This is a genomic window from Klebsiella sp. K5-45 (genome assembly GCF_030128605.1).
In the GTDB taxonomy this organism is placed as follows: domain Bacteria; phylum Pseudomonadota; class Gammaproteobacteria; order Enterobacterales; family Enterobacteriaceae; genus Klebsiella; species Klebsiella quasipneumoniae.
Genome location: NZ_JAKUZW010000003.1, coordinates 1 through 57,671, shown reverse-complemented (window position 1 = coordinate 57,671; position 57,671 = coordinate 1). Strand labels below are relative to the sequence as shown.

Genomic DNA, 57,671 nt, shown 5'->3' with positions numbered 1-57,671 from the left:
AAAGGCGGTCAGGTTAGCGACCATACCCGGCGCAATACTGCCGAGCTGCTTGTCCACACCAATGGCGCGCGCGGGATAGAGCGTCGCCATGCGCAATACTTCGTCCAGCGCCACACCGCAATGCTCAACCAGATTACGTACCCCTTCAATCATGGTCAGGGAAGATCCGCTGAGGGTACCGTTTTCATCTACGCACAGCCCGTTGCGGTAGTATATTGTTTTCCCGGCAAAAATGAACTGGTCAATATTCGCCCCCGCCGGCGCGGTGGCGTCGGTGACCAGGCACAGTTTGTCGCCTTTCAGGCGCTTGGCGTTGCGCACGTTGGCGTAATCGACGTGCATCCCGTCGACAATAATACCGCAGTAGACATCCGGCTCGTCAAAAATCGCCCCGGCCAGACCCGGTTCGCGGCCAGTAATGTACGGCATTGCATTATACAGGTGGGTGGCGAAGGTAATGCCTGCGCGGAAGCCCACTTTCGCCTCTTTCAGCGTGGCGTTGGAGTGGCCCGCGGAGACGACGATCCCGGCGGCGACCAGTTTGCGGATCACTTCCGGCTCAACGCGCTCAGGGGCGAGGGTCACTTTGGTGATCACATCGGCGTTGTCGCACAGGAAATCGACCAGCGCCGCGTCCGGTTTACGCACATAGTCCGGGTTGTGGGTGCCTTTCTTGACGATATTCAGCCACGGTCCTTCAAGATGCAGACCCAGCGCCTGGTTCGGGTGCTTTTGCAGGTATTCGCGCATCACGCGCACGCCTTGCTTCATCAGATCGTCGCTGGAGGTAATCAGCGTCGGCAGGAAGCTGGTGCAGCCTGAGCGTTCGTTGGCCTTCTGCATGATCTCCAGCGTGTCGACAGTGACCGCGTCAGGGCTGTCGTTAAACTGTACGCCGCCGCAGCCGTTGAGCTGGACGTCGATAAAACCGGGGGCGAGGATGGCGCCGTTGACTGAGCGCTGCTCGATGTCAGACGGCAAATCTGCCAGCGGACAAAGACGTTCGATAAGGCCATTAGCGATAACAACCGCATGGTCATCAAGAATTTCATGACCGGTATAAACCCGGCCCTGGGTTAATGCATACATTACGACCCCCGGTATATACGCCTCATCAGGCCCGGGTACGTTCGTTTGCCGCCGGCATGATGATGCATACAAAGAAAAAGATGGTCCCGCGCAAATCGCGGGACACGACTACATTACAGACCTTTAATATTTTCAGCTTCTAATTCGTTGAAATATTTCAGTGTCTTCACTTTCAGCTCCATGGTAGACGGTTCGTCACAGACGATCACCGCCTTCGGATGCAGCTGCAGACAGGTAATGGTCCACATGTGGTTGACGTTACCTTCTACCGCCGCCTGCAGCGCCAGCGCTTTCTGATGGCCCAGCACCAGAATCATTACCTCTTCTGCGTCCAGCAGGGTGCCCACGCCGACGGTTAGCGCATATTTCGGCACCAGATCCACGTCGCCGTCGAAGAAGCGGGAGTTCGCCACGCGGGTTTCATGGGTCAGGGTCTTAATACGGGTACGAGACGCCAAAGAGGAGGCCGGTTCGTTAAACGCGATGTGACCATCGTTGCCCACGCCGCCCATGAACAGGTGGATTTTACCGTAGGAACGAATTTTTTCTTCATAGCGACGGCATTCCGCATCGATGTCCGGCGCGTTACCATTCAGCAAGTTGATATTTTCTGCCGGAATATCAACGTGGTCAAAGAAATTACGGTGCATGAAGCTATGATAGCTTTCCGGATGCTCTTTCGGCAGGCCAACGTATTCATCCATGTTGAAGGTGACGACGTGTTTGAAGCTAACCTGGCCTGCTTTATGCATTTCAACCAGCGCCTTGTAGGCGGTGAGTGGGGTGCCGCCGGTCGGCAGTCCCAGGACGAACGGACGGTCCGCGGTTGGTTTAAATGCATTAATGCGGTTAACGATATGGCGGGCAGCCCATTTACCGACCTGCTCAGCGGTTACCAGGGGGATCAGTCTCATTCTTCACCTCTATAGTTAAAGTAGATTCTGGCGGATTGGCGCCAGCACTCTGAGGAGAGTATTGCAGCAACTGCGCCGACCGGGGTCAATCCGTGTTGATTTTTTGAATGATAAAATAAGTTTTCGATGTTAGCCAGTGTAAGGGAGGGGGGAATACGATATTTGGTGATAATTATCACAAAAAATACCCATTTAATTTGCGATACGAATTAATTTTTCACACACTTTGCCGGTAAGTGATAAAACCGACCTTGTTACACAATAAAAAAGTGGCTTTGAAAATGAGCCTCATCGGGGTCTCATAGGGGGAATAAGATGAATATTTTAGGTTTCTTTCAGCGGCTGGGTAGGGCGTTACAGCTCCCTATCGCAGTGCTGCCGGTCGCAGCATTGCTGCTGCGTTTCGGGCAACCAGACCTGTTGAATGTACCCTTCATCGCGCAAGCGGGTGGGGCTATCTTCGACAACCTGGCGCTGATCTTTGCTATCGGTGTGGCGTCAAGCTGGTCCAAGGATAACGCCGGTTCTGCGGCGCTGGCCGGGGCAGTAGGTTATTTCGTGATGACCAAAGCGATGGTCACCATCAATCCGGAAATTAACATGGGCGTACTGGCCGGTATCATTACCGGTCTGGTAGCAGGGGCGGTGTACAACCGCTGGGCCGGCATCAAGCTGCCGGACTTCCTGAGCTTCTTCGGCGGCAAACGCTTCGTGCCGATCGCCACCGGCTTCTTCTGTCTGATTCTCGCGGCGATCTTCGGCTACGTCTGGCCGCCGGTGCAGCACGCTATCCATGCGGGCGGCGAGTGGATCGTTTCCGCAGGGGCATTGGGTTCCGGTATCTTCGGTTTTATCAACCGTCTGCTGATCCCGACCGGCCTGCATCAGGTGCTGAACACCATCGCCTGGTTCCAGATTGGTGAGTTTACTAACGCCGCAGGCGCCGTGTTCCACGGCGACATCAACCGCTTCTACGCCGGCGACGGCACCGCGGGGATGTTCATGTCCGGCTTCTTCCCAATCATGATGTTTGGTCTGCCGGGCGCGGCGCTGGCGATGTATCTGGCCGCTCCGAAAGCGCGTCGTCCAATGGTGGGCGGTATGCTGCTGTCTGTTGCCATCACCGCGTTCCTGACCGGGGTAACCGAGCCGCTGGAATTCCTGTTCATGTTCCTGGCTCCGCTGCTGTACCTCCTGCACGCGGTACTGACCGGTATCAGTCTGTTCATCGCAACGGCGCTGGGCATTCATGCGGGCTTCTCCTTCTCCGCCGGCGCCATTGACTACGTGCTGATGTACAGCCTGCCGGCCGCCAGCAAAAACGTCTGGATGCTGCTGGTGATGGGCGTGGTCTTCTTCTTCGTCTACTTCCTGCTGTTCAGCGCAGTGATCCGCATGTTCAACCTGAAAACACCGGGTCGTGAAGACAAAGCCGCTGACGTGGTAACGGAAGAAGCCAACAGCAACACTGAAGAAGGCCTGACCCAGCTGGCGACCAGCTATATCGCCGCGGTGGGCGGAACGGACAACCTGAAAGCGATTGACGCCTGTATCACCCGTCTGCGTCTGACCGTGGGCGATTCGGCGAAAGTGAACGACGCCGCCTGTAAACGTCTCGGCGCATCCGGGGTGGTGAAACTGAATAAGCAAACCATCCAGGTTATCGTCGGCGCGAAGGCAGAGTCTATCGGCGATGAGATGAAAAAAGTGGTTACCCGCGGCCCGGTAGCGGCAGCGGCAACCGCACCGGCTGGCAACGTCGCCACCGCAGCGCCAGCGGCTAAACCGCAGGCGGTAGCGAACGCGAAGACCGTTGAGTCGCTGGTTTCGCCGATTACCGGTGACGTGGTGGCCCTCGAGCAGGTGCCGGATGAAGCCTTCGCCAGCAAAGCCGTCGGCGACGGTATCGCGGTGAAACCGACCAGCAACATCGTGGTGGCCCCGGCCGCCGGTACCGTGGTGAAAATTTTCAACACTAACCATGCATTCTGCCTCGAAACCAACAACGGTGCGGAAATCGTCGTCCACATGGGTATCGACACCGTGGCGCTGGAAGGCAAGGGCTTCAAACGTCTGGTTGAAGAGGGCACGGACGTGAAGGCGGGCGAGCCGATTCTGGAAATGGATCTGGACTTCCTCAACGCCAATGCGCGCTCGATGATTAGCCCGGTCGTCTGCAGCAATAGCGATGACTACAGCGCGCTGGTGATACTGGCGAGCGGTAAGGTCGTAGCCGGCCAGACGCCGCTGTATGAGATTAAAGGCAAGTAAGGCTCCTGAGTCGAGTTTATGCCTCAGCGGCGAAGGGAAACCTTCGCCGCTTTTTTTTCCAGCAATCGGCCCCATAATCCTCTTCTGATACCTATTTTACGTAACTAATAGTTGTCACTACGCCCTGCTTGTAAGATCATGTGCCGTTATACGTTGTTTACGCTTTGAGGAACCCGTGATGAGTGAGGCAGAAGCCCGCCCGACTAACTTTATCCGTCAGATCATTGATGAAGATCTGGCTACCGGTAAGCACACCACCGTTCACACCCGCTTCCCGCCGGAGCCGAACGGTTATCTGCACATTGGCCATGCGAAATCCATCTGCCTGAACTTCGGCATCGCCCAGGATTATCAGGGCCAATGCAACCTGCGTTTCGATGACACCAACCCGGTGAAAGAAGATATCGAATACGTGGAGTCGATTAAAAACGACGTGCAGTGGTTAGGTTTCCACTGGTCCGGGGACGTTTGCTACTCGTCTGATTACTTTGATCAGCTGCATCAGTATGCGGTTGAGCTGATTAACAAAGGCCTGGCCTACGTTGATGAACTCTCTCCTGATGAGATCCGCGAATACCGCGGCACCCTGAAAGCGCCGGGTAAAAACAGCCCGTATCGCGACCGCAGCGTGGAAGAAAACCTGGCGCTGTTCGAAAAAATGCGCAGCGGCGGCTTCGAAGAGGGCAAGGCCTGCCTGCGCGCGAAGATCGATATGGCGTCGCCGTTCATCGTGATGCGCGATCCGGTGCTGTACCGCATTAAGTTCGCTGAGCATCATCAGACCGGCAACAAGTGGTGCATCTACCCGATGTACGACTTCACCCACTGCATCAGCGATGCGCTGGAAGGCATTACCCACTCGCTGTGTACCCTGGAGTTCCAGGACAACCGTCGTCTTTACGACTGGGTGCTGGACAACATCAGCATCCCGGTGCACCCGCGCCAGTACGAATTCTCGCGCCTGAATCTCGAATACACCGTGATGTCCAAGCGTAAGCTGAACCAGCTGGTGACTGAGAAGCACGTGGAAGGCTGGGACGATCCGCGGATGCCGACCATCTCCGGTCTGCGTCGTCGCGGCTACACCGCCGAATCCATCCGCGAATTCTGCAAGCGTATCGGCGTGACCAAGCAGGACAACACCATTGAGATGGCGTCGCTGGAGTCCTGCATTCGCGAAGATCTCAACGAAAACGCGCCGCGCGCGATGGCGGTGATCGATCCGGTGAAACTGGTTATTGAGAACTATCCGCAGGGCGAAAGCGAAATGGTGGCGATGCCGAACCATCCGAACAAGCCGGAGATGGGCAGCCGCGAAGTGCCGTTCAGCGCGGAAATCTGGATCGACCGCGCGGACTTCCGTGAAGAAGCCAACAAGCAGTACAAGCGTCTGGTGCTGGGCAAAGAAGTACGTCTTCGCAACGCCTACGTCATCAAAGCGGAACGCGTGGAGAAAGATGCCGAAGGCAATATCACTACTATCTTCTGCACCTACGATGCCGACACCCTGAGCAAAGATCCGGCTGACGGCCGCAAGGTCAAAGGCGTGATCCACTGGGTGAGCGCGGCGCATGCGCTGCCGGTAGAGATCCGTCTCTACGATCGCCTGTTCAGCGTACCAAACCCGGGTGCAGCGGAGGATTTCCTCGCGGTGATCAATCCGGAATCGCTGGTGATCAAACAGGGTTACGCGGAGCCGAGCCTGGCGCAGGCGGAAGCCGGTAAAGCTTACCAGTTTGAGCGTGAAGGTTACTTCTGCCTCGACAGCCGCTATGCAACCGCAACCAGTCTGGTGTTTAACCGCACCGTCGGTCTGCGCGATACCTGGGCGAAAGCGGGCGAATAACATTTTCCCTACCGTCAAAGCGCCGCACTCTGCGGCGCTTTTTTTGTTTCAGAATCAGCCAATTACTCTTTTTATTTTCGCGAAGCGAATTAATTCTGTTTCGCTCCGGAAATAAATAACGCTTCTGATATTTCCTGTCTCATATAAAAAACCAATGTAATCGCTTTCAGCTTTCGCATTTTTCCCTGATTTAGCAATGACTTCCATGACAAAATCATCAGAGATAAGACTGTAACAAAACGACATAAATTATGTGCGCTTTGTCATAATCTTAAGCTTTGCCTCACGAAAAACATTGATAATTCGCGTCACGAAAAATAGTCTATCTACAGTGGTTTCGCGGCCTTTTTCGCCGCCCCACATTTTGCAGTTTTATTTATTTTTTAGCGAATGACCTCTGGTCTTCGCCTTTTAAAACGTCAAAGAGGATATGCACATGCGTACGTTTAGTGGCAAACGTAGTACGCTGGCGCTGGCTATTGCCGCCGTCACCGCGATGTCGGGCTGGGTTGTGATTCCGCAGGCCAGCGCAGCAGGCTTTATCGATGATTCTACTTTAACCGGCGGTATCTATTACTGGCAGCGTGAGCGTGACCGTAAAGATGTGACCGACGGCGATAAATACAAAACCAACCTTTCCCACTCCACCTGGAACGCCAACCTGGACTTCCAGTCCGGATATGCCGCCGATATGTTTGGCCTTGATATTGCGGCGTTTACCGCGATTGAAATGGCGGAGAACGGCGACAGCGGCCACCCGAACGAAATCGCCTTCTCGTCGCGCAACAAAGCCTATGACGAAGACTACTCCGGCGATAAGAGCGGCATCAGCCTGTATAAAGCCGCCGCGAAATTCAAATACGGTCCGGCGTGGGCGCGCGCGGGCTACATCCAGCCAACCGGTCAGACCCTGCTGGCACCGCACTGGAGCTTCATGCCGGGGACCTATCAGGGGGCGGAAGCCGGGGCCAACTTCGACTATGGCACCGCGGGCGCGTTAAGTTTCTCCTACATGTGGACGAACGAGTATAAAGCGCCATGGCATATCGAAATGGATGATTTCTACCAGAACGATAAGAAGACCAAAGTCGATTATCTTCACTCCGTCGGCGCCAAATATGATTTCAAAAACGACCTGGTGCTGGAGGCGGCATTTGGTCAGGCTCAGGGCTATATCGATCAGTACTTTGCTAAAGCCAGCTACAAATTTGACGTCGCCGGCGCGCCGTTGAGCACCAGCTACCAGTTCTACGGCACTCGCGATAAGGTCAGCAACGGCGGGGTCAACGACATCTATGACGGCACCGCATGGCTGCAGGCGTTAACCTTTGGCTATAAAGTAGCGGATGTGCTGGATCTGCGTCTGGAAGGGACCTGGGTGAAGGCCGATGGCCAGCAGGGCTACTTCCTGCAGCGTATGACCCCGACCTACGCCTCCTCCAACGGTCGTCTCGATATCTGGTGGGATAACCGCTCCGACTTCAACGCCAACGGTGAAAAAGCAGTCTTCTTCGGCGCGATGTATGACATGAAAAACTGGGATATGCCGGGCTGGGCGTTTGGCGCGTCTTATGTGTACGCCTGGGATGCGAAGCCTGGCAAAATGGCTTCTCCGGATGCGTACTATGACCCTGACTATCGCCTGAAAGAGTCGGCCTATAGCCTCGATGCTATGTATACCGTGCAGGAAGGCCGGGCGAAGGGCACGCTGTTTAAACTGCACTTTACCCAGTACGACAACCATTCCGATATTCCGAGCTGGAGCGGCGGCTACGGCAACATCTTCCAGGATGAGCGCGACGTGAAGTTCATGGTTATCGCCCCGTTCACCATTTTCTAATGCCTGCGCGGCGGGCATGAGCCTGCCGCACCTCTGGGAGAACGACAATGAAAAAAATGCTGCTTATTGCCATGATGGCATCGGCTCTGGTGGCCTGCACCACGTCCCCGGCCCCGAAAGAAGACACCAAACTGAAAGATGCCTATAGCGCCTGTATTAATACGGCGGAAGGCAATCCGGACAAGATTGAAGCCTGCCAGAGCGTACTGAATGTCCTGAAAGAGGATAAACAGCACCAGCAGTTTGCTAACCAGGAGAGCGTCCGGGTGCTGGATTACCAACAGTGTATCCAGGCTACCCGCACCGGCAACGATCAGGCGGTGAAAGCGCGCTGCGACCAGATCTGGAAGGAGATCCGCAGCAATAATACGACCCATTAAGCCAGACGGCAGCGGCAAACGGGCGGAGCATATCTCCGCCCGTTTGCTTTTTTAGCGCTGACTCTCCGCCGGCTGATAGCCGCGACTCAGGCGCACAAACAGCAGCGCGGTGGCGATGAACCCGCACAGCGCAGCGCACATCAGCCACCATCCCGGCGCGCTTTTATCGCCGGTAAGCTCGACCAGGGCAGTGGAGATAGCCGGCGTCAGGCCGCCGAAGATGGCGGTGGCGAGGCTGAAGGCCAGCGAAAAGCCCACGGTGCGGACGTAAACCGGCATCACTTCGGTGAGCGCCGCCACCATCGCGCCGTTATACATGCCAAAGAAGAACGAGAACCACAGCAGGACCAGCGTCATACGGGTGAAATCCGGCGCGGCGGTGAGCCAGTGCATCACCGGCCAGGTGGTGAGCAGCGCCAGCACGGTAATTCCCATCAGCACCGGGCGACGACCGATCCGGTCAGAGATGGCTCCGCCAATCGGCAACCAGATAAAGTTGGAGATGCCCACCAGCATGGTTACCAGCAGGCTGTCGCGGGCGCTGAGGTGCAACACCGCTCTGCCGTAGGTTGGTGTATAGACGGTAATAAAGTAAAACGTGGTGGTGGTCATCGCCACCAGCAGGGTCCCCGCGGTAATAATGCGCCAGTTCCTGGCGATGGTGGTCAGGATCTCTTTGGTATCCGGGCGATGTTTACGCTGCAGGAATTCCTCGGTTTCCTGCAGTGAGCGGCGCAGCACGAAAATCAGCGGAATGATCAGGCAGCCAATAAAGAAGGGGATGCGCCAGCCCCAGGCGGCGATCTCCTCATGTTCCAGCGTGGCGTTCAGCGCATAGCCGATCAGCGCCGCCATGATGATAGCCACCTGCTGGCTGGCGGACTGCCAGCTGGTATAGAAGCCTTTATTGCCCGGCGTGGCGATTTCAGAGAGATAGACCGACACTCCGCCAAGCTCGACGCCCGCCGAGAACCCCTGCAGCAGACGGCCCACTAACACGAGGATCGGCGCCAGCACACCGATAGTCTGATAGCCAGGGACCAGGGCGATGAGTAGCGTCCCGCAGCCCATGATCGCCAGGGTGACCATCAGCCCTTTGCGGCGACCGATTCTGTCGATATAGGCGCCGAGCACCACCGCGCCGATGGGACGCATCAGGAAGCCCGAGCCAAATACCGCAAAGGTGAGCATCAGCGCCGCGAACTCGCTCTCCGCCGGAAAGAAGGTGCGGGCGATATAGGTGGCGTAAAAGCCAAACAGGAAGAAGTCGAACTGTTCGAGAAAATTACCGCTGGTCACGCGGAGGATAGCGCCGACGGTGCCGGCGCGGGTGGGTTGTTGGGTCATAGGGGGTGCTCTCCATTGTCTTTATCTTGTTGTTATCGGGTGCAGAGGGGGTAGGTCAGTCGCCGGCGACGCCCACCTGTTTTCCGCGGCGTTTCTCAATCGCCCACTTGAGTAACGCCGCACAGCGATAAAATCCGTGGGCAAATTTTCCATACGGCAGGGTTAAGAACAGGGCCATCACCACCCCGAGGTGGATGGCGAGCAGGATGCCCATCCACGAGGTATCCCGCCCCGCCAACAGCGCCAGGCCAGTGAAGCTGGTCAGCAGCAGCAGCAGAATAAATCCGCGATCCATCGGCTTCTGCCGCGCGTCGCCGTGCAGCGGCGAGCGGCGCAGGTTCAGCCACAGTAGGCCCGCCGGGCCGACCAGCAGGCCGATGCCGCCGAGGGTGCCGAGCAGCACCGGCAGGCTGAAGAACGGGTAGGGGGCTTCCCGGCCGGCGATATAGTGATAGCCCGTGGCCACCACGGTGGCGGCGAAGCAGAGCATAAAACCGTAGAAGGTGCAGTGGTGGAATCGGCGGCGCAGCAGGGTGAAGGCGTCATCGGCTTCGTTGCAGCCTTTCCCGTGCCCGCCGTCGAGATATTTCAGCGTCAGCGCATCATGGGATGCCTTTGCGATATCAATCGGTTGCGGCTGGCCAGGGGAGATCTCGCGCCAGAAGCGGATCACCCCGGTCATCAGTAAGCCAATCGCCAGCACCAAGACCGAGCCAAACATCCACGCCAGCAGGTTATGGGGGAATATCTGGTAGAAGTCGCCTGCCAGCGGCGGATGAAGCAGCGAGCCTTTGAGCCCCATCGCCAGCAGCAGAAAGATAATCAGGCCGCCGACCAGCGCCAGCACGGTGGTCATGCCGGCCCGGCGGTACAGGCTGCCAAAGGCGGCGGGCTGGGCGTAGTGTTGATAGGTCTCGAGCCGGACTTCGGCCATCGCCTTCGGCACGTTAATGGCGAACTCGTGCGGTGGCGCGTACTGGCAGGCGTGCAGGCAAGCGCCGCAGTTATGGCACAGGTTAGCCAGATAGTTGATATCCGCCTTGCCAAAGGCCAGGCGCTGGGTCATCGCCGGGAAGACGGCGCAAAACCCTTCGCAGTAGCGGCAGGCGTTACACACCTGCATCACCCGTTCGACTTCCGCTTCCGGTTCGGTGATGATCTGCGCGTCAATGATCAGCTTTTCAAGCGACTTCATGGTGTTTCTCCTGCTGCGCCGCCCGGGCGGCTTGCTGGCCGGCGATACGGCCGAAGGTGGTGCCGATCGACATCCCAACGCCGGCGGTGTAGCCCTTGCCCAGCACGTTGCCAGCCATCATTTCCCCGGCGACGAACAGATTACGGCTGGGTTGACCGGCGAAATGGACGGCGGCGGTGTCGTCGACGTAGAGCCCGAGGTAGGTGAAGGTGATCCCCGGACGCATGGCGTAGCCGTAGTAAGGCGGCGTATCGATGGGGCGCGCCCAGTGAGTTTTCGCCGGGGTGAGGCCAGAGGTCGCGCAGTTATCCAGGCGGGTGTGATCGAACTGGCCCGGCGCGCAGGCGGCATTATAGTCGGCGATGGTTTGCGCTAAGCGTTCGCCGTCAAGCCCCAGCTGGCGGGCCAGTTCCGCGATGGTATTGGCCTGAGCGCCGGGAAAGACCGGGGGCATAAAGTGGCCGATGGCTTTGCTGTCGATGATCGAGTAGCCGATCTGTCCGGGCTGGTGGGCGACCAGTCGGCCCCAGATGGCGTAGCGTTTAGGCCAGAAATCTTCCCCTTCATCATAAAAGCGCACGGCATCGCGGTTGACCACCACCCCCAGCGAAACGCAGTCGACACGGGTGCAGATCCCGCCGTCATAGAGCGGCGCCCGGGCGTCAATGGCGACGCAGTGGGACTGAGAAGGATCGCCGATGATATCGGCCCCAGCGTCGATCATAAACTTGAGCAGCACCCCCTGGTTGAAGCGCGTGCCGCGGATGAGAAAGTTATCGGCGGGCCATTCGCCGCGGTCATTTTGCCCCCAGGCCTCGCGCAGCCACTCGCGGTTGGATTCAAATCCGCCGGCGGCGAGAACGCAGCTTTTCGCGACAATCCGTTCCTCGCCCGCCAGCGCGGCGACAAATTCACCGTTGCGCAGCTCCAGGGCCTGCACCGGCGTGTTGTAGCGGATCTGCACCCCCATCTGCTCTGCGCTGCGGTAATAGGCATTGACCAGCGCTTTGCCGCCGCCCATAAAAAAGGCGTTGGTGCGGGCCACGTGCAGGGCGCCGGAGAGCGGCGGCTGAAAGTTAACCCCGTGCTGGCGCATCCAGTCCCGGCACTGGGATGAGGTGCGGATCACCAGCCGGGCCAGCGCTTCGTTGGTGTTCCCTTCGGTGACGCGCAGCAGATCCTGCCAGTACTCCTCTTCCGGGTAGCTGTCGACCAGCACGTCCTGTGGCGCATCGTGCATACAGCGCAGGTTACGCGTGTGCTGCGAGTTGCCGCCTCGCCACTCCCGCGGCGCCGCCTCCAGCAGCAGCACCGAGGCGCCGGCTTCCCGGGCGGTTAAGGCGGCGCATAGCGCGGCATTGCCGCCGCCAATGACCAGTACATCCACCATTATCGGTTCCCTTGTAATTTAATTAATTGTTAAATTTGTAATGGGAATGTAGGCGGTAACGGCGGCAGGGCGCTATGGTGTAGCGCTAAAGAGGGGTTTAGTTAACGTAAAGGGTAGCACCTGGCCAGCGATCCGACTCCACCAGCTGGCGCATGACTTTGCTCAGTATTACCCTTGCCGCAAGGCCTGCCGGGGTGAGCTCATCATCCGACAGGCTGACCAGAAAGTTGGGACGGCTGAGGACCGGATTAGCGATGCCGATCACCCTCAGCGCCTGATGGTCGAGATGGGAAATGGCGGCCCCGGGCTGCAGGGTAGCGCCCAGCCCGCTGCGCACGGCCTGCATCAGCAGGGCCAGACCGTCAATGTCCGCCACCACCTCAACGCTGAGGTTGTGCTGCTGGCAAACCGCCTCCAGCCTGCCGCGCAGGCCGTGGCCCTGGCTTGGCATAATCAGCGGCAGGGTGGTGAGCTGGTCAGGGGAAACAGGGTCATCCGGCAGCGAGGCCAACAGCGCATGGGTGCCAATCAGGAACAGGCGCTCTTCGAGCACCGGTCTGGCGCTCCAGCGCAGGATCTTCTCCTGCTGGAAGACGATGGCTAAATCCAGCTGGCGGGTGTTGATCATTCGCTCCAGATTCCCGGAGAGGCTTTCCACCAGGTGCAGGCGGACGTCGGGGTAGCTCTCGCGCATCGCGTTGATGAACGGAACGCCAAGAACGGAGGCGGTACTGGGGGCCATGCCGACGCTGACGTGGCCCGACAGCCGCGCCTCGCGGGCGGCGAGGATGGCATCATCGGCATGACGCAGCGCCAGCTGCGCCTGTGAGTAGAAAGCGAGGCCCGCGCTGGTGGGCGTCACGCCGCGGGAGGTCCGCTGCAGGAGGCGAATGGCCAGCTCATTTTCCAGACGCGCGATCTGCTGGCTGAGCGCCGAGACGCCGATATTCAGATCGAGCGCGGCGCGGCCCATGCTGCCGGTTTCAACAATGCGCGTAAAATAGCGTAGCTGGCGAAGTTCCATATCAACTCTCCGGACAAAGCGGGGACTCGCGAGGGGCGCCGCCGGGACGTGAGCGGGAAGCGCGGCAGAAGCGCCCATAAAAAAGCCAACCGACTGGTTGGCTTTTCAGAGCAGGCGAAGCGGGGAATTACTTTTCCACCGCGTCGTGGGCGTGTTCGTCCTCGCGGCAATCACCTTCCGCACAGTGACCGTACAGATACAGACTGTGGTTGGTCAGGCGGATGCCGTGACGGGACGCGATTTCACGCTGGCGCGCTTCGATAGAGTCATCACTGAATTCGATCACTTTGCCGCAGTCGAGGCAGATCAGGTGATCGTGGTGATGCTGCTGAGTCAGTTCGAAAACGGATTTACCGCCTTCAAAATTATGACGAGTCACGATACCGGCGTCATCAAACTGGTTGAGGACGCGGTAAACGGTCGCCAGACCAATCTCTTCGCCCATGTCGATCAGGCGTTTATATAAGTCTTCCGCACTGACATGATGGTTATCCGGTTCCTGCAGCACTTCAAGGATTTTCAGTCGAGGAAGTGTGACTTTCAGGCCAGCCTTCTTTAATGCGGTATTGTTGTCAGTCATGCGGAATCTGTCCTGTTGCTAAACGATCTACTTCCTTCAACGGAAGTCATACAGAAATTAACCCGACGTAATGCGTCTCATTATAGAACTGCCACTGGTAAATGAAAACTGCAAGTATCGGGCCTGGTTTGCTGTCAAAAACGAGGCACCAGCTACAAACTGCGTCACGTGCCTCGTAGAATCAGAGGACATTGTACAGATATGTGATTAAAAGTTAAAAACTTGTAGCTATTAGTTTGATTGCTTTTGTCTATTAATGCGACGCAACTCAATGATTGCGCCGCTTAATCATCAGGCGTTTTTGATTTCTTCGAGGTGCAGCTCTTCGGCCACCTGCTTCACCCACTTCTCAACGCGCTCGTTGGTCAGCTCCGGCTGGCGGTCTTCATCAATGGCGAGGCCGACGAAGTGGTCGTCATCCGCCAGGCCTTTAGAGGCCTCGAAGTGATAGCCGGCAGTCGGCCAGTGGCCAACGATGGTCGCGCCGCGCGGCTCAATGATGTCGCGGATGGTGCCCAGCGCATCGCAGAAGTACTCGGCGTAGTCTTCCTGGTCGCCGCAGCCGAACAGCGCCACCAGTTTGCCGTTAAAGTCGATCTCTTCCAGCGTCGGGAAGAAGTCGTCCCAGTCACACTGCGCTTCACCGTAGTACCAGGTCGGGATGCCGAGCAGCAGGATGTCGTGGGCTTCCAGATCTTCTTTGCTGCTTTTGGCAATGTCGTGAACATCAGCAACATCTTTACCAAGCTGCTTTTGAATCATTTTTGCAATATTTTCGGTGTTGCCGGTGTCGCTGCCAAAAAAGATGCCGATGATTGCCATGAGTAAAATAACCTCTTGAAACTTAAATGATGTGGTAGGGACGCGATGCCCACAGATAACGGCAATCATAGCAGAACAGGCAAGGGCGCGGAAACAGCAATCACGCCCGACTGCACACTCTGCTACATGAATGCGGATTTTTCGCGGAAAGTTAGAGTTTTCCCTGGCTGCGCAGGGCGGTTAATTGCGTCATCAGCATCTCTTCAATGAGATCGCTGCGGCTCATATTACGCGCTTCCGCCAGTTCGTTGAGCGCATCGACCGCGTCGGCGTTGAGCTTTAGCTCCACGCGCTTCAGCCCGCGCACTTTATCGCGTTTCAGCTGATTACGTTTGTTGATGCGCAGTTGTTCATCGCGCGACAGCGGATTGGTTTTCGGTCTTCCCGGGCGACGCTCGTTTGCGAACAAATCTAATGTCGTACGGTCCGTTTGTTCTTTTGCCATGATTCTGAGTGACTTCGGGGAAACAAGCTGCCGGGCTCTAGCCGGCGCAGATAGCGCGCCATCATACATCAGGCGAACGGCTGCGCCAACGACCGCGGGCATTCTGCGGCGCGGTCGGGCATATTTTAGCCAATCAGGCGGCTATGCTCGTCAGATAGCGGCGGATCGCGCGCAACACCGCCTCGGGTTTCTCGGCATGAACCCAGTGGCCGGCGCCGGCGATGACGTGGGCCCGAGCCTGCGGGAACTGGGCCAGCAGTGGGTCGCGGTAGGCGTCGGTCACATAGGGGGAGTTGCCGCCGGGAATAAACTGCGTTGGGTGCGGCCAGGCCGGGATGGTTTCCCAGCCGACGATATGCGGGTACTGGTCCCACAGCACCGGGACGTTGAAGCGCCAGTCGCCGTCGACGAAAGATTTCAGCAGGAACTGAATCACGCCCTCTTCCTGCAGATGCTCGCGCATCACCTGCGCCGCCTGCTGGCGAGTGCTGGCGGCGGATTCGCTGACGGCGCGAATAGCGGCGAAGATCTCATCATGGCGGCGAACGTGATAATCCACCGGCGCGATATCAATAGCCACCAGACCGCTGATGCGCTCCGGGGCCAGGGCGGTCAACGCCATCACCGCTTTGCCGCCCATCGAATGGCCGATAAAGGTGGCCCGTTCAATCTGATGTGCATCGAGCGTGTCGAGCAGATCCTGCGCCATCGCGGGGTAGGTCATCTCTGGCGACCGCGGCGACAAACCGTGGTTGCGCATATCGACCTGCAGAATATCGTGGTCGGCGATCAGGTCGCGGGCGAGGATGCCCAGGTTGTCCAGGCTGCCAAACAGACCATGGACCAGCACGATCGGGGAGTGGTTGTGCGGATTCTGTGCAGATTGCGCTCGGCTATTTAATTTCATGGCAAAGTTCTTTTTTTCGCTCCGTCGGGTTAGGGTATTATGTTGGACATTCTGCCATCCGGCTGCAAGACCCAGAAGTTTTCTGAGTTTTACCGCCATCCTGGTTTGACGCTATCCGCGGTTGGGATTTGTACTTATAATCCCAACGATTTGTATTCAGAAAAGATATCGCACTGGATTAAGATGAAAACAATTGAAGTTGATGATGAACTCTACCGCTATATTGCCAGCCACACTCTGCATATCGGCGAGAGCGCATCCGACATTTTACGGCGTATGCTGAAATTTTCCGCCGTTTCCCAACCGGCTACACCGGTCAGCAAAGCCGCGCCGACGCTGGCGCCCACGCCTGCCGCTGAGGTGAAACCCGCTAACCCGGTGAAAGATAAAGTCCGCGCCATGCGCGAGATGCTGTTATCTGATGAATACGCCGAGCAGAAGCGCGCGGTGAACCGTTTTATGCTGGTGTTGACCACCCTCTATTCCCTGGACAGTAAAGCATTTGCCGAGGCCACTGAGTCTCTGCACGGCCGCACGCGCGTTTACTTCGCGGAAGATGCGCGTACGCTGCTGAAAAGCGGTAATCAGACCAAACCGAAACAGGTTCCTGGTACACCGTGGTGGGTGATCACCAATACCAATACCGGCCGTAAATGCAGCATGATTGAGCACATCATGCAGTCGATGCAGTTCCCTGCGGAGCTGATTGAAAAGGTTTGCGGCACGATCTAGCTTTTTAACATTTGCACCAGAAGGATCAGGCAATGGCAATCGATAAACGTGCGGGGCAGCCTGCGCAACAGAGTGATTTGATTAACGTCGCCCAACTGACTGCTCAGTACTACGTGCTGAAGCCTGAAGTCGGTAATGCGGAGCATGCGGTCAAATTCGGCACCTCCGGCCATCGCGGCAGCGCGGCGCGTCACAACTTCAACGAACCGCATATCCTGGCTATCGCCCAGGCTATTGCGGAAGATCGTGCGAAGAACGGGATCACCGGTCCGTGCTATGTCGGTAAAGATACCCACGCCCTGTCCGAGCCGGCGTTTATTTCGGTGCTGGAGGTGTTAACCGCCAACGGCGTTGACGTTATCGTTCAGGAAAACAACGGCTTCACCCCGACGCCGGCGGTCTCCAACGCGATTCTGGTGCATAACAAAAAAGGCGGTCCGCTGGCGGACGGCATTGTGATCACCCCGTCACACAACCCGCCGGAAGATGGCGGTATCAAGTACAACCCGCCAAACGGCGGTCCGGCTGATACCAACGTCACCAAAGTGGTGGAAAACCGTGCCAACGAACTGCTGGCCGCTGGCCTGCAGGGTGTGAAACGCATTTCTCTGGACGCGGCGCTGGCTTCCGGCCACGTCAAAGAGCAGGATCTGGTGCAGCCGTTCATTGAAGGCCTGGCGGACATCGTCGACATGGCGGCGATCCAGAAAGCGGGCCTGACGCTGGGCGTCGATCCGCTGGGCGGGTCCGGTATCGAATACTGGAAGCGCATTGGCGAGCACTACAAGCTCAATCTGACCATTGTGAACGACCAGGTGGACCAGACCTTCCGCTTTATGCACCTCGATAAAGACGGCGCCATCCGCATGGACTGCTCCTCGGAATGTGCGATGGCGGGCCTGCTGGCGCTGCGCGATAAGTTCGATCTGGCATTTGCCAACGACCCGGATTACGACCGTCACGGGATTGTCACCCCTGCCGGGCTGATGAATCCGAACCACTACCTGGCGGTGGCGATTAACTACCTGTTCCAGCATCGTCCGCAGTGGGGCAAAGAGGTGGCGGTCGGTAAAACCCTGGTCTCCTCGGCGATGATTGACCGCGTGGTGAACGATCTGGGCCGCAAGCTGGTGGAAGTGCCGGTGGGCTTTAAGTGGTTCGTTGACGGCCTGTTCGACGGCAGCTTCGGCTTCGGCGGCGAAGAAAGCGCCGGGGCCTCCTTCCTGCGCTTCGACGGCACGCCGTGGTCCACCGATAAAGACGGCATCATCATGTGCCTGCTGGCGGCGGAAATCACCGCAGTGACCGGGAAAAACCCGCAGGAGCACTATAACGAGCTGGCGGAACGCTTCGGCGCGCCGAGCTACAACCGTCTGCAGGCTTCCGCGACCTCCGCGCAGAAAGCGGCGCTGTCTAAGCTGTCGCCGGAAATGGTCAGTGCTGACACCCTGGCGGGGGATCCAATCACCGCTCGTCTGACCGCGGCGCCGGGCAACGGGGCGGCGATTGGCGGCCTGAAAGTGATGACCGACAACGGCTGGTTTGCGGCACGCCCGTCAGGCACCGAAGACGCCTACAAGATCTACTGCGAAAGCTTCCTCGGCGAAGAACATCGCAAGCTGATTGAAAAAGAAGCGGTAGAGATTGTCAGTGAAGTGCTGAAGAACGCTTAACGGCGCACGATCATCAGGCCCCTTGCGGGCCTGATTTTTTTCGCAAGGATAGCGATGAAAATACAACGGAAGTCCCTGTTTTTGTTCTGGGCGTGGATGGATCTCTTTTTCGTCCTGCAATTCTTATGGTGGAATATTGCCCACCGCCGACTCCCTTTTTACGACGACCTGCTGGCTTATCTCCAGCTGCTGCACACCTGGGGCTCTGCGGCGGTCTGGCTCTATCCGCTAAATGTGCTGCTGATTATCAGCATCCCGTTGTCGATGATCCTCTTTTTCCGTCAGAGCCGCTATGGGCTGTGGCTGGCCTGGGGGCAGGCGCCGCTCAGGCTGGTGTTTATGCAGCCTTCGCTTTCTTTGGGTCCGTGGCTGATTCAGGCCGCCGGCGTCAGGCATTTAGCGATCCTGGCAGGCTTCCTGCTGCTCTCTGAAGGGCTGAAGATCACCAGCCTCTGGTACTGCAGAGGCGGGGCTCAGGGCATAAAGCGATAGCCAATCCCGGTTTCGGTCAGCAGATGCTGCGGGCGCGCCGGATCGGCCTCCAGCTTTTGCCGCAGGTGACCCATATAGATCCGCAGATAATGGCTGTGCTCCACGGCGTTAGGGCCCCACACTTGATTCAGCAGCTGGCGCTGTGTAAGCACTTTGCCGGGATTATTCAATAGCGCCGCCAGCAGGCGAAACTCGATGGGCGTCAGGTGGATCTCTTCGCTGCCGCGCAGGATGCGGCGGGCAGGGATATTGACCTCCAGGTCGGCGAAGCGCACCACCGGCTCGTCGGCCTGCGCCGCGCCGTGGCGACGCAGCGCGACGCGCAGGCGGGCCTGCAGCTCGCCGATGCCAAAGGGTTTACTTAAGTAGTCATCGGCGCCGGCATCCAGGGCGGCAATTTTGTCATGCTCTTCGCTACGCGCTGACAGGACGATAATCGGCATCTGACTCCACTGGCGCAGGTCGCGAATAAAATCAATGCCGTCACCATCCGGCAGGCCGAGATCGAGGATCGCGAGGTCGGGCTTACGGGTGGCGGCTTCGATCAGCCCGCGCTGCAGGGTTTCCGCTTCAAATACGCGCATGCCGTCGGCTTCCAGCGCGGTGCGCAGAAAGCGACGGATAGCGTGTTCGTCTTCGATAATCAGAACGTTAATCACAATTCCTCAGATAGCTCTTCCAGTTCAGGGGGCGTTTCTCCCGGCAGTGTAACACGGAATGAGGCGCCGCCCTCTGGCCGGTTGCTGGCGGAGATGGTCCCGCCGTGGACGTCGACGATGGCCTGACAGATGGCAAGGCCCAGCCCGACGCCGGGGATCGCCGATTCTTTGTTGCCGCGGGCGAATTTATCAAAGATAGCCTGTTCCTGGCCCGCCGGGATCCCTGGACCATTATCCCATACCTCCAGCGACAGCTGCCGGGCGTCCGCTACGGCGCGAATACCGATGTCCGCCCGGGCGCCGGCATACTTATGGGCATTCTCCAGCAGATTGATCAGCACCCGCTCGAACAGCGGCCCGTCAACATGCACCAGCTGCAGCGGATCGGGTAAATCCAGTTGAACGTGCTGGCCGCCGAGGCTCGGTTCGAGCATGCGCAGCGCGCTGCCGACCACCTCCTCCAGCGTCAGCCACTCCTTGTGCAGATTAAAGCCGCCGGACTGGATCCGCGCCATATCCAGCAGGTTGTTCACCAGCCGGGTGGTGTTGAGCACATGCTGGCGGATTTCGTTGGCCTGCGGGGCATGCTTCGAGCCCTCGCTGGCCAGATCGAGGGTCAGGATTTCCGCCTGGCCAAACAGCACGGTCAGCGGGGTACGCAGATCGTGCGACAGGGCGGCGAGCAGCGAGTTACGCAGGCTTTCGCGCTCGCTGGTCAGTCGGGCCTGCTCTTCGCTGGCGGTCAGGGTGAGACGCTCCAGGGCGCTGGCCACCAACAGGGTGAAGGTCTCCAGCAGCCGCTGTTGCTCCGGGATCATCAGCTGGCGCAGATTCGCCGGCTCCACCACCAGCAGGCCCCAGGTGCGGGCGGCGCTCTTCAGGGGCAGGATCTGATACGGCACGCCGGGCAGGGTATCGGTGCCAGCGCCGGCGGGTTGACCCTTATCAAAGCTCCAGCGGGCGATGGCGTCATCCCACGGCGTCAGCCCGGGCTGGTGGGTTAAGGGCAGCAGTTTCCCGTGGGCGTCCGGGAGCAGCAGCTGGCTGCGGGCCTGAAAGGTGGAGGTGATAAACCGCTCGCTGGTGGTGGCGATATCCTGCTGGCTACGACCCACCGCCAGCGCTTTGGACATCTCATACAGATGGCGGGTACGCCGCTCGCGGTAGCGCGCCACCCGCGCCTGGTAGCGCACGCCGGCGGTGAGGTTACCGATAAGCAGGCCCACGGTGAGCATCACGCCGAAGGTGAGCAGATACTGGACATCGGACACCGCCAGCGTGCCGCGCGGGGCGACAAAAAAGAGATCGAAGCTGATAACGTTAATCACCGTCGCCAGGACCGACGGCCAGCGGCCGTAGAGCAGAGCGATGATCACCACCCCCAGCAGATAGAGCATCACCAGGTTAGCGGCTTCGAAGGCCATCAGCCACTGCATGGCCACCAGGGTAATGATGGCGCACAGCGCCACCGCCACCGCGCAGCCCTGCAGCTGCAGGCGCCATTTCTCCAGCGCCGGACGACTGTCGCTGGCGCGCACCGGAAAGGGGAAGGGTTTTTCATCCAGGGCGATGACCACCAGATCGAGGTCCGGCGCGTGGCGAGCCAGACGGTCGGCAAAACCGCTACGATCCCACCAGCGGCGCTTGCTCTGGCGGCCGATGACAATTTTCCCAAGGTTGTGTTCGCGGGCGTAATGGAGAACCGCTTTCTCTTCTGACGGGTCGGAGAGGGTGGCGGTTTCGGCGCCCAGCTCCTGGGCCAGACGCAGCGCGGCGAGGATGGCCCGTCGCCGGGCTTCCGGTAGCTGGTGCAGGGAAGGGGTCTCGACATACACCGCATGCCAGACGCTGCCCAGACGGGCGGCGAGCCGTGCGGCGGTACGCACCAGCTTTTCGCTGCCGGTGTTGTGCCCGATACAGAGCAGGATCGCGTCGCGGGTGTGCCAGACTTTCTCCTGGCCCTGGCGGTCGCGCCAGGCGCGCATCTGCTCATCGACGCGATCGGCGGTGCGGCGCAGGGCCAGTTCACGCAGCGCAATCAGGTTCCCTTTGCGGAAAAAGTTCTCGATAGCGCGCTCGGCCTGGCCACCGATATAGACTTTGCCCTCATTGAGCCGCTGGCGCAGATCGTCAGGGGGCAGATCCACCAGCACCACGTCGTCCGCGGCGTCAAAGAAGGGATCGGGGACGGTCTCTCGCACCTGCACGCCGGTGATCCCGCTGACGACGTCATTCAGACTTTCCAGATGCTGGACGTTAACGGTGGTGAAGACGTCAATCCCGGCCTCCAGCAGTTCGTCCACATCCTGCCAGCGCTTTGGATGGCGGGAGCCGGGGGCATTACTGTGCGCCAGCTCATCCACCAGAATCAGCGCCGGACGGCGGGCGAGGGCGGCGTCGAGATCGAACTCATACACGTAGCGCCCGCGGTGGGCGAGCCGCCGCGGCGGCAGGGTGCTCAGGCCCTGCAGCATCGCGGCGGTCTCTTTCCGGCCGTGGGTCTCCGCCACGCCAATCAGAATATCCAACCCCTGCGCCCGGAGCCGCTGCGCTTCCGCCAGCATCGCCCAGGTTTTCCCCACCCCGGCGCAGGCGCCGAAGAACACTTTTAGTTTGCCGCGATGCGGGGCGGCGGTGTGCTGCAGCAGGCGGTCAGGGTCCGGACGCAGCGGCTCGTCACTCATTTACTTATCCTTCAGGGCATCCAGCGCCATATTGAGTTGCAGTATATTGACCACCGGCTGGCCAAGGAAGCTCAGCAGCGGCTTTTGTGTGGCCTGGTTAACCAGCGCGGTCACCTGGTCGACGCTCAGCTGGCGCGCTTTGGCCACCCGCGGCGCCTGCCACAGCGCGGCGGCCGGGGTCAGGTTGTTATCGAGACCGCTCGCCGAGGTGGTGACCAGTTCGACCGGCACACGCGGGTCGGCATCCGGGTTTGCGGCGCGCAAGGCCTGCACCCGCTCGCTCACCGCCTTATCCAGCGCCGGGTTGCTGGCGGCGAGGTTGCTGCCGCCAGAGGCCATCGGGTTATCCGCTGTCTCCGCGGTGGCTGACGGGCGACCCTGGAAATAGCCTGCGGCGGTAAAGTTCTGGCCAATCAGCGCCGAGCCGCGCACCTCGCCGTTCATGCGGATCAGCGAGCCGTTGGCCTGTGAGTTAAACCACCACTGCCCCAGGCTGGTGGTCAGCAGAGGATAAACGCCGCCGGTGAGCAGGGTTAACAGAATAAATAGCACAAGTGCTGGACGAATCAATGACATAGTTTGTTCCTCACACCAGACCGCTCAGGGTCAGCAGCAGGTCGATGGCTTTAATACCGATAAAAGGCACCAGCAGACCGCCGAGGCCGTAGATCCACAGATTGCGGCGCAGCATCGCCGAGGCGGAGAGCGGGCGATAGCTCACCCCTTTCAGGGCCAGCGGGATCAGGAAGACGATGATCAGCGCGTTGAAGATAACGGCGCTGAGGATCGCCGACGATGGCGAATGCAGGCCCATCACGTTCAGCATGGCCAGCTGGGGATAGACCGCGGCAAACGCCGCCGGAATAATGGCGAAATATTTCGCCACGTCGTTGGCAATACTGAAGGTGGTCAGCGAGCCGCGCGTCATCAGCATCTGTTTGCCGATATGGACCACCTCAATCAGCTTGGTGGGGTTGGAATCCAGGTCGACCATGTTGCCCGCCTCTTTCGCCGCCTGGGTGCCTGAGTTCATGGCTACCGCCACGTCGGCCTGCGCCAGCGCGGGCGCGTCGTTGGTGCCGTCGCCGGTCATCGCCACCAGCCGACCTTCCGACTGATACTGGCGGATCAGCGCCAGCTTGGCTTCCGGCGTCGCTTCGGCGAGGAAATCGTCGACGCCGGCCTCGGCGGCGATCGCCGCGGCGGTCAGGCGGTTATCACCGGTGATCATCACCGTTTTAATGCCCATTTTGCGCAGCTGGGCGAAACGTTCTTTGATGCCGCCTTTGACGATATCTTTGAGTGAAATAATCCCCAGCACCTTTTCCCCTTCGGCGACCACCAGCGGCGTGGCCCCCTGGCGGGCGACCTCTTCCACCTGCTTCTCGACATCGGCAGGGAAGTGGCCACCGTTGGCCTCTACGTGGCGGCGAATGGCGTCCACCGACCCTTTGCGGATCATGCGCTGATCGATATTGATGCCGCTCATCCGCGTTTGCGCGGTAAAGGGGACAAAGGTGGCGTGCAGCGACTGCAGATCGCGTTCGCGCAGGTTAAAGCGCTGTTTCGCCAGCACCACGATGCTGCGTCCCTCAGGGGTTTCGTCCGCCAGCGAGGAGAGCTGGGCGGCATCGGCGAGGGTTCGCTCTTCCACACCGCGCGCCGGCAGGAAAGCGGAGGCCTGGCGGTTGCCGAGCGTAATGGTCCCGGTTTTATCCAGCAACAGCACATCAACGTCGCCTGCCGCTTCCACCGCGCGGCCGCTGGTGGCGATCACGTTGGCGCCCAGCATACGGCTCATCCCGGCGACGCCGATGGCCGACAGCAGACCGCCGATGGTGGTCGGGATCAGGCACACCAGCAACGCCACCAGTACGGTGACGTTGACCGCATTGCCGCTCCACGCCGAGAATGGCCAGATGGTGGCGGTGGCCAGCAGGAACACCAGCGTCAGGGCGATCAGCAGGATCGTCAGGGCGATTTCGTTCGGCGTTTTACGGCGCTGGGCGCCTTCCACCATGGCGATCATCCGGTCGAGGAAGGTTTCTCCCGGGTTAACGCTGCAACGGATCACCAGCCAGTCGGAGAGGATGCGCGTCCCGCCGGTCACCGAGGCGAAATCACCGCCGGATTCGCGGATCACCGGAGCAGACTCGCCGGTAATGGCGCTTTCATCCACCGAGGCGCCGCCTTCGATGACTTCACCATCGCAGGGGATAATATCCCCGGCTTCCACCAGCACTACGTCGCCTTTGCGCAGGTCTTCCGCCGGCACGTGGTCGACCGTCGCGTCATGCTGCGGGGCGCGCAGTTTACGGGCGAAGGCCGTTTTTTTCACCCCTTTCAGGCTATTGGCCTGGGCTTTGCTGCGGCCTTCCGCCATCGCTTCGGCAAAGTTGGCGAACAGCACGGTAAACCATAGCCAGATACTGATGGCGGCGGTAAAAGTGGCGCTGCCGGTCAGGGCGCCGCCAGCCATGGCGATGGCCAGCAGGGTGGTTAACAGGCTGCCCACCCAGACGATAAACATCACCGGATTGCGCCACTGCACCATCGGGCTGAGTTTTTTCACGGCATCCAGCAGCGCCTGGCGTACCAGCGTCGGCTCCAGCAGGGCTAATTGTTTGCGACTCATAACAGGGTGCTCCGCATCGCTCAAAGTAAGGAAAAGTGTTCGGCCAGCGGGCCAAGCGCCAGCGCAGGAATAAAGGTCAGGGCGCCAACCAGCAGCACGGTGCCGATCAGCAGACCGATAAACAGGGCGTCGTGGGTGGCCAGGGTGCCGGGGCTGGCCGGTTGAATTTTCTTCGCCACCAGCGAGCCGGCGATAGCCATCACCGGAATGATGACGGCGAAGCGTCCAGCCAGCATGCAGAACGCCAGCAGCAGGTTCCAGAATGGCGTCGCCGCGCCCAGGCCGGCGAAGGCGCTGCCGTTGTTATTGGCCGCCGAAGTGACGGCGTACAGCACTTCGCTAAAGCCGTGCGGTCCGGGGTTGAACATCCCGGCGCGGCCGGCCTCGGTCATCATCGCCAGCGCCGTGCCGAGCAGCACCAGCGTCGGGGTGACCAGAATGGCCAGGGCGATCATTTTCATTTCCCGGACATCGATTTTCTTTCCGAGGTACTCCGGGGTGCGGCCGACCATCAGGCCGGCGATAAACACCGCCAGCATAACGAACAGCAGCATGCCATAAAGACCCGAGCCGACGCCGCCGAACACCACTTCGCCAATCTGCATCAGCCACATCGGCACCATCCCGCCCAGCGCGGTGAAGGAGTCATGCATGGCGTTGACCGCGCCGCAGGAGGCGGCGGTGGTGATCACCGCGAACAGACTGCTGGCGAGAATACCGAAGCGGCTCTCTTTACCTTCCATATTCAGGCTGCTGTCGGCGCCCAGCGTCATCAGGTGCGGGTTACCGCGGGTTTCCGCCCACATCACCACGGCGACGCAGAGGATAAAGATCAGCGTCATCGCCCACAGGATGGCGCGCCCCTGGCGGCGATCGCTCACCACCTCGCCGAAGGCGAAGCACAGCGCCGCCGGGATCAGGAAGATGGCCAGCATCTGCACGAGATTGGTCAGCGCCGTCGGGTTTTCAAACGGATGGGCGGAGTTGGCGTTAAAGAAACCGCCGCCGTTGGTGCCCAGCAGCTTAATCGCTTCCTGTGAGGCGACGGGCCCCATCGGCAGCAGCTGGTGCGCCCCTTCGAGGGTGGTAAAGGGCTGGTAGGCCTGCAGGTTCTGCGGCACGCCCTGCTGAATAAAGAACAGGGCCACCAGCAGAGAGAGCGGCAGCAGCAGCCACAGGGTAATGCGCGTCAGGTCGACCCAGGCATTGCCGAGGGTGGACATTTTCTGCCGGGCGAAGGCGCGGGTCAGGGCGAAGACCACGGCGATGCCGGTAGCGGCGGAGAGGAAATTCTGCACCGTCAGCCCCACCATCTGGCTGAGATAGCTCATGGTGCTTTCGCCGGCGTAGGCCTGCCAGTTCGTATTGCTGACAAAGCTGACCGCGGTGTTGAGCGCCAGATCCCACGTCAGCCCCGGCAGGTGCTGCGGGTTAAACGGCAGCACGCCCTGCAGCATCAGTAGGGCAAACAGCGCCAGGCCGCCGAGGGCGTTGAACAGCAGGAGCGCCAGCAAATACTGCAGCCAGCCCATCTCTTCGGCGCGGATCCCGGCCACGCGCCACAGGACGCGCTCGACCCCGGCCAGGCCGGGAAGCGGGATGTCATTCACCATTCTTGCCAGACACATCCCCAGCGGGCGCGCCAGCACCAGCAATACCAGCAGATAGCTGGCTAATAATAAAAATCCCTGGGCAGCCATCAGAATGCCTCCGCATGTATCAAGGCATAAACCAGATAAGCCAGTAACAGGAACACCAGCCCAACGCCAGTGAGTACGCCTGCAGTCACAATCCACCTCCGGGTGTGTTTTTGATTTACCAGGAGAATAGAAATTACGGCGCAAAGATTTCGCAAAAATCCGCGGGCGCGGTGTAAAAAAAGTATAAAAATGACAAAGGCACAATTTAACTGATGGTTAGTATTAATTTAACTTTTTCGTAACTAATTTACGTAGCGAATGTAAATTAAGTATAAATACGTGCTTTTTAGTGGTCGGATGAGTAGTAAAATTACAACCAGAGCGGTATTATTTTGCTCAGACAAACATGATTAATTTTCCGGCGCTGCTTGCCGGCCTGACAAAGGGGAGAGAAATGATGGCGTTGTACAAAGCTTATCCTGCTCATATTATTTTGCTGCGTCGTGCTTTCGCCGTCGTGGCTGGCGTCGCGGCGCTGCCGGTGATGCTGTTCTGGAAGGATCGCGCCCGCTATTACAGCTGGCTGCACCGTGTATGGTCGAAAACCAGCGAGCAGCCGGTGTGGATGGCGCAGGCGGAAAAAGCCGCGCACGACTTCTACTAATTCGCCCTGCTGCGAGGAAAACCACTAACCGCCGGTTGCCCCGGCGGTTTTTTTTCGCCGCTTGTCTACACTCGTTTTCAGGCGCCGCAGCGGAATTGGCAGGTGCTTATTTTGCCGGGGCGCGCTATTTTTGCCGGCTTAGATCATAAGATGAGTTTTGCTGACGGAGAGTGAGGAGTGATATGGCCACCCATCTGGTCTGGTTACGCACGGATTTACGCATTCACGATAACCTGGCGCTGGCCGCCGCCTGCCGCGATCCGCAGGCGCAGGTGCTGGCGCTGTATATTGCCACCCCGGGGCAGTGGCGCGAACATCACCTGGCGCCGCGGCAGGCCGCTTTTATCGCCAGCCATTTGCACAGTCTGCACACCGCGCTGGCGGAGCGGGGCATACCGCTGTGGGTAGAAGAGGCGGACGATTTTAGCGCCAGCGTCGAGCGGCTGGCCCATTTCTGCCAGCAGCACCAGGTCAGTCACCTGTTCTACAACTATCAGTACGAATTCAATGAACGCCAGCGCGATGCCGCCGTTGAGAGCTCCTTGAGCGAAGTGATTTGCCAGGGATTTGACGACAGCGTCCTGTTGCCGCCCGGCAGCGTACTAACCGGCGGCGGCGAAATGTATAAAGTCTTCACCCCGTTTAAGAACGCGTTTATTCGCCGGCTGCGGGAAGGATTGCCGGCGTGCGTGGCCGCGCCAAAGCCGCGCCAGGCGCCCGCTCGCCTGGCGCCGCCGGTGCCGGAGCTAAACTATCCGCAAATGCCGTTCGATGGGCTGCTGTTTGCCGCGGATGAAAAAACGGCGCTGGCGCGGCTGCGCGCGTTTTGTCAGCAACCGGCGGCGGATTATGAGGGGCAGCGCGACTTCCCGGCCGTGGAAGGGACCAGTCGCCTGTCGCCCTGCCTTGCCATCGGGGTGCTGTCGCCGCGCCAGTGCCTGCATCGGCTGCTGACGGAACACCCCGCCGCACTGGATGGCGGGGCAGGCGCCACCTGGCTTAATGAGCTGATCTGGCGCGAGTTTTACCGCCATCTGATGGTCTACTATCCGAAACTCTGTAAAGGTCGGCCGTTTGTCGCCTGGACCGATAAGGTCGCCTGGCGCGAAGAGGATGGCGCCCTGCAGGCCTGGCAGCGCGGGGAGACCGGCTTTCCGATTGTCGATGCCGCCATGCGCCAGCTTAACGCCACCGGCTGGATGCATAACCGGTTGCGCATGATTGTCGCCAGTTTCCTGACCAAAGATCTGCGCCTCGACTGGCGGGCAGGGGAGCGCTATTTCATGAGCCAGCTGATTGACGGCGACCTGGCGGCGAACAACGGCGGCTGGCAATGGGCGGCTTCGACGGGCACCGACGCCGCGCCCTATTTCCGCATATTTAATCCCACTACCCAGGGCGAGAAGTTTGATAAGCAGGGGGTGTTTATGCGTCGCTGGCTGCCGGAGCTGGCAAAGGTGCCGGAGAAGGCGCTGCATCAGCCGTGGGTGTGGGCGGATAAACAGGGGGTGACGCTGGATTATCCGCGCCCGATAGTCGATCACAAGCAGGCGCGACAGGAGACGCTGGCGGCCTGGGAGGCCGCCAGAAAGGGGATTATTCCACCGCCAGACGGCGGGTCCTGACCTTCAGCGAGTGATACAGCCAGATAACCAGCACTACGCCGACGCAGGCCAGCGCGCCCCAGGTGATCTGGCTGAAGACGTTGATGTAGGCGTCAATGGAATAGTTCACCGCCCCGGCGACGTCGAATGACGCCTGCGAGGTCTGGTCGGCGATAACGCCGGCCAGATAGTTGGCGATGGCCCCGGAGAGCAGCATATAGATGCCGGTCAGCACCCCGGTCACTCCCGGGATCTCAATGCGGGTGATTTGCGACATCGCGACCGGGTCGATAAACAGTTCGGCAAAACCCATCACCGCCAGCCCCAGCACCATCAGCGGCATGGACGACTGGCCATAGGCCGCCGACCAGCGGGCGCTGAGGGTCAAAATGCAGAACCCGGCGCTCATCAGGCCCAGACCGAGGGCAAATTTCCCCCAGATGCGCACGGTGCGGTTACCGCCGACGCTCTCTTTCACCAGCCACGCCAGCACCATGCCGCAGAGCATCACCGCAAAGGCGTTGATCGACTGGAACATAGCGGTAGGGACTTCGTAGCTCATGATATGGCGGTTAACGAAGCGGTCAATATACAGGCTGATGGAGCTGCCGCCCTGTTGGGCGAAGGCCCAGAACAGCAGGCTGAAGGCGGTCAGGACGACGATCAGGCGCAGATCCTTGCGCTGTTTATCGGTCTCGGCACGCAGGTAGATCCGCGCCAGCACCGCGAGGCCAATGGCCGTGGCCACGATCAGGGCATACACCGACCACTCCTGCCAGAACAGCACGGCAATCAGCAGCGGCGCGATGACCAGCAGCACCAGCAGCCAGCCCCAGTTCGGCAGCAGGAAGCGGCGGGCGTACAGCGCCTGGCGGTTCACGCCGGCGGTATGCTGGAAATGACGGTTGCCGCAGAGGAAAATCACCAGTCCCGCCACCATGCCGATGGCCGCCAGGGCAAAGCCCATCGCCCAGCTATACTCCTCCTGAACGTAGCCGCAGGCGATGGGCGCGATGATCGAGCCGATATTGCCCGCGGCATACATCAGCGAGAAGCCGCCATCGCGACGCGGATCGGCGGGTTCGTACAGTTCGCCCAGCAGACAGCTGACGTTGGATTTAAACAACCCGTAGCCGCAGACGATGATCGCCAGCGACAGGTAGAGGAAGGCCGGGGCGGTTTCGCTGGCCCCGAGCACCAGATGGCCAATGGCCATCAGCAGCGCGCCGAGCATGACCGCCATCCGGTTGCCTAACAGCTTATCGGCCAGATAGCCGCCGAGGATCGGCGTCACATAGACCAGCGAACAGTAGGCGCTGAACAGGGCGTAAGCGTGGTTATCATCATATTTGAGCTGATTGGTGAGATAGAGGATCAGCAGGGCGCGCATGCCGTAGAAGCTAAAATATTCCCAGATTTGCAGCGCCACGACGTAGTAAATCGCCCGCGGTTGCGATGATGTTGTCTTCATGAGAAGTGTGTTTCCTGGCCTAAAGCGAAAGTCGATCGTTCTGCATGAATAGCGTTTAATTAGTCATATTCATGGCTTGAGGGGCTTTCTGATTATTTAATATGCTTTATTAGTGCATAAATATACACGAATGCGCGGCGGGGTGAATAGACAAATTGCGCTATTCAGTAAAAAGTCATCGTCAGTGTCGGAGGCGGACTATCGACGACCCGAATGGATCTGGTTATGTTATGCCTTTGTATACCCTGATTATCTGCTGGAGTGGCGATGAAAAATAGCGAACTGGAACAACTGATAAACGACAAGCTCAATAGTGCAGCCATCAGTGACTTCGCCCCTAACGGTCTGCAGGTGGAAGGGCGCGACACGGTGCACAAGATCGTCACCGGAGTGACGGCCAGCCAGGCGCTGCTGGATGAGGCCGTTCGTCTTCAGGCGGATGCGGTGATTGTCCATCACGGCTATTTCTGGAAAAACGAATCGCCAGTGATCCGCGGTATGAAGCGCCGGCGCCTGAAAACCCTGCTGGCCAATGATATCAATCTCTACGGCTGGCACCTGCCGCTGGATGCCCATCCCGAGCTGGGCAATAACGCGCAACTGGCGCATCTGTTGGGGATTAACGTGCTGGGGGAAATCGAACCGCTGGTGCCCTGGGGCGAACTGTCGATGCCGGTTTCCGGCCTTGAACTGGCCTCATGGATTGAAGCGCGGCTGGGGCGTAAGCCGCTGTGGTGCGGCGATACCGGGCCGGACACCGTCAGCCGCGTCGCCTGGTGTACCGGCGGCGGCCAGAGCTTTATCGACGCCGCGGCGCGCTTTGGCGTGGACGCGTTTATCACCGGCGAGGTGTCGGAACAAACCATCCATTCCGCCCGCGAGCAGGGCCTGCATTTTTATGCCGCCGGCCACCACGCCACCGAGCGGGGCGGTATTCGCGCCCTCAGCGAATGGCTGACGGAAACCACTGACCTGGACGTCACCTTTATTGATATTCCCAACCCTGCCTGACGGGAGAGAGAAAAGTGCAGCGAGCGCGTTGTTATCTGTTAGGAGAAACGGCCGTCGTGCTGGAGCTGGAGCCGCCGGTCACCCTTGAGAGCCAGCAGCGGATCTGGGGCTTAGCCCAGCGTCTGGCGAACCATGAGGAAGTGATTGACGCCATTCCCGGCATGAACAATATCACTGTGGTGCTCCGCCGCCCGCAGGAGGTGGCGTGGGAGGCGATAGACCGTCTGCAGCGCTGGTGGGAGGAGAGCCTCGCGATCGAGCCGGAGTCGCGCTCGCTGACCATTCCGGTCGTCTACGGCGGCGAGGCCGGACCGGATCTCGGGGTGGTGGCGCAGCACAGCGGCCTCAGTGAAAAGCAGGTCGTGGAGCTGCACGCCTCGGTGGAGTATCTGGTCTGGTTTATTGGTTTTCAGCCGGGATTTCCCTACCTGGGCGGGTTGCCAGCGGCGCTGGCGACGCCGCGTCGCGCCGAACCGCGCGTGCACGTCCCGGCCGGGTCGGTGGGTATCGGCGGCGCGCAAACCGGGATCTATCCGCTGGCGACGCCCGGCGGCTGGCAGCTGCTGGGGCGGACCTCGCTAACGCTGTTCGACCCGTCGCGGAAGGAGCCTGCGCTGCTGCGCGTGGGCGATAAAATTCGCTTTGTGCCGCAAAAGGAGGGGGTATGTTGACTCTGATCCGCGCCGGCCTGTACACCTCGGTACAGGACGGTGGACGAGAAGGCCTGCGCCAGTCTGGCATCAGCCGCTGCGGCGCTCTGGATTATCCCTCGCTGGTGATTGCCAATCTGCTGGTTGGCAACGAGGCGAATGCCGCCGGGCTGGAGATTACCCTCGGCCAGGTGGAGATCGAATTTGCCCGCAGCGGCTGGTTTGCGCTGACCGGCGCCGCCTGCGAAGCGACGCTGGACGGTAAAGCGGTCTGGGTGGGCTGGCGCACCGCCTACCGGCCCGGGCAGCGCCTGGTGCTGAAAACGCCGCAGCATGGCATTCGCAGCTATCTGGCGGTGGCGGGCGGGATTGCGGTACCCGAGGTCCTTGGTTCGCGCTGCACGGATCTCAAGGCGGGGATTGGCGGTCTGGAAGGACGCCGCCTGCAGGACGGCGACAAGCTGAAGCTCGGGAAAGCCGCCCGCCGCTTCACCACCCCGCGCGGCGTCAAGCAGCTGCCGCTGGGCAACCGCATTCGTGCGCTGCCCGGGCCGGAGTACCACGAATTTGACGCGGCCTCGCAGGCGTCATTCTGGCGCGCCCCCTGGAAGCTCAGTCCGCAGAGTAACCGCATGGGGTACCGCCTGCAGGGGCAGCCGCTGAAACGCACCACCGATCGCGAAATGCTGTCGCACGGCCTGCTGCCGGGCGTGGTGCAGGTGCCGCACAACGGCCAGCCCATTGTGCTGATGAACGACGCGCAAACCACCGGCGGCTATCCGCGGATCGCCTGCATCATCGATGCCGATATGTACCAGCTGGCGCAGATCCCACTGGGGCAGCCGATCCATTTCGTGGCCTGCTCGCTGGAGGAGGCGCTGAAGGCGCGGGCCGATCGTCAGCGTTATCTTGAACAACTGGCGTGGAGACTCCACGATGATGATTGATCTCAATGCCGATCTCGGGGAAGGCGGGGCGAACGATAGCGCGCTGCTCCAGCTGGTGTCGTCGGCGAATATCGCCTGTGGTTTTCACGCCGGCGACGCCGGGCTGATGGTGCAGAGCGTGCGCGAGGCGCTGAAGTACGGCGTCGCGGTGGGCGCCCATCCGGGATATCCCGACCGGGAAAATTTTGGCCGCACGGCGATGGATCTGCCGCCGGAAACGGTCTATGCCCAGACGCTGTATCAGATTGGCGCTCTGGCGGCGATCGTTCAGGCTCAGGGCGGCGAGTTGCAGCACGTAAAGCCGCACGGCATGCTCTACAACCAGGCGGCCAAATCGCCGCCGCTGGCCGACGCGATCGCCCGCGCGGTCCGCGATGTTAACCCGCAGCTGGTGCTGGTGGGTCTGGCGGGCAGCGAACTGATCCGCGCTGGGCAACGCTATGGCTTGACGACGCGTCAGGAGGTGTTTGCCGATCGCGGTTATCTGGCCGACGGCAGCCTGGTGCCGCGCACCGAGCCTGGCGCGCTGATTGACAGCGAAGAGCAGGCCCTGGCGCAAACCCTCGAAATGGTGCAACACCACCGGGTGCGTAGCGTCAGGGGCGAATGGGCGAACGTGGTGGCGCAGACGGTATGTCTGCATGGCGATGGTCCGCATGCCCTCGAATTTGCCCGCCGTTTGCGGGCGGCGTTCGCCGGGCGCCATATTATGGTCAGCGCTCAGCCAGAGGCTGAGATATGACAATCTGAAGGACCGCGAAGGAGAAGACGATGGCGGGCGTATTACTCACCGGTTTTGAACCCTTTGACGGCGAGACGGTGAACCCTTCCTGGGAAGTGGTGCAGCAGCTTGACGGCACAATGATTGCTGGTCAGCCGGTGATCGCCAGGCAGCTTCCCTGCGTGTTTGGCGAGGCGCTGTCGGCGCTGGACGCGGCGATTGAAGACCTGCAGCCGAAGCTGGTTATCGCGGTGGGACAGGCCGGCGGCCGGGTCGATATCAGCGTCGAACGTGTGGCGATTAACGTCGATGATGCGCGTATCCCCGATAACAAAGGCCAGCAACCCATCGACACGCCGATCGTCGACGGCGGGCCGGCCGCGTGGTTCAGCACCTTGCCGATCAAAGCGATCGTCAGCGCGCTGCGCGATCGCGGGATCCCGGCCTCGGTGTCGCAAACCGCCGGCACCTTCGTCTGCAATCACGTCATGTACGGTCTGCTGCACAAGCTGCAGGGACAGAATGAGGTAAGGGGCGGGTTTATCCATATTCCATGGCTACCGGCGCAGGCGGCGGCCCATCCCGGCGAGCCGAGTATGGCGACCGCCACCGTGCGGGAAGCGCTGGAGACGGCCATAGCCGTAGCCCTGCACCAGCCGGTGGATAGTAAACTGGGCGGCGGCGCCACCCACTAACAGAAGGATGACAGTATGCCGGAAGGTCCGGAGATCCGCCGCGCGGCGGATACACTGGAGGCAGCAATCAAAGACGAACCCTTAACCGACGTCTGGTTCGCTTTTCCCCGGTTGCAACCCTATCAAACCGAACTGATTGGTCAGCGGGTTACCCATATCGATACCCGGGGCAAAGCCCTGCTGACCCGCTTCTCCGGCGGCCTGACCCTGTACAGCCATAATCAGCTGTACGGCGTCTGGCGCGTGGTTGAGACCGGCGAACAGCCTGCCTCTAACCGGGTGCTGCGCGTCAGGCTACAGACGGCCAGCAAGGCGATTTTGCTCTACAGCGCGTCGGACATTGAGATGCTCACGGCGGAGCAGGAGGCCAACCATCCGTTCTTGCTGCGCGTCGGTCCGGACGTGCTGGATATGACGTTAACCGCGGAGCAGGTGAAAGCGCGACTGCTGTCGGCCAAATTCCGCAATCGTCAGTTTTCCGGCCTGCTGCTGGATCAGGCTTTTCTTGCCGGTCTGGGTAACTATCTGCGGGTGGAAATCCTCTGGCAGGTGGGGCTGACCGGGGGGCATAAGGCCTCGGAGCTTAATGAAACACAGCTGGATGCGCTGGCGCACGCGCTACTCGATATCCCGCGGCTTTCTTATCGCACTCGCGGCCAGCCCGATAACAACAAGCACCACGGTTCGCTGTTCCGCTTTAAGGTCTTCCATCGCGATGGGGAAAAGTGCGAGCGCTGCGGGGGCGTGATTGAGAAGACCATGCTCTCATCGCGGCCGTTTTACTGGTGCCCGCACTGCCAGCATTAAGCCGGCAGCCAGGCAGTGTCAGCGCCAGGCTTCATCGTCAGGCATAAAAAACGCGCCAGCAGGCGCGTTTTTATCATCCGGACAGCGAGATTAACGCTTGATGTCGGACTGGAAGTCGCGTTTGGCGTAGCCGGTGTACAGCTGACGCGGACGGGCGATCTTCATGCCGTCGCTGTGCATTTCGTTCCAGTGCGCAATCCAGCCCACGGTACGCGCCATGGCGAAGATAACGGTAAACATGGAGGACGGAATACCCATCGCTTTCAGGATGATACCGGAGTAGAAGTCGACGTTCGGGTAGAGCTTCTTCTCGATGAAGTACGGGTCGTTCAGCGCGATATGCTCCAGCTCCATGGCCACCTGCAGCAGGTCGTCTTTGGTGCCCAGCTCTTTCAGCACTTCATGGCAGGTTTCACGCATCACGGTGGCGCGCGGGTCGTAGTTTTTGTAAACACGATGGCCGAAGCCCATCAGGCGGAATGAGTCATTCTTGTCTTTCGCACGACGAACAAATTCCGGAATGTGTTCAACGGAGCTGATCTCTTCCAGCATTTTCAGCGCCGCTTCGTTGGCGCCGCCGTGCGCCGGTCCCCACAGAGAGGCGATGCCGGCTGCGATACAGGCGAACGGGTTAGCGCCGGAAGAGCCCGCGGTACGTACCGTCGAGGTCGAGGCGTTCTGCTCGTGATCGGCGTGCAGGATCAGAATACGGTCCATGGCGCGCTCGAGCACCGGATTGACTTCGTACTCTTCGCACGGCGTGGCGAACATCATGCGCAGGAAGTTGCCGGCGTAGGAGAGGTCGTTGCGCGGATAAACAAACGGCTGGCCGATAGAATACTTGTAACACATAGCTGCCATGGTCGGCATTTTGGACAGCAGGCGATAGGCGGCGATTTCACGGTGACGCGGGTTATTCACGTCGAGGGAGTCGTGATAGAACGCCGCCAGGGCGCCGGTGATCCCGCACATAACGGCCATCGGGTGAGAATCGCGACGGAACGCATGGAACAGACGGGTGATCTGCTCATGGATCATGGTGTGACGGGTCACGGTGGTTTTGAATTCGTCATATTCGGCCTGGGTTGGTTTTTCACCGTTCAGCAGAATGTAACAAACTTCAAGATAGTTTGATTCGGTCGCTAACTGGTCGATCGGGAAGCCGCGGTGCAGCAGGATCCCCTCGTCACCATCGATAAACGTAATTTTAGATTCACAGGAAGCGGTAGATGTGAAACCTGGGTCAAAGGTAAATACGCCTTTTGAACCAAGACTACGAATATCAATAACATCCTGACCGAGCGTGCCTTTTAGCACATCCAGTTCAATAGCAGTGTCACCACCCAGGGTGATTTTTGCTTTAGCATCAGACATTTATGGTCTCCTTAGCGCCTTTATTGCTTAAGACTGCCGGGTGGTGGATTTGCTTTCGGCCCGCGCCCGTATACGTTACCAGTTTGTTATGTTGCACACAGCTCTGCGTCAGCGAAAAGGGCAGGGTACAGAGCAACGGCGCTTGATGGCACGTTCTTCAGGGCTGCGGTGAAACAACAGCAAATCAGCGTTTTAGCAGTCCGAATATTAAAACCTGTATACCACTAATAACTGTCCTGATTACATCGGTCAATACTGACACACTGTTACATAACTTATTCTCAGGTGAAAGAGTGACCCCATAACTTTTGAGCATTATTGCATTTAACTGGTAATGGTTGTAACAAGAATGTTTAATATTTGTCAAATCAGGTGATTAAAAATTAAAAAAATGTTGTTATCGTGACCTTGATCACTGTTCCGGAGAAAACCCAACAAACTATATGTAGGTTAATTGTAATGATTTTGTGAACGGCCTATACTGCGGCCAGGTCTCCGGAACACCCTGCAATCCCGAGCCACCCAGCGTTGTTTAGTGATGTTTTAATGCCTGAAAAGACGTTTTAACATGACTTCTGGTTATAGAAAGGACGCTGTCTGACCCGCAAGCAGACCGGAGGAAGGAAACAATAAGAACAGCATGTGGGCGTTATTCATGGTAAGAAATGTGAAAAAACAAAGACCTGTCAATCTGGATCTACAAACGATACGGTTCCCAATCACGGCGATAGCGTCCATTCTCCATCGCGTTTCCGGTGTCATCACCTTCGTGGCGGTCGGAATTCTGCTTTGGCTGCTGGGCACCAGCCTCTCCTCCCCTGAAGGTTTTCTGACGGCGGCCTCGATCATGGATAGCTTCTTTGTGAAGTTCATCATGTGGGGCATTCTCACCGCGCTGGCCTATCACGTCGTTGTCGGTATCCGCCATCTGATGATGGACTTTGGTTACCTGGACGAAACCCTCGAAGCAGGGAAACGTTCCGCCAAGATTTCTTTTGTTATTACTGTCGTGCTTTCACTTCTCGCAGGAGTCCTCGTATGGTAAGCAACGCCTCAGCACTGGGACGCAACGGCGTACATGACTTTATTCTGGTCCGTGCTACCGCCATCGTTCTGACCCTCTATATCATCTACATGGTTGGCTTCTTCGCTACCACCGGTGAGATCTCATGGGAAGTGTGGACCGGATTCTTTGCCTCCGGCTTCACTAAAGTCTTCACTCTGCTGGCTCTCGTTTCCATTCTTATCCATGCCTGGATCGGGATGTGGCAGGTGTTAACGGACTACGTTAAACCACTGGCTCTGCGCCTGGTTCTGCAGCTGGCTATCGTTGTGGCGCTGGTGGCTTACGTTCTTTATGGATTTGTTGTGGTGTGGGGTGTGTAATGAAATTGCCAGTCAGAGAGTTTGATGCTGTTGTCATCGGTGCCGGCGGCGCAGGTATGCGCGCGGCGCTGCAAATTTCCCAGAGCGGACAGACCTGTGCGCTGCTCTCTAAAGTCTTCCCGACCCGTTCCCATACCGTGTCAGCGCAGGGGGGTATCACCGTCGCGCTCGGTAACTCCCATGAAGATAACTGGGAATGGCATATGTACGACACCGTAAAAGGGTCGGACTATATCGGTGACCAGGACGCCATCGAATATATGTGTAAGACCGGCCCGGAAGCGATTCTCGAGCTGGAGCACATGGGCCTGCCGTTCTCCCGTCTTGACGACGGCCGTATTTATCAGCGCCCGTTCGGCGGCCAGTCGAAGAACTTCGGCGGCGAGCAGGCGGCGCGCACCGCGGCGGCGGCTGACCGTACCGGCCACGCCCTGCTGCACACCCTGTACCAGCAGAACCTCAAAAACCACACCACTATTTTCTCCGAATGGTATGCCCTCGATCTGGTGAAAAACCAGGACGGCGCGGTGGTGGGTTGTACTGCCCTGTGCATCGAGACCGGCGAAGTGGTCTACTTTAAAGCCCGCGCCACCGTGCTGGCTACCGGCGGCGCAGGCCGTATCTATCAGTCCACCACCAACGCCCACATCAACACCGGTGACGGCGTCGGGATGGCCATTCGTGCCGGCGTGCCGGTGCAGGATATGGAAATGTGGCAGTTCCACCCGACCGGCATCGCCGGGGCAGGGGTTCTGGTCACCGAAGGTTGCCGCGGCGAAGGCGGTTATCTGCTCAATAAACACGGCGAACGCTTTATGGAGCGTTATGCCCCGAACGCCAAAGACCTGGCGGGTCGTGACGTGGTGGCGCGTTCCATCATGATCGAAATCCGCGAAGGTCGCGGCTGCGATGGCCCGTGGGGCCCGCACGCGAAATTGAAGCTGGATCACCTGGGTAAAGAGGTTCTGGAATCTCGTCTGCCGGGTATCCTCGAGCTGTCCCGTACCTTTGCTCACGTCGATCCGGTGAAAGAGCCGATCCCGGTTATCCCAACCTGCCACTACATGATGGGCGGTATTCCGACCAAAGTGACCGGCCAGGCGCTGACCGTCAATGAGAAGGGCGAAGACGTGGTGATCCCGGGCCTGTTCGCGGTAGGCGAAATCGCCTGCGTATCGGTCCACGGCGCTAACCGTCTTGGCGGCAACTCGCTGCTCGACCTGGTGGTCTTCGGCCGCGCGGCGGGCCTGCATCTGCAGGAATCCATCGCCGAGCAGGGCACGCTGCGCGACGCCAGCGAATCCGATATCGAAGGCTCGCTGGACCGCCTCAACCGCTGGAACAACACCCGTTCCGGTGAAGATCCGGTGGCGATCCGCAAAGCGCTGCAGGAATGTATGCAGCATAACTTCTCGGTGTTCCGCGAAGGCGATGCGATGCACAAAGGTCTGGAACAGCTGAAAGTGATCCGCGAGCGCCTGAAAAACGCCCGTCTCGACGATACCTCCAGCGAGTTCAACACCCAGCGCGTTGAGTGCCTGGAGCTGGATAACCTGATGGAAACCGCGTACGCGACCGCCGTATCCGCTAACTTCCGTACCGAGAGCCGTGGCGCCCACAGCCGCTTCGACTTCCCGGATCGTGATGATGAAAACTGGCTGTGCCATTCCCTGTATCTGCCAGAGTCGGAATCCATGACGCGTCGTAGCGTCAACATGGAACCGAAACTGCGTCCGGCATTCCCGCCGAAGATTCGTACTTACTAATGCGGAGACAGGAAAATGAAACTCGAGTTTTCAATTTATCGCTATAACCCGGATGTTGATGACGCTCCGCACATGCAGGATTACACCCTCGAAGCGGAAGAAGGTCGTGACATGATGCTGCTGGATGCGCTGATCCAGCTGAAAGAAAAAGATCCGTCGCTGTCGTTCCGCCGCTCCTGCCGTGAAGGGGTTTGTGGTTCCGATGGCCTGAATATGAACGGGAAAAACGGTCTGGCGTGCATCACGCCGATCTCCGCGCTGAATCAGCCGGGCAAGAAGATTGTTATCCGTCCGCTGCCAGGATTACCGGTTATCCGTGATTTGGTGGTGGACATGGGGCAATTCTATGCACAATATGAGAAGATTAAGCCTTACTTGTTGAATAATGGGCAAAATCCTCCGGCTCGCGAGCATCTGCAGATGCCTGAGCAGCGTGAGAAACTCGATGGTCTGTACGAGTGTATTCTCTGCGCATGTTGTTCGACTTCGTGCCCGTCGTTCTGGTGGAACCCGGATAAGTTCATTGGCCCGGCTGGCCTGTTGGCCGCGTATCGCTTCCTGATCGACAGTCGCGATACCGAAACCAGCGAGCGTCTGGACGGCCTGAGCGATGCTTTCAGCGTATTCCGCTGTCACAGCATTATGAACTGCGTCAGTGTGTGTCCGAAGGGGCTGAACCCGACGCGCGCCATCGGCCATATTAAGTCGATGCTGCTGCAGCGCAACGCGTAAGAAACCCGGCGTGTCCCGGATGGCGCTACCGCTTATCCGGGCTACCAAAAGCAGTAACCCCGGTAGCGTTTGTGCTACCGGGAAATGAATACCCTAAATAATTCGAGTTACAGGACAACGTACATGTAACTTGAAGTATGAAGGGATAGCAGGAAATCTTTAAAAACCGCCACAAGATGTACCAGTAATCAAGGCGTTCAGTGCGAGGTAAGGCGGCAACTGAACGCATCCCCGGGAGCATAGCGAACTATGTGACCGGGGTAAGTGAAGGCAGCTAACGCAACCGCAGCCTGAACGCCGAAGATTAATGGCAGTTTTTAAAGGTTCCTTAGCGGATAGAAACCACAACTCGTCCGCAACAAGTGAACCCCGGCACGTGCACTCGGTGTGCGTGGTAGTTTCTACGGCGAAATAAGCATATGAATGCTTAAGGGATCACGATGCAGAACGGCGCAATGAAAGCCTGGCTGGACTCTTCTTACCTCTCTGGTTCGAACCAGAGCTGGATAGAACAGCTCTATGAAGACTTCTTAACCGATCCTGACTCTGTTGACGCCAACTGGCGTTCAATGTTCCAGCAGTTACCTGGCACCGGAGTTAAACCGGATCAATTTCATTCCAAAACGCGTGATTATTTCCGTCGACTGGCGAAGGATGCCTCACGTTACACTTCTTCGATTTCCGACCCAGACACCAATGTGAAGCAGGTTAAAGTCCTGCAGCTCATCAACGCATACCGTTTCCGTGGCCACCAGCATGCGAATCTCGATCCGCTGGGGCTGTGGAAGCAAGAGAGAGTGGCGGATCTCGATCCGGCCTACCACGATCTGACCGAGGCCGATTTCCAGGAAAGCTATAACGTAGGTTCATTTGCCATCGGTAAAGACACGATGAAGCTGGGCGAGTTGATTGCCGCCCTCAAGCAAACCTACTGCGGCTCCATCGGCGCGGAATACATGCATATCACCTCTACCGAAGAAAAACGCTGGATCCAGCAGCGCATTGAATCGGTAGCTGGCAAAGCGAGCTTTACCGCGGAAGAGAAAAAACGCTTCCTCAGCGAACTGACCGCCGCGGAAGGCCTGGAGCGCTACCTCGGCGCCAAATTCCCGGGGGCGAAGCGCTTCTCGCTGGAGGGTGGCGATGCCCTGATCCCGATGCTCAAAGAGATGATCCGCCATGCGGGCAAGAGCGGCACCCGCGAAGTGGTGCTGGGCATGGCGCACCGCGGTCGTCTCAACGTGCTGGTCAACGTGCTGGGTAAAAAACCGCAGGATCTGTTCGACGAGTTCGCCGGCAAACATAAAGAACATCTCGGTACCGGCGATGTGAAGTACCACATGGGCTTCTCATCCGATATGGAAACCGAAGGCGGTCTGGTGCACCTGGCGCTGGCGTTTAACCCGTCGCACCTCGAGATCGTCAGCCCGGTGGTTATCGGTTCCGTACGCGCCCGTCTGGATCGTCTGGACGAGCCGAGCAGCAACAAGGTTCTGCCGATCACTATCCACGGCGACGCCGCCGTCACCGGTCAGGGCGTGGTTCAGGAAACCCTGAACATGTCGAAAGCCCGCGGTTACGAAGTGGGCGGTACCGTGCGCATCGTTATCAACAACCAGGTGGGCTTCACGACCTCTAACCCGCTGGATGCGCGTTCGACCCCGTACTGCACCGACATCGGTAAAATGGTGCAGGCGCCGATTTTCCACGTCAATGCCGACGATCCGGAAGCGGTCGCGTTCGTCACTCGTCTGGCGCTGGATTTCCGCAATACCTTCAAACGCGATGTTTTCATCGATCTGGTGTGCTACCGCCGTCACGGCCATAACGAAGCCGATGAGCCGAGCGCAACTCAGCCGCTGATGTATCAGAAGATCAAAAAGCACCCGACCCCGCGCAAAATCTATGCTGACAAGCTGGAGCAGGAGAAGGTGGCGACTCTGGAAGACGCGACCGAGCAGGTTAACCTCTACCGCGATGCGCTGGATGCCGGCGAATGCGTGGTGCAGGAATGGCGTCCGATGAACATGCACTCCTTTACCTGGTCGCCGTACCTCAATCATGAGTGGGACGAGAGCTATCCGGATAAAGTGGAGCCGAAGCGTCTGCAGGAGCTGGCGAAACGCATCAGCACGGTGCCGGAAGGTATCGAAATGCAGTCCCGCGTAGCGAAAATTTACGCCGACCGCCAGGCGATGGCGGCAGGTGAGAAGCTGTTCGACTGGGGCGGCGCCGAAAACCTGGCCTACGCCACGCTGGTTGACGAAGGTATTCCGGTGCGTCTGTCCGGGGAAGACTCCGGTCGCGGCACCTTCTTCCATCGTCATGCGGTGATCCATAACCAGACCAATGGTTCAACTTACACCCCGCTGCAGCATGTCCATAACGGTCAGGGCCAGTTCCGCGTTTGGGACTCGGTGCTGTCTGAAGAAGCCGTACTGGCGTTTGAATATGGTTACGCCACCGCTGAGCCGCGCACCCTGACCATCTGGGAAGCGCAGTTTGGCGACTTCGCCAACGGCGCTCAGGTGGTGATCGACCAGTTCATCTCCTCCGGTGAGCAGAAGTGGGGCCGGATGTGCGGCCTGGTGATGCTCCTGCCGCACGGCTATGAAGGCCAGGGTCCGGAGCACTCCTCCGCGCGTCTGGAGCGTTATCTGCAGCTGTGCGCTGAGCAGAACATGCAGGTCTGCGTACCGTCCACACCGGCGCAGGTGTACCACATGCTGCGTCGTCAGGCGCTGCGCGGTATGCGTCGTCCGCTGGTGGTGATGTCGCCGAAGTCGCTGCTGCGTCATCCGCTGGCAGTCTCCAGCATGGATGAGCTGGCGAACGGCACTTTCCTGCCGGCCATCGGTGAAATCGATCAACTTGATCCGCAGGCTGTGAAGCGCGTTGTGCTGTGCTCTGGTAAGGTTTACTACGACCTGCTGGAACAGCGCCGCAAAAACGAGCAAAAAGATGTCGCTATCGTTCGTATCGAGCAGCTCTATCCGTTCCCGCATCAGGCGGTGCAGGAAGCGCTGAAAGCGTATGCGCACGTGCATGATTTTGTCTGGTGCCAGGAAGAGCCGCTCAACCAGGGCGCATGGTACTGCAGCCAGCATCACTTCCGTGAAGTGATTCCGTTTGGGGCCTCTCTGCGTTATGCAGGCCGCCCGGCCTCCGCCTCTCCGGCGGTAGGGTATATGTCCGTTCACCAGAAACAGCAACAAGATCTGGTCAATGACGCGCTGAACGTCGATTAATTAAAGGATACACAATGAGTAGCGTAGATATTCTGGTTCCCGACCTGCCTGAGTCCGTAGCTGACGCAACCGTCGCCACCTGGCACAAAAAACCGGGCGACGCGGTCGTCCGTGACGAAGTCCTGGTCGAAATCGAAACTGACAAAGTGGTACTGGAAGTACCGGCATCAGCGGACGGCATTCTGGATGCAGTGCTGGAAGACGAGGGCGCTACCGTCCTGTCTCGCCAGATCCTTGGCCGCCTGCGCGAAGGTAACAGCGCAGGTAAAGAAAGCAGCGAAAAAGCCGATGCGAAGGCGTCCACGCCGGCGCAGCGTCAGCAGGCTTCTCTGGAAGAGCAGAACAACGACGCGCTGAGCCCGGCGATCCGTCGTCTGCTGGCTGAACACAACCTCGACGCAGCGGCCATCAAAGGCACTGGCGTCGGCGGCCGTCTGACCCGCGAAGACGTTGAGAAACATCTGGCGAAAGCCCCGGCGCCGGCAGAAGCCAAAGCGCCAGCCTCCGCCGCGGCAGTCGCGCCGGCGCCGCAGCTGGGCAATCGTTCTGAAAAACGCGTCCCGATGACCCGCCTGCGTAAACGCGTGGCCGAGCGTCTGCTGGAAGCGAAAAACTCCACCGCCATGCTGACCACGTTCAACGAAGTCAACATGAAGCCAATCATGGATATGCGTAAGCAGTACGGTGAGGCGTTTGAAAAACGTCACGGCATCCGTCTGGGCTTTATGTCCTTCTACGTGAAAGCGGTAGTGGAAGCGCTGAAACGCTATCCGGAAGTGAACGCTTCCATCGATGGCGACGACGTGGTGTACCACAACTACTTCGACGTCAGCATGGCCGTATCCACCCCGCGCGGCCTGGTCACCCCGGTTCTGCGTGACGTCGACCTGCTGGGCATGGCGGATATCGAAAAGAATATTAAAGAGCTGGCAGTGAAAGGCCGCGACGGCAAGCTGACCGTAGATGACCTGACCGGCGGTAACTTCACCATTACCAACGGCGGCGTGTTCGGCTCCCTGATGTCCACGCCGATCATCAACCCACCGCAGAGCGCCATCCTGGGTATGCATGCCATTAAAGACCGCCCGATGGCGGTGAATGGCAAGGTAGAGATCCTGCCGATGATGTACCTGGCGCTCTCCTACGATCACCGTCTGATCGACGGACGTGAGTCGGTAGGCTTCCTGGTGGCGATTAAAGAGCTGCTGGAAGATCCGACCCGTCTGCTGCTGGACGTGTAGTCAGCAAGCGTATTACCTACCGTAGGCCGGATAACACGCGTTAGCGCCGTTATCAGGCCTACAGGTTTAAAGATAATTACACCCTGAAGGATGGACTGAACACATGAACTTACATGAATATCAGGCAAAACAACTTTTTGCCCGCTATGGCTTACCGGCGCCGGTGGGTTATGCCTGTACTACTCCGCGTGAAGCAGAAGAAGCCGCTTCAAAAATCGGCGCGGGTCCGTGGGTAGTGAAATGTCAGGTTCACGCTGGTGGCCGCGGCAAAGCGGGCGGTGTGAAAGTGGTGAAGAGCAAAGAAGAGATCCGCGCATTTGCCGAGCACTGGCTGGGCAAACGTCTGGTGACCTATCAAACAGATGCGAACGGCCAGCCGGTTAACCAGATCCTGGTTGAAGCGGCGACCGATATTGACAAAGAGCTGTACCTGGGCGCGGTCGTTGACCGTAGTTCCCGTCGCGTGGTGTTCATGGCCTCTACTGAAGGCGGCGTGGAAATCGAAAAAGTGGCGGAAGAGACCCCGCACCTGATCCACAAGATCGCCATCGATCCGCTGGCTGGCCCGATGCCTTACCAGGGCCGTGAACTGGCGTTCAAACTGGGCCTGGAAGGTAAGCAGGTTCAGCAGTTCACTAAGATTTTCATGGGCCTGGCGACCATTTTCCTGGAGCGCGACCTGGCGCTGATCGAAATTAACCCGCTGGTGATCACCAAGCAGGGCGACCTGATCTGCCTGGACGGCAAACTGGGTGCTGACGGCAACGCACTGTTCCGCCAGCCGGATCTGCGCGAAATGCGCGACCAGTCTCAGGAAGATCCGCGTGAAGCGCAGGCTGCGCAGTGGGAACTGAACTACGTCGCGCTGGACGGCAACATTGGTTGCATGGTTAACGGCGCGGGCCTGGCGATGGGTACCATGGACATCGTTAAACTGCACGGCGGCGAACCGGCTAACTTCCTCGACGTGGGCGGCGGCGCCACCAAAGAGCGCGTCACCGAAGCGTTCAAAATCATCCTCTCTGATGACAACGTGAAAGCGGTGCTGGTTAACATCTTCGGCGGTATCGTACGCTGCGACCTGATCGCTGACGGTATCATCGGTGCGGTAGCGGAAGTGGGGGTTAACGTTCCGGTGGTGGTTCGTCTGGAAGGTAACAACGCCGAACTGGGCGCGAAAAAACTGGCTGACAGCGGCCTGAATATTATTGCAGCGAAAAGTCTGACGGACGCAGCACAGCAGGTTGTTGCCGCAGTGGAGGGGAAATAATGTCAGTTTTAATTAATAAAGATACCAAGGTTATCTGCCAGGGCTTCACCGGTAGCCAGGGGACCTTCCACTCTGAACAAGCGATCGCTTACGGTACGCAAATGGTTGGCGGCGTGACGCCAGGCAAAGGCGGCACCACCCACCTGGGCCTGCCGGTGTTCAACACCGTGCGCGAAGCCGTTGAAGCGACCGGCGCTACCGCGACCGTGATCTACGTTCCGGCGCCGTTCTGCAAAGATTCCATTCTGGAAGCGATTGACGCGGGCATTAAGCTTATCATCACCATCACCGAAGGTATCCCGACCCTGGATATGCTGACCGTGAAAGTGAAACTGGACGAAGCGGGCGTGCGCATGATCGGCCCGAACTGCCCAGGCGTTATCACCCCGGGCGAATGCAAAATCGGCATCATGCCGGGTCACATTCACAAGCCGGGTAAAGTGGGCATCGTTTCCCGTTCCGGTACCCTGACCTATGAAGCGGTTAAGCAGACCACCGACTACGGCTTCGGCCAGTCTACCTGCGTCGGTATCGGCGGCGACCCGATCCCGGGCTCTAACTTCATCGATATCCTGAAGCTGTTCCAGGAAGACCCGCAGACCGAAGCGATCGTCATGATCGGTGAGATCGGCGGCAGCGCGGAAGAAGAAGCGGCTGCCTACATCAAAGAGCACGTGACCAAGCCGGTTGTCGGCTACATCGCGGGCGTGACCGCGCCGAAAGGCAAGCGTATGGGCCATGCGGGCGCCATCATCGCTGGCGGTAAAGGTACTGCTGATGAGAAATTCGCAGCCCTGGAAGCAGCCGGTGTGAAAACCGTTCGCAGCCTGGCCGATATCGGCGAAGCGCTGAAAGCGATCATCAAGTAAACCCTCTCTGCTTGTCCGCAAGCAGAAATCTGTCCGATTTCGACATGGTTGGCCACCGTCAGGTGGCCTTTTTTTTGGCCGTTATCCGCTTCTCCCGAAAGCCGCTGAGCCAGCAAACCCCGCGTTTGGCGAAAACCTTATGTATCATATTGATTTTAAGAATTATTTCATAAATATTCTCGACGTGCGGTTGTCGGAAAGGAAAATATGCCCTGGCCGTACCGGAGGGAAGCAAAACAGACACTAAAAAAAGAGTGGGGGAGGGGATAAGAAAACAGGAAAAAATACTGTGAGCGGTCTAGCATTAATCGGATCGGCTCTTTTTTTTCTTTTTTTTCCTGCGGCGTTAAATAATATTACCTATGATTCTCATCTCTCCCTTTTTAGTAACCAATCAAAGTATACTTTAAACACAGTATTAACATTAAGTTTACCAATATTCTTTATTGGGCTACATAATTAACACGTAGAGTAAAAATTGATTTATATCAATACTTAATGCTTGGAAAAATCCTTCAAAAAACGTTAAATTGTCTCAAGTCAAATTGGCCTAAACTGGCCATCTTCGCTATATATTGATCACCGTCGAAAAATGTAAAACTGGAACAATAAAAACATATTTATTGTAAGGTTATTGCGGCGTAATATATTGGGGAATCAATTGGGTTTTTCGTTAACGTATTTGTAACCTTGTCCTGGCGTGGTTTCACTTTCGGTTGAAACCCGCTCCGGGCGGGCGACAAATAAAAATTTGTATTGGGGCATGCGTATGAGCCAGAGCTTCTCGGTTCATTTTCGGAGTCTTCATGCGATGAGCAAGGAGTCATGATGTTAGATATAGTCGAACTGTCGCGCTTACAGTTTGCCTTGACCGCGATGTACCACTTCCTGTTTGTGCCACTGACGCTCGGTATGGCGTTCCTGCTGGCCATTATGGAAACGGTCTACGTCCTTTCCGGCAAACAGATTTATAAAGATATGACCAAATTCTGGGGCAAGTTGTTTGGTATCAACTTCGCGCTGGGTGTGGCGACCGGTCTGACCATGGAGTTCCAGTTCGGGACTAACTGGTCGTATTACTCACACTACGTGGGGGATATCTTCGGTGCGCCGCTGGCCATTGAAGGTCTGATGGCCTTCTTCCTCGAATCCACCTTTGTAGGTCTGTTCTTCTTCGGTTGGGATCGTCTGGGTAAAGTTCAGCACATGGCCGTCACCTGGCTGGTCGCACTGGGCTCCAACCTCTCCGCGCTGTGGATCCTCGTCGCAAACGGCTGGATGCAGAACCCTATCGCATCGGACTTCAACTTTGAAACCATGCGTATGGAGATGGTTAGCTTCTCCGAACTGGTGCTCAACCCGGTTGCTCAGGTGAAATTCGTTCACACCGTGGCGTCTGGCTATGTCACCGGTGCGATGTTCATCCTGGCTATCAGCTCCTGGTACATGCTGAAAGGCCGTGACTTTGCCTTTGCTAAGCGCTCCTTTGCCATCGCAGCCAGCTTCGGTATGGCAGCGATCCTCTCCGTTATTGTGCTGGGTGACGAATCTGGTTACGAAATGGGCGACGTGCAGAAAACCAAACTGGCGGCTATCGAAGCAGAGTGGGAAACCCAGCCTGCGCCGGCGGCCTTTACCCTGTTTGGTATTCCCGATCAGAATGCGCAAACCAACCACTTCGCCATCCAGATCCCTTACGCGCTGGGCATCATTGCCACCCGCTCGGTGGATAAGCCGGTTATCGGTCTGAAGGATCTGATGGTTCAGCACGAAGAGCGTATCCGTAACGGCATGAAGGCCTATGCGCTGCTGGAGCAACTGCGCGCCGGTTCCACCGACCAGTCCGTTCGCGACCAGTTCAATAACGTGAAGAAAGATCTTGGCTATGGTCTGCTGCTGAAACGCTATACCCCGAACGTCGCTGACGCCACGGAAGAGCAGATCGCCAAAGCGACTAAAGACTCTATTCCAAGCGTCGCACCGCTGTACTTCGCCTTCCGTATCATGGTGGCGTGCGGCATCCTGATGCTGTTGATTATCGGCGCCTCCTTCTGGAGCGTGATCCGTAACCGTATCGGCGAGAAAAAATGGCTGCTGCGCGCCGCGTTCTATGGCTTGCCGCTGCCATGGATTGCCGTGGAGTCGGGCTGGTTTGTTGCCGAATACGGCCGTCAGCCGTGGGCGATTGGTGAAGTCCTGCCGACGGCGGTGGCCAACTCGTCGCTGACCGCGGGCGATCTGATCTTCTCTATGTTGCTGATCTGCGGCCTGTACACGCTGTTCCTGGTGGCTGAACTGTTCCTGATGTTCAAGTTTGCCCGCAAAGGACCTAGCAGCCTGAAAACCGGCCGCTATCACTTTGAACAGTCCTCTGCGGCTATTCAGTCGGCACGCTAAGACAGGAGTCGTCAAATGATCGATTATGAAGTATTGCGTTTTATCTGGTGGCTGCTGATTGGCATCCTGCTGATTGGCTTCGCCGTCGCCGACGGGTTCGACATGGGGGTGGGCATGCTCACCCGCTTCCTCGGCCGTAACGACACCGAGCGTCGGATTATGATCAACGCCATCGCCCCGCACTGGGACGGTAACCAGGTGTGGCTGATCACCGCCGGCGGCGCGCTGTTCGCTGCCTGGCCGATGGTCTACGCCGCGGCGTTCTCCGGTTTCTATGTGGCGATGATTCTGGTGCTGGCCTCGTTGTTCTTCCGTCCGGTCGGTTTCGACTACCGTTCCAAGATCGAGGACACCCGCTGGCGCAACATGTGGGACTGGGGCATCTTCATCGGCAGCTTCGTGCCGCCGCTGGTGATTGGCGTGGCCTTCGGCAACCTGCTGCAGGGCGTGCCGTTCCATGTCGACGAATACCTGCGTCTCTTCTATACCGGTAATTTCTTCCAGCTGCTGAACCCGTTTGGTCTGCTGGCCGGTATCGTCAGCGTGGCGATGATCCTGACCCAGGGCGCGACCTACCTGCAGATGCGTACCGTAGGCGAACTGCACCTGCGCACCCGCACCGTCTCCACGGTGGCGGCGCTGGTGACGCTGGTCTGCTTCGCGCTGGCGGGCGTGTGGGTCTACTACGGTATCGACGGCTATGTGGTGAAATCGGTGATTGACCATACCGGCCCGTCTAATCCGCTGACCAAAGAAGTGGTGCGTGAAGCTGGCGCGTGGATGGTGAACTTTAACAATATGCCAGCGCTGTGGGCGATCCCTGCCCTGGGCGTGGTGCTGCCGCTGCTGACCGTCGTTTCGACCAAAGCGGATAAAGGCGCCTGGGCATTCCTGTTCTCCTCGCTGACCCTGGCCTGCATCATTCTGACTGCCGGTATTGCGATGTTCCCGTTCATCATGCCGTCCAGCACTATGCTGAACGCCAGCCTGACGATGTGGGACGCGACCTCCAGCCAGCGGACGCTGAATCTGATGACCTACGTGGCGATTGTCTTCGTGCCGATCATTCTGGGCTACACCAGCTGGTGTTACTGGAAAATGTTTGGCCGCATCACGCGCGAAGACATCGAAAAGAACACCCACTCGCTGTACTAAGGTAAGGAGCTATATATGTGGTACTTCGCATGGATTTTGGGAACGCTTCTTGCCTGTGCCTTTGGGGTGATTACCGCGCTGGCGCTTGAGCACGTGGAAGCCACCAAAGCCGGGAAGAAAGAAGAAATCTGATGAAATTTATCGCTACTCTGTACGCGATAATGGACAAGCGCCCGCTCCGGGCGCTTTCCTTATTGATGGCGCTGCTGCTGGCAGGCTGCATCTTCTGGGATCCGTCGCGCTTTGCCGCGAAGACCAGCGAGCTGGAAATCTGGCATGGTTTCTTGCTGATGTGGGCAGTTTGCAGCGGCGTTATTCACGGCGTGGGCTTCCGCCCGCGTGCCGTTCACTGGCAGGGGATTTTTTGTCCGCTTATCGCTGATATCGTGCTCGCTTTAGGTCTCTTCTTTTTCTTCTTTTGAATAAGAGATCTCTGTTAATGCTATGGGCTTGCATAAGCCCATAAAAATTTACGCCCCGTTTACTTTCCCCCATTCCAAACCACCTTTCCCGCGCGTATAGTAGCGAAGTTTGAAAGCTCTAACCTTTTTTTGCATTACCGGGATGTAAAGTGAATACAACGCTGTTTCGATGGCCGGTTCGGGTCTACTACGAAGATACCGACGCCGGTGGTGTGGTTTACCACGCCAGTTACGTCGCTTTTTATGAAAGAGCACGCACAGAGATGCTGCGCCACCATCACTTTAGTCAACAGGTTCTGTTGGCTGAACGCGTTGCCTTCGTGGTTCGCAAAATGACGCTGGAGTATTTTGCCCCCGCCAGACTCGACGACATGCTCGAAGTCCAGACGGAAATTACCTCGATGCGCGGCACCTCTTTGGTTTTCACGCAGCGAATCGTCAACGCCGAGAATACAGTGTTAAACGAAGCTGAGGTTCTCATTGTGTGCGTTGATCCACTCTTAATGAAGCCACGTGCGCTTCCCAAGTCTATTGTCGCGGAGTTTAAGCAGTGACTGACATGAATATCCTTGATTTGTTCCTGAAGGCGAGCCTTCTGGTTAAACTTATCATGTTGATTTTGATTGGTTTTTCTATCGCTTCCTGGGCTATCATTATTCAGAGAACGCGTATCCTTAACTCGGCCGCGCGCGAAGCTGAAGCGTTCGAGGACAAATTCTGGTCCGGGATTGAACTGTCCCGTTTGTATCAGGAAAGCCAGGGGCGTCGCGATAATCTGACCGGTTCGGAGCAGATCTTCTACAGCGGCTTCAAAGAGTTTGCGCGCTTGCATCGGGCCAACAGCCATGCGCCGGAGGCGATCGTCGAAGGGGCATCGCGCGCGATGCGTATTTCGATGAACCGCGAGCTGGAAACGCTGGAGACCCATATTCCGTTCCTCGGCACCGTAGGCTCCATCAGCCCGTATATCGGTCTGTTCGGTACCGTTTGGGGGATCATGCACGCCTTTATCGCTCTTGGCGCGGTGAAGCAGGCCACCCTGCAGATGGTGGCGCCGGGTATCGCCGAAGCGCTGATCGCCACTGCGATCGGTCTGTTCGCTGCTATCCCGGCGGTCATGGCGTATAACCGCCTGAACCAGCGCGTGAACAAGCTTGAACTGAATTACGACAACTTTATGGAAGAGTTCACCGCCATTCTGCACCGTCAGGCTTTTACCACCAGCGAAAGCAATAAGGGGTAAGCCATGGCCAGAGCACGTGGACGCGGACGTCGCGAACTGAAGTCCGAGATCAACATCGTTCCGCTGCTGGATGTCCTGCTGGTGCTGTTGCTGATCTTTATGGCAACGGCGCCGATCATTACGCAGAGCGTGGAAGTCGATCTGCCGGACGCCACGGAATCGCAAGCGGTGAAAAGCAATGACGATCCGCCGGTGATTGTGGAAGTCTCCGGGGTAGGGCAGTACAGCGTGAAAGTGGGGCAGGAGACGCTGTCCCAGCTGCCGCCGGAGCAGGTGATTGCCGAAGCGAAGCGTCGTCTTGAAGCCAATGAGAAAACGGTATTCCTGATCGGCGGTGCGAAAGACGTCCCTTACGATGAAATTATTAAAGCGCTGAACCTGTTGCATAGTGCAGGGGTTAAATCGGTCGGCTTGATGACCAAACCTATTTAATCGCTTCAGGTAGGTGCGTCCGCGCGGCGTTCGGCGGCGAGTATCGCTCGCCGTCGGTGCGCATCGCGGGTACAGGCGAACAGTTTTTGGGAACCGATAGTGTCAAAGGCAACCGAACAAAACGACAAGCTTAAACGAGCGATCATCATTTCAGTCGCGCTGCACATCATACTGATCGCGCTGCTGATCTGGAGTTCGTTTGACGAGCATCTGGATGCCTCTGCCGGCGGCGGCGGGGGATCGTCGATTGATGCCGTCATGGTCGATCCGGGGGCGGTGGTAAATAACTATAACCGTCAGCAACAGCAGCAGGCTAGCGCACGTCGCGCCGCTGAACAGCGCGAAAAACAGGCGCAGCAGCAGGCGGAAGAGTTACGTGAGAAGCAGGCGGCGGAACAGGAACGGCTGAAACAGCTCGAACAGGAGCGGCTGCAGGCGCAGGAAGCGGCGAAAGAAGCGAAGGAACAACAGAAGCAGGCTGAGGAAGCCGCAGCCAAGGCTGCCGCGGCGGCGAAAGCCAAAGCGGATGCGCAGGCTAAAGAAGCGCAGGAAGCAGCGGCCAAAGCGGCCGCCGAGGCGAAAGCGAAGGCGGATGCCCAGGCGAAAGCGGCTGAACTGGCGGCAGCGAAAGCGGCTGCTGACGCGAAGAAACAGGCCGAAGCCGCCGCCGCGAAAGCAGCGGCCGATGCGAAGAAACAGGCGGAAGCAGAAGCGGCGAAAGCCGCGGCAGAGGCGCAGAAGAAAGCAGAAGCGGCAGCGGCGAAAAAAGCGCAACAGGAAGCGGAGAAGAAGGCCCAGCAGGAAGCGGCTAAACAGGCAGCGGCTGAAAAAGCGGCTGCAGAAAAAGCCGCCGAAAAAGCAGCTGAGAAAGCGGCCGCGCAAAAAGCGGCCGCGGAGAAGGCCGCCGCCGAGAAAGCCGCCGCAGCTGAAAAAGCAGCGGCAGCCAAAGCGGCAGCTGCTGAGAAGGCGGCGGCTGATAAAGCGGCCAAAGCGGCAGCAGCAAAAGCCGCGGCAGCGAAGAAAGCGGCTGCAGCGAAAGAAGCGGACGGCGTTGACGACCTGCTCGGCGATCTGAGCTCTGGTAAGAATGCGCCGAAAGGTAGCACCAGCGGTAGCACAGGTGGCTCTTCACCTGCTAAAGGAAGTAAACCGGGGCAGGGCGGTGCATCTCAGGCGGAGATTGCCAGCTATATTTCGCAGGTGCAGGCCGCGATTAAAGGACATCTCTATGACTGGGATACGTACAAGGGTAAAGTATGTACGTTGCGCGTAAACCTGGCTCAGGATGGAACGTTGTTGAGTGTGAAATCGGAAGGCGGCGATCCGGCTTTCTGCCAGCAAATGCTGGCGGCTACCAGTCGGATGAGCAAATTCCCTAAACCGCCGTCGCAGGCTGTTTATGAAACGTTCAAAAATGCGCCACTGGACTTCAAACCTTAAGCGCTTTTTCTCCCCGCGTTAGCGGGGGGAAAGAAAATAGGGCGGTCATGGGTTTTGGTAGTTTTGTGTATTTGAGTTTGTTAACATTCTGCTAAATTATCGTGGGCTTTCCGCCCGGATAAGGGAGATATGATGAAGCAGGCATTACGAGTAGCATTTGGTTTTTTAATGCTGTGGGCGGCGGTGCTGCACGCAGAAGTACGTATCGAGATCACCCAGGGGGTGGACTCGGCGCGCCCCATCGGGGTGGTACCGTTCCAGTGGGCCGGCCAGGGCGCTGCGCCGGAAGATGTTGGCGGTATCGTGGCAGCTGACCTGCGCAACAGCGGTAAATTCAACCCGCTGGATCGCTCGCGTCTGCCGCAGCAGCCGACCAGTCCCCAGGAAGTGCAGCCTGCAGCCTGGTCTGCGCTGGGTATTGACGCCGTGGTCGTCGGTCAGGTGACGTCAAACCCGGATGGTTCTTATCAGGTCGCGTATCAGCTGGTGGATACCGGCGGTGCGCCGGGCACAACGCTGGCGCAAGGCTCTTTCAAAGTCACTAAGCAGTACCTGCGCTATGCAGCGCACACTGCCAGCGATGCGGTATTTGAAAAGCTGACTGGTATTAAAGGCGCCTTCCGTACCCGTATCGCCTACGTGGTGCAGACCAACGGCGGTCAGTTCCCGTATGAGCTGCGTGTCTCCGATTATGATGGCTACAACCAGTTCGTGGTTCACCGCTCCTCCCAGCCGCTGATGTCCCCGGCCTGGTCTCCGGACGGTTCAAAACTGGCTTACGTAACCTTCGAAAGCGGTCGTTCTGCGCTGGTGGTGCAGACCCTGGCGAACGGCGCAGTGCGTCAGATTGCCTCCTTCCCGCAGCACAACGGCGCGCCGGCGTTCTCGCCGGATGGCTCTAAACTGGCTTTCGCGCTGTCGAAAACCGGTAGCCTGAACCTGTACGTGATGGATCTGGGCTCGGGTCAGATTCGTCAGGTGACCAACGGTCGCAGCAACAACACCGAACCAAGCTGGTTCCCGGACAGCCAGAACCTGGCCTTCACCTCTGATCAGGCAGGTCGTCCGCAGGTGTATAAAGTCAATATTAATGGCGGCACGCCGCAGCGTATCACCTGGGAAGGTTCGCAGAACCAGGACGCTGACGTGAGCGCGGATGGTAAAACGATGGTAATGGTCAGCTCGGCCGGCGGCCAGCAGCACATTGCCAAACAAGATCTGGAAGCGGGTGGTGTACAGGTTCTGTCATCAACGTTTTTAGACGAAACGCCAAGTCTGGCACCTAACGGCACTATGGTAATCTACAGCTCTTCTCAGGGGATGGGATCCGTGCTGAATCTGGTTTCTACAGATGGGCGTTTCAAAGCGCGTCTTCCGGCAACTGATGGACAGGTAAAATCACCTGCCTGGTCGCCGTATCTGTGATAATAAATAATTGATTATTAAAGGAATCAAAGAAATGCAACTGAACAAAGTGCTGAAAGGGCTGATGATCGCTCTGCCGGTTATGGCAATCGCGGCATGTTCTTCTAACAAGAACGCCAGCAACGACCAGAGCGGTGAAGGCATGCTGGGTGCCGGCACTGGTATGGACGCTAACGGTAACGGCGGCAACATGTCTTCTGAAGAGCAAGCTCGTCTGCAGATGCAGCAGCTGCAGCAGAACAACATCGTTTACTTCGATCTGGACAAGTACGATATCCGTTCTGACTTCGCTGCCATGCTGGACGCGCACGCTAACTTCCTGCGCAGCAACCCGTCCTACAAAGTGACTGTAGAAGGTCACGCGGATGAGCGCGGTACGCCGGAATACAACATCGCGCTGGGTGAGCGTCGTGCTAACGCCGTTAAGATGTATCTGCAGGGCAAAGGTGTTTCTGCCGATCAGATCTCCATCGTTTCTTACGGTAAAGAAAAACCAGCAGTACTGGGTCATGACGAAGCGGCATATGCCAAAAACCGTCGCGCCGTACTGGTTTACTAAGAGAATTGCATGAGCAGTAACTTCAGACATCATTTATTGAGTCTGTCGTTACTGGTTGGCATAGCGGCCCCCTGGGCCGCTTTTGCTCAGGCGCCAATCAGTAGTGTCGGCTCAGGCTCGGTCGAAGACCGTGTCACTCAACTTGAGCGTATTTCCAATGCTCACAGCCAGCTTTTAACCCAACTCCAGCAACAACTCTCTGATAACCAGACTGACATTGATTCTCTCCGTGGTCAGATCCAGGAGAACCAGTATCAGCTGAATCAGATCGTTGAGCGTCAAAAGCAGATTCTGCTGCAGATTGACGGGCTGACGAGCGGGGGTGGCGCAGCAGCGGCTGGCGCCCAGACGTCGTCTTCCGGCGATCAGAGCGCGGCTGCTACCAGCGCAGCGCCAGCGGCCTCTTCAGGCGCTCCGGCGATGACCGGCGATGCGAACACCGATTACAATGCGGCCATTGCCCTGGTGAAGGATGCTTCACGCCAGGATGACGCCATGGCGGCGTTCCAGAACTTCGTTAAAAAGTACCCGGATTCGACTTATCAGCCGAACGCCAACTATTGGCTCGGACAGTTGAACTACAATAAGGGGAAAAAAGACGATGCGGCGTTTTACTTCGCCTCGGTGGTGAAGAACTACCCGAAATCGCCAAAAGCGCCAGACGCCATGTTTAAGGTCGGCGTGATCATGCAGGACAAAGGTGATACCGCGAAAGCGAAAGCGGTTTACCAGCAGGTGATCAACAAATTCCCCGGCACCGACGGTGCGAAACAAGCGCAAAAACGACTTAATGCCCTTGGTTGATTACGGCATGACCAGAAATCGCATCATTTCTGGTCTTGTCGCCTGAATCGCCAGCAGTTAAGTGATCTTTATCGAAATTTTAGTTGCGCTGAATTCTGAAATCAGTAATATATGCCGCCGTTGCCAAGGGATATCAAACAAGCCCAAAGCGACGCCAGAGTGGGTCGTTAGCTCAGTTGGTAGAGCAGTTGACTTTTAATCAATTGGTCGCAGGTTCGAATCCTGCACGACCCACCAATCGTTCTGGTGGAACGCGATAGTAAAACGTGAAGGATAACGTTGCGACAGCAACGGCCCATAGGGCGAGGCAAAGCCGAGTCATCCTGCACGACCCACCAATTAGCAGTATCCAGCGCAGTATCGGGTGATTAGCTCAGCTGGGAGAGCACCTCCCTTACAAGGAGGGGGTCGGCGGTTCGATCCCGTCATCACCCACCACCGGGTCGTTAGCTCAGTTGGTAGAGCAGTTGACTTTTAATCAATTGGTCGCAGGTTCGAATCCTGCACGACCCACCATTATAATGATGGGGTCGGTGGAGGCAGTATCAGTAGTATCCAGCGCAGTTTCGGGTGATTAGCTCAGCTGGGAGAGCACCTCCCTTACAAGGAGGGGGTCGGCGGTTCGATCCCGTCATCACCCACCACTCGGGTCGTTAGCTCAGTTGGTAGAGCAGTTGACTTTTAATCAATTGGTCGCAGGTTCGAATCCTGCACGACCCACCAATTTCAGCATTTAACTCAGATGTTGAACGTGAAGGATAACGTTGCGTCAG

General features: G+C 58.2%; 52 protein-coding genes, 5 tRNA genes and 1 pseudogene (1 of these 58 running past the window's edge). 39 read left to right on the top strand and 19 right to left on the bottom strand.

Annotation, left to right across the window (positions count from 1 at the left end; all coding sequences use genetic code 11):
• On the bottom strand, positions 1–1,089 hold the 5' portion of the coding sequence (nagA, locus tag MKS11_RS06975; protein ID WP_004885928.1) for an N-acetylglucosamine-6-phosphate deacetylase. It extends 60 nt beyond the left edge of the window; only the first 1,089 of its 1,149 coding nucleotides appear in the window; the start codon lies at positions 1,087–1,089; its stop codon lies beyond the left edge, outside the window.
• A 113-nt stretch (positions 1,090–1,202) separates the two neighbouring features.
• Positions 1,203–2,003 (bottom strand): glucosamine-6-phosphate deaminase, encoded by an 801-nt coding sequence (gene nagB / locus MKS11_RS06970; protein WP_002894749.1) that lies wholly within the window; start codon positions 2,001–2,003, stop codon positions 1,203–1,205.
• 315 nt (positions 2,004–2,318) lie between these two features.
• Here nagB and nagE point away from each other — a divergent pair, with 315 nt between their 5' ends.
• Both nagE and glnS read left to right on the top strand, forming a co-directional pair.
• On the top strand, positions 2,319–4,274 hold the full coding sequence (gene nagE / locus MKS11_RS06965) for a PTS N-acetyl glucosamine transporter subunit IIABC (protein WP_017901426.1): 1,956 nt from the start codon (positions 2,319–2,321) through the stop codon (positions 4,272–4,274).
• A 178-nt stretch (positions 4,275–4,452) separates the two neighbouring features.
• The gene (gene glnS, locus MKS11_RS06960; protein ID WP_004885933.1) at positions 4,453–6,120 is read left to right on the top strand and encodes a glutamine--tRNA ligase; all 1,668 of its coding nucleotides are present in this window, start codon (positions 4,453–4,455) and stop codon (positions 6,118–6,120) included.
• Between the two features lie 54 nt (positions 6,121–6,174).
• Here glnS and MKS11_RS06955 read toward each other — a convergent pair.
• Positions 6,175–6,483, bottom strand: a pseudogene (locus MKS11_RS06955) (methionine synthase).
• A gap of 73 nt (positions 6,484–6,556) precedes the next feature.
• Between MKS11_RS06955 and chiP the strand changes: the two are divergent.
• Both chiP and chiQ read left to right on the top strand, forming a co-directional pair.
• Entirely contained in the window at positions 6,557–7,960 is a 1,404-nt protein-coding gene (gene chiP, locus MKS11_RS06950) for a chitoporin ChiP (protein ID WP_087771323.1), read from the top strand.
• A 47-nt stretch (positions 7,961–8,007) separates the two neighbouring features.
• Complete coding sequence (chiQ, locus tag MKS11_RS06945; protein WP_023288851.1) at positions 8,008–8,340, top strand: ChiQ/YbfN family lipoprotein; 333 nt, start codon at positions 8,008–8,010, stop codon at positions 8,338–8,340.
• Positions 8,341–8,391: 51 nt separating this feature from the next.
• On the opposite strand, the gene MKS11_RS06940 is transcribed toward chiQ, so the two are convergent.
• From MKS11_RS06940 to ybfF, 8 genes are all read right to left on the bottom strand, one after another.
• Positions 8,392–9,687, bottom strand: coding sequence for an MFS transporter (locus MKS11_RS06940; protein ID WP_004885943.1), 1,296 nt, complete (start codon positions 9,685–9,687; stop codon positions 8,392–8,394).
• A gap of 55 nt (positions 9,688–9,742) precedes the next feature.
• Positions 9,743–10,882, bottom strand: coding sequence for a tricarballylate utilization 4Fe-4S protein TcuB (gene tcuB / locus MKS11_RS06935; RefSeq protein WP_043521608.1), 1,140 nt, complete (start codon positions 10,880–10,882; stop codon positions 9,743–9,745).
• Positions 10,869–12,272, bottom strand: a complete 1,404-nt coding sequence (gene tcuA / locus MKS11_RS06930) for an FAD-dependent tricarballylate dehydrogenase TcuA (RefSeq protein ID WP_043521606.1) — start codon at positions 12,270–12,272, stop codon at positions 10,869–10,871. The genes tcuB and tcuA overlap by 14 nt, the downstream gene beginning before the upstream one ends.
• A gap of 97 nt (positions 12,273–12,369) precedes the next feature.
• Complete coding sequence (gene tcuR / locus MKS11_RS06925) at positions 12,370–13,296, bottom strand: tricarballylate utilization LysR family transcriptional regulator TcuR (RefSeq protein ID WP_004885949.1); 927 nt, start codon at positions 13,294–13,296, stop codon at positions 12,370–12,372.
• A gap of 127 nt (positions 13,297–13,423) precedes the next feature.
• Positions 13,424–13,876: a ferric iron uptake transcriptional regulator gene (gene fur / locus MKS11_RS06920; protein ID WP_004885952.1), complete on the bottom strand. Its 453-nt coding sequence runs from the start codon at positions 13,874–13,876 to the stop codon at positions 13,424–13,426.
• 291 nt (positions 13,877–14,167) lie between these two features.
• The gene (fldA, locus tag MKS11_RS06915) at positions 14,168–14,698 is read right to left on the bottom strand and encodes a flavodoxin FldA (protein ID WP_002894765.1); all 531 of its coding nucleotides are present in this window, start codon (positions 14,696–14,698) and stop codon (positions 14,168–14,170) included.
• A 151-nt stretch (positions 14,699–14,849) separates the two neighbouring features.
• On the bottom strand, positions 14,850–15,143 hold the full coding sequence (ybfE, locus tag MKS11_RS06910) for a LexA regulated protein (protein ID WP_004885954.1): 294 nt from the start codon (positions 15,141–15,143) through the stop codon (positions 14,850–14,852).
• Positions 15,144–15,276: 133 nt separating this feature from the next.
• Complete coding sequence (gene ybfF, locus MKS11_RS06905; RefSeq protein ID WP_065696723.1) at positions 15,277–16,050, bottom strand: esterase; 774 nt, start codon at positions 16,048–16,050, stop codon at positions 15,277–15,279.
• A 183-nt stretch (positions 16,051–16,233) separates the two neighbouring features.
• Here ybfF and seqA point away from each other — a divergent pair, with 183 nt between their 5' ends.
• From seqA to MKS11_RS06890, 3 genes are read left to right on the top strand one after another with little or no spacing between them, the layout of a single operon-like run.
• Positions 16,234–16,782, top strand: a complete 549-nt coding sequence (gene seqA / locus MKS11_RS06900; protein ID WP_017901421.1) for a replication initiation negative regulator SeqA — start codon at positions 16,234–16,236, stop codon at positions 16,780–16,782.
• A 32-nt stretch (positions 16,783–16,814) separates the two neighbouring features.
• Positions 16,815–18,455 (top strand): phosphoglucomutase (alpha-D-glucose-1,6-bisphosphate-dependent), encoded by a 1,641-nt coding sequence (gene pgm / locus MKS11_RS06895; RefSeq protein WP_002894773.1) that lies wholly within the window; start codon positions 16,815–16,817, stop codon positions 18,453–18,455.
• A gap of 54 nt (positions 18,456–18,509) precedes the next feature.
• Positions 18,510–18,947, top strand: coding sequence for an arginine:ornithine antiporter (locus MKS11_RS06890; RefSeq protein WP_065878946.1), 438 nt, complete (start codon positions 18,510–18,512; stop codon positions 18,945–18,947).
• Here MKS11_RS06890 and kdpE read toward each other — a convergent pair.
• From kdpE to kdpF, 6 genes are read right to left on the bottom strand one after another with little or no spacing between them, the layout of a single operon-like run.
• Entirely contained in the window at positions 18,929–19,606 is a 678-nt protein-coding gene (gene kdpE, locus MKS11_RS06885; protein ID WP_002894776.1) for a two-component system response regulator KdpE, read from the bottom strand. The two genes, MKS11_RS06890 and kdpE, sit on opposite strands and share 19 nt — an antisense overlap.
• Positions 19,603–22,290, bottom strand: coding sequence for a two-component system sensor histidine kinase KdpD (gene kdpD / locus MKS11_RS06880; protein ID WP_284109454.1), 2,688 nt, complete (start codon positions 22,288–22,290; stop codon positions 19,603–19,605). Before kdpD ends, kdpE begins: the two co-directional genes overlap by 4 nt.
• Positions 22,291–22,866: a potassium-transporting ATPase subunit KdpC gene (gene kdpC / locus MKS11_RS06875; protein ID WP_004885963.1), complete on the bottom strand. Its 576-nt coding sequence runs from the start codon at positions 22,864–22,866 to the stop codon at positions 22,291–22,293.
• 10 nt (positions 22,867–22,876) lie between these two features.
• Positions 22,877–24,925, bottom strand: coding sequence for a potassium-transporting ATPase subunit KdpB (gene kdpB / locus MKS11_RS06870; protein WP_087771325.1), 2,049 nt, complete (start codon positions 24,923–24,925; stop codon positions 22,877–22,879).
• Positions 24,926–24,945: 20 nt separating this feature from the next.
• Positions 24,946–26,625 carry a potassium-transporting ATPase subunit KdpA gene (gene kdpA / locus MKS11_RS06865; RefSeq protein ID WP_017901418.1) on the bottom strand — a complete coding sequence of 560 codons (1,680 nt, stop codon included), beginning with the start codon at positions 26,623–26,625 and terminating at the stop codon, positions 24,946–24,948.
• On the bottom strand, positions 26,625–26,714 hold the full coding sequence (gene kdpF / locus MKS11_RS27590) for a K(+)-transporting ATPase subunit F (protein WP_020323459.1): 90 nt from the start codon (positions 26,712–26,714) through the stop codon (positions 26,625–26,627). Before kdpF ends, kdpA begins: the two co-directional genes overlap by 1 nt.
• A gap of 305 nt (positions 26,715–27,019) precedes the next feature.
• On the opposite strand from kdpF, the gene MKS11_RS06855 reads away from it, so the two are divergent.
• Both MKS11_RS06855 and phrB read left to right on the top strand, forming a co-directional pair.
• The gene (locus MKS11_RS06855; protein ID WP_004142243.1) at positions 27,020–27,229 is read left to right on the top strand and encodes a DUF2517 family protein; all 210 of its coding nucleotides are present in this window, start codon (positions 27,020–27,022) and stop codon (positions 27,227–27,229) included.
• Positions 27,230–27,411: 182 nt separating this feature from the next.
• Positions 27,412–28,854: a deoxyribodipyrimidine photo-lyase gene (phrB, locus tag MKS11_RS06850; RefSeq protein ID WP_087771326.1), complete on the top strand. Its 1,443-nt coding sequence runs from the start codon at positions 27,412–27,414 to the stop codon at positions 28,852–28,854.
• On the opposite strand, the gene dtpD is transcribed toward phrB, so the two are convergent.
• On the bottom strand, positions 28,826–30,304 hold the full coding sequence (gene dtpD / locus MKS11_RS06845) for a dipeptide permease DtpD (protein WP_048294391.1): 1,479 nt from the start codon (positions 30,302–30,304) through the stop codon (positions 28,826–28,828). The two genes, phrB and dtpD, sit on opposite strands and share 29 nt — an antisense overlap.
• A 267-nt stretch (positions 30,305–30,571) precedes the next feature.
• On the opposite strand from dtpD, the gene MKS11_RS06840 reads away from it, so the two are divergent.
• From MKS11_RS06840 to nei, 6 genes are read left to right on the top strand one after another with little or no spacing between them, the layout of a single operon-like run.
• Positions 30,572–31,315: a type 2 GTP cyclohydrolase I gene (locus tag MKS11_RS06840; RefSeq protein ID WP_004885970.1), complete on the top strand. Its 744-nt coding sequence runs from the start codon at positions 30,572–30,574 to the stop codon at positions 31,313–31,315.
• A 14-nt stretch (positions 31,316–31,329) separates the two neighbouring features.
• Entirely contained in the window at positions 31,330–31,986 is a 657-nt protein-coding gene (pxpB, locus tag MKS11_RS06835; RefSeq protein WP_017901415.1) for a 5-oxoprolinase subunit PxpB, read from the top strand.
• Positions 31,980–32,912: a 5-oxoprolinase subunit PxpC gene (gene pxpC, locus MKS11_RS06830; RefSeq protein ID WP_004885976.1), complete on the top strand. Its 933-nt coding sequence runs from the start codon at positions 31,980–31,982 to the stop codon at positions 32,910–32,912. The genes pxpB and pxpC overlap by 7 nt, the downstream gene beginning before the upstream one ends.
• Entirely contained in the window at positions 32,902–33,654 is a 753-nt protein-coding gene (gene pxpA, locus MKS11_RS06825) for a 5-oxoprolinase subunit PxpA (RefSeq protein ID WP_087771327.1), read from the top strand. The genes pxpC and pxpA overlap by 11 nt, the downstream gene beginning before the upstream one ends.
• Before the next feature lie 29 nt (positions 33,655–33,683).
• Entirely contained in the window at positions 33,684–34,328 is a 645-nt protein-coding gene (pcp, locus tag MKS11_RS06820) for a pyroglutamyl-peptidase I (RefSeq protein WP_004885979.1), read from the top strand.
• A gap of 15 nt (positions 34,329–34,343) precedes the next feature.
• Positions 34,344–35,135, top strand: a complete 792-nt coding sequence (nei, locus tag MKS11_RS06815) for an endonuclease VIII (protein WP_048294393.1) — start codon at positions 34,344–34,346, stop codon at positions 35,133–35,135.
• Between the two features lie 90 nt (positions 35,136–35,225).
• Here the strand turns inward: nei and gltA are convergent, their stop codons facing one another.
• On the bottom strand, positions 35,226–36,509 hold the full coding sequence (gene gltA, locus MKS11_RS06810; RefSeq protein ID WP_004885983.1) for a citrate synthase: 1,284 nt from the start codon (positions 36,507–36,509) through the stop codon (positions 35,226–35,228).
• A gap of 640 nt (positions 36,510–37,149) precedes the next feature.
• Here gltA and sdhC point away from each other — a divergent pair.
• The 24 genes from sdhC (at position 37,150) to MKS11_RS06690 (ending at position 57,621) form a co-directional block, all read left to right on the top strand.
• On the top strand, positions 37,150–37,554 hold the full coding sequence (sdhC, locus tag MKS11_RS06805) for a succinate dehydrogenase cytochrome b556 subunit (RefSeq protein WP_004142216.1): 405 nt from the start codon (positions 37,150–37,152) through the stop codon (positions 37,552–37,554).
• A complete protein-coding gene (gene sdhD / locus MKS11_RS06800; protein ID WP_002894949.1) occupies positions 37,548–37,895 on the top strand; it encodes a succinate dehydrogenase membrane anchor subunit in 348 nt (115 codons plus the stop codon). Before sdhC ends, sdhD begins: the two co-directional genes overlap by 7 nt.
• Positions 37,895–39,661, top strand: coding sequence for a succinate dehydrogenase flavoprotein subunit (gene sdhA, locus MKS11_RS06795; protein WP_004179067.1), 1,767 nt, complete (start codon positions 37,895–37,897; stop codon positions 39,659–39,661). Before sdhD ends, sdhA begins: the two co-directional genes overlap by 1 nt.
• A 15-nt stretch (positions 39,662–39,676) precedes the next feature.
• A complete protein-coding gene (gene sdhB, locus MKS11_RS06790) occupies positions 39,677–40,393 on the top strand; it encodes a succinate dehydrogenase iron-sulfur subunit SdhB (RefSeq protein WP_064150449.1) in 717 nt (238 codons plus the stop codon).
• Between the two features lie 440 nt (positions 40,394–40,833).
• Positions 40,834–43,641, top strand: coding sequence for a 2-oxoglutarate dehydrogenase E1 component (gene sucA / locus MKS11_RS06785; protein WP_004147623.1), 2,808 nt, complete (start codon positions 40,834–40,836; stop codon positions 43,639–43,641).
• A gap of 14 nt (positions 43,642–43,655) precedes the next feature.
• The gene (gene odhB / locus MKS11_RS06780) at positions 43,656–44,882 is read left to right on the top strand and encodes a 2-oxoglutarate dehydrogenase complex dihydrolipoyllysine-residue succinyltransferase (protein WP_284109453.1); all 1,227 of its coding nucleotides are present in this window, start codon (positions 43,656–43,658) and stop codon (positions 44,880–44,882) included.
• Positions 44,883–44,985: 103 nt separating this feature from the next.
• A complete protein-coding gene (sucC, locus tag MKS11_RS06775; RefSeq protein ID WP_002895039.1) occupies positions 44,986–46,152 on the top strand; it encodes an ADP-forming succinate--CoA ligase subunit beta in 1,167 nt (388 codons plus the stop codon).
• Entirely contained in the window at positions 46,152–47,021 is an 870-nt protein-coding gene (gene sucD, locus MKS11_RS06770) for a succinate--CoA ligase subunit alpha (RefSeq protein ID WP_004885990.1), read from the top strand. Before sucC ends, sucD begins: the two co-directional genes overlap by 1 nt.
• Before the next feature lie 828 nt (positions 47,022–47,849).
• On the top strand, positions 47,850–49,418 hold the full coding sequence (gene cydA, locus MKS11_RS06765) for a cytochrome ubiquinol oxidase subunit I (RefSeq protein ID WP_032455734.1): 1,569 nt from the start codon (positions 47,850–47,852) through the stop codon (positions 49,416–49,418).
• Between the two features lie 15 nt (positions 49,419–49,433).
• On the top strand, positions 49,434–50,573 hold the full coding sequence (cydB, locus tag MKS11_RS06760) for a cytochrome d ubiquinol oxidase subunit II (protein ID WP_004885993.1): 1,140 nt from the start codon (positions 49,434–49,436) through the stop codon (positions 50,571–50,573).
• Between the two features lie 15 nt (positions 50,574–50,588).
• The gene (gene cydX / locus MKS11_RS06755; protein ID WP_002895051.1) at positions 50,589–50,705 is read left to right on the top strand and encodes a cytochrome bd-I oxidase subunit CydX; all 117 of its coding nucleotides are present in this window, start codon (positions 50,589–50,591) and stop codon (positions 50,703–50,705) included.
• Positions 50,705–50,995, top strand: a complete 291-nt coding sequence (gene ybgE, locus MKS11_RS06750) for a cyd operon protein YbgE (RefSeq protein WP_002895053.1) — start codon at positions 50,705–50,707, stop codon at positions 50,993–50,995. The genes cydX and ybgE overlap by 1 nt, the downstream gene beginning before the upstream one ends.
• Positions 50,996–51,144: 149 nt before the next feature.
• Positions 51,145–51,549, top strand: a complete 405-nt coding sequence (ybgC, locus tag MKS11_RS06745; protein ID WP_002895056.1) for a tol-pal system-associated acyl-CoA thioesterase — start codon at positions 51,145–51,147, stop codon at positions 51,547–51,549.
• Complete coding sequence (tolQ, locus tag MKS11_RS06740; RefSeq protein WP_004152221.1) at positions 51,546–52,238, top strand: Tol-Pal system protein TolQ; 693 nt, start codon at positions 51,546–51,548, stop codon at positions 52,236–52,238. The genes ybgC and tolQ overlap by 4 nt, the downstream gene beginning before the upstream one ends.
• A gap of 3 nt (positions 52,239–52,241) precedes the next feature.
• Entirely contained in the window at positions 52,242–52,670 is a 429-nt protein-coding gene (gene tolR / locus MKS11_RS06735) for a colicin uptake protein TolR (RefSeq protein WP_002895061.1), read from the top strand.
• A 99-nt stretch (positions 52,671–52,769) separates the two neighbouring features.
• Positions 52,770–54,110 (top strand): cell envelope integrity protein TolA, encoded by a 1,341-nt coding sequence (gene tolA / locus MKS11_RS06730; RefSeq protein WP_004885996.1) that lies wholly within the window; start codon positions 52,770–52,772, stop codon positions 54,108–54,110.
• Positions 54,111–54,242: 132 nt separating this feature from the next.
• Positions 54,243–55,535: a Tol-Pal system beta propeller repeat protein TolB gene (gene tolB, locus MKS11_RS06725; protein ID WP_004885999.1), complete on the top strand. Its 1,293-nt coding sequence runs from the start codon at positions 54,243–54,245 to the stop codon at positions 55,533–55,535.
• A 34-nt stretch (positions 55,536–55,569) separates the two neighbouring features.
• Complete coding sequence (gene pal, locus MKS11_RS06720; RefSeq protein WP_002895068.1) at positions 55,570–56,094, top strand: peptidoglycan-associated lipoprotein Pal; 525 nt, start codon at positions 55,570–55,572, stop codon at positions 56,092–56,094.
• Between the two features lie 9 nt (positions 56,095–56,103).
• Positions 56,104–56,898, top strand: a complete 795-nt coding sequence (gene cpoB, locus MKS11_RS06715; RefSeq protein WP_004886003.1) for a cell division protein CpoB — start codon at positions 56,104–56,106, stop codon at positions 56,896–56,898.
• 161 nt (positions 56,899–57,059) lie between these two features.
• Positions 57,060–57,135 (top strand) — tRNA-Lys (locus MKS11_RS06710).
• A gap of 125 nt (positions 57,136–57,260) precedes the next feature.
• Positions 57,261–57,336: transfer RNA gene (locus MKS11_RS06705), tRNA-Val, on the top strand.
• A 2-nt stretch (positions 57,337–57,338) separates the two neighbouring features.
• Positions 57,339–57,414 (top strand) — tRNA-Lys (locus tag MKS11_RS06700).
• 52 nt (positions 57,415–57,466) lie between these two features.
• A tRNA-Val gene (locus MKS11_RS06695) sits at positions 57,467–57,542 on the top strand.
• A gap of 3 nt (positions 57,543–57,545) precedes the next feature.
• Positions 57,546–57,621: transfer RNA gene (locus MKS11_RS06690), tRNA-Lys, on the top strand.
• Positions 57,622–57,671: the final 50 nt, after the last annotated feature.

Bases quoted from the DNA above. Each gene is read 5' to 3' on its own strand.
- pxpC (WP_004885976.1), top strand. From the start codon at position 31,980: ATGTTGACTCTGATCCGCGCCGGCCTGTACACCTCGGTACAGGACGGT.
- nagE (WP_017901426.1), top strand. From the start codon at position 2,319: ATGAATATTTTAGGTTTCTTTCAGCGGCTGGGTAGGGCGTTACAGCTC.
- MKS11_RS06840 (WP_004885970.1), top strand. From the start codon at position 30,572: ATGAAAAATAGCGAACTGGAACAACTGATAAACGACAAGCTCAATAGT.
- cydX (WP_002895051.1), top strand. From the start codon at position 50,589: ATGTGGTACTTCGCATGGATTTTGGGAACGCTTCTTGCCTGTGCCTTT.
- fur (WP_004885952.1), bottom strand. From the start codon at position 13,876: ATGACTGACAACAATACCGCATTAAAGAAGGCTGGCCTGAAAGTCACA.
- kdpC (WP_004885963.1), bottom strand. From the start codon at position 22,866: ATGTCATTGATTCGTCCAGCACTTGTGCTATTTATTCTGTTAACCCTG.
- cydA (WP_032455734.1), top strand. From the start codon at position 47,850: ATGTTAGATATAGTCGAACTGTCGCGCTTACAGTTTGCCTTGACCGCG.
- MKS11_RS06855 (WP_004142243.1), top strand. From the start codon at position 27,020: ATGATGGCGTTGTACAAAGCTTATCCTGCTCATATTATTTTGCTGCGT.
- sucA (WP_004147623.1), top strand. From the start codon at position 40,834: ATGCAGAACGGCGCAATGAAAGCCTGGCTGGACTCTTCTTACCTCTCT.
- cpoB (WP_004886003.1), top strand. From the start codon at position 56,104: ATGAGCAGTAACTTCAGACATCATTTATTGAGTCTGTCGTTACTGGTT.
- nei (WP_048294393.1), top strand. From the start codon at position 34,344: ATGCCGGAAGGTCCGGAGATCCGCCGCGCGGCGGATACACTGGAGGCA.
- sucD (WP_004885990.1), top strand. From the start codon at position 46,152: ATGTCAGTTTTAATTAATAAAGATACCAAGGTTATCTGCCAGGGCTTC.
- pgm (WP_002894773.1), top strand. From the start codon at position 16,815: ATGGCAATCGATAAACGTGCGGGGCAGCCTGCGCAACAGAGTGATTTG.
- phrB (WP_087771326.1), top strand. From the start codon at position 27,412: ATGGCCACCCATCTGGTCTGGTTACGCACGGATTTACGCATTCACGAT.
- tcuB (WP_043521608.1), bottom strand. From the start codon at position 10,882: ATGAAGTCGCTTGAAAAGCTGATCATTGACGCGCAGATCATCACCGAA.
- ybgE (WP_002895053.1), top strand. From the start codon at position 50,705: ATGAAATTTATCGCTACTCTGTACGCGATAATGGACAAGCGCCCGCTC.
- glnS (WP_004885933.1), top strand. From the start codon at position 4,453: ATGAGTGAGGCAGAAGCCCGCCCGACTAACTTTATCCGTCAGATCATT.
- ybfF (WP_065696723.1), bottom strand. From the start codon at position 16,050: ATGAAATTAAATAGCCGAGCGCAATCTGCACAGAATCCGCACAACCAC.
- kdpA (WP_017901418.1), bottom strand. From the start codon at position 26,625: ATGGCTGCCCAGGGATTTTTATTATTAGCCAGCTATCTGCTGGTATTG.
- tolR (WP_002895061.1), top strand. From the start codon at position 52,242: ATGGCCAGAGCACGTGGACGCGGACGTCGCGAACTGAAGTCCGAGATC.
- nagB (WP_002894749.1), bottom strand. From the start codon at position 2,003: ATGAGACTGATCCCCCTGGTAACCGCTGAGCAGGTCGGTAAATGGGCT.
- sdhD (WP_002894949.1), top strand. From the start codon at position 37,548: ATGGTAAGCAACGCCTCAGCACTGGGACGCAACGGCGTACATGACTTT.
- MKS11_RS06940 (WP_004885943.1), bottom strand. From the start codon at position 9,687: ATGACCCAACAACCCACCCGCGCCGGCACCGTCGGCGCTATCCTCCGC.
- sdhA (WP_004179067.1), top strand. From the start codon at position 37,895: ATGAAATTGCCAGTCAGAGAGTTTGATGCTGTTGTCATCGGTGCCGGC.
- pal (WP_002895068.1), top strand. From the start codon at position 55,570: ATGCAACTGAACAAAGTGCTGAAAGGGCTGATGATCGCTCTGCCGGTT.
- tolB (WP_004885999.1), top strand. From the start codon at position 54,243: ATGAAGCAGGCATTACGAGTAGCATTTGGTTTTTTAATGCTGTGGGCG.
- odhB (WP_284109453.1), top strand. From the start codon at position 43,656: ATGAGTAGCGTAGATATTCTGGTTCCCGACCTGCCTGAGTCCGTAGCT.
- sdhB (WP_064150449.1), top strand. From the start codon at position 39,677: ATGAAACTCGAGTTTTCAATTTATCGCTATAACCCGGATGTTGATGAC.
- cydB (WP_004885993.1), top strand. From the start codon at position 49,434: ATGATCGATTATGAAGTATTGCGTTTTATCTGGTGGCTGCTGATTGGC.
- ybfE (WP_004885954.1), bottom strand. From the start codon at position 15,143: ATGGCAAAAGAACAAACGGACCGTACGACATTAGATTTGTTCGCAAAC.
- MKS11_RS06890 (WP_065878946.1), top strand. From the start codon at position 18,510: ATGAAAATACAACGGAAGTCCCTGTTTTTGTTCTGGGCGTGGATGGAT.
- pcp (WP_004885979.1), top strand. From the start codon at position 33,684: ATGGCGGGCGTATTACTCACCGGTTTTGAACCCTTTGACGGCGAGACG.
- seqA (WP_017901421.1), top strand. From the start codon at position 16,234: ATGAAAACAATTGAAGTTGATGATGAACTCTACCGCTATATTGCCAGC.
- tcuA (WP_043521606.1), bottom strand. From the start codon at position 12,272: ATGGTGGATGTACTGGTCATTGGCGGCGGCAATGCCGCGCTATGCGCC.
- gltA (WP_004885983.1), bottom strand. From the start codon at position 36,509: ATGTCTGATGCTAAAGCAAAAATCACCCTGGGTGGTGACACTGCTATT.
- sdhC (WP_004142216.1), top strand. From the start codon at position 37,150: ATGTGGGCGTTATTCATGGTAAGAAATGTGAAAAAACAAAGACCTGTC.
- kdpD (WP_284109454.1), bottom strand. From the start codon at position 22,290: ATGAGTGACGAGCCGCTGCGTCCGGACCCTGACCGCCTGCTGCAGCAC.
- chiQ (WP_023288851.1), top strand. From the start codon at position 8,008: ATGAAAAAAATGCTGCTTATTGCCATGATGGCATCGGCTCTGGTGGCC.
- pxpA (WP_087771327.1), top strand. From the start codon at position 32,902: ATGATGATTGATCTCAATGCCGATCTCGGGGAAGGCGGGGCGAACGAT.
- kdpB (WP_087771325.1), bottom strand. From the start codon at position 24,925: ATGAGTCGCAAACAATTAGCCCTGCTGGAGCCGACGCTGGTACGCCAG.
- fldA (WP_002894765.1), bottom strand. From the start codon at position 14,698: ATGGCAATCATCGGCATCTTTTTTGGCAGCGACACCGGCAACACCGAA.
- chiP (WP_087771323.1), top strand. From the start codon at position 6,557: ATGCGTACGTTTAGTGGCAAACGTAGTACGCTGGCGCTGGCTATTGCC.
- sucC (WP_002895039.1), top strand. From the start codon at position 44,986: ATGAACTTACATGAATATCAGGCAAAACAACTTTTTGCCCGCTATGGC.
- dtpD (WP_048294391.1), bottom strand. From the start codon at position 30,304: ATGAAGACAACATCATCGCAACCGCGGGCGATTTACTACGTCGTGGCG.
- tcuR (WP_004885949.1), bottom strand. From the start codon at position 13,296: ATGGAACTTCGCCAGCTACGCTATTTTACGCGCATTGTTGAAACCGGC.